The following is a 40,821-nucleotide window of genomic DNA, read 5'->3' on the forward strand; positions in this document are numbered from 1 at the left end:
ACTTCGATCGTCACCCAGAAGCCGGACATCAGCCATCCGAAATAAGTCGTCGGCTCGCCGGTCGACACGGGGCTCAGGAAGATGCCCCAGTTCCAGTGGTAAGACATGGGCAAGACTCCAGCAAAAAGAAACGGAAGAAGCGTGGCCTCTTCCGTCTCATGAGCGTCATTTCTGCATCAACGGCAGTGTGATCAGTCGAGCGCCTTGTCGTTCGGGTTCGCGTACAGCTTCTTCATCGACTCGGACAGCGGGAAGTTCAGGTTCAGGTTCTTCGGCGGGATCGGGTTCTCGAACCACTTCGCGTAGATCTTCGCGGCTTCGCCCGACTTCTCGACTTGCGAGATCGCGTCGTCGACGACCTTCTTGAAGTCGGTATCGCCCTTGCGCATCATGCAGCCGTAGGCCTCTTCCGATTGCGGCGTGCCGACGATCACCCATTCGCCCGGCTGCTTCGCCTTCGCGCGCTCGCCCGCGAGCAGCGCGTCATCCATCATGAATGCGACCGCGCGGCCCGATTCCAGCGTGTTGAACGAATCGCCGTGATCCTTCGCGCTGATGATGTTCATGCCGAGCTGCTTGTCGTTGTTCATCTTGCGCAGCAGGCGCTCCGACGTCGTGCCGGCAGTCGTCACGACCGTCTTGCCCTTCAGGTCGCCGAAATCCTTGACGCCCGAATCCTTCTTCGTCATCAGGCGCGTGCCGATCACGAAGATCGTGTTCGAGAATGCGGCCTGCTGCTGACGCTCGGCGTTGTTGGTCGTCGAGCCGCACTCGATGTCGACCGTGCCGTTCTGCACCAGCGGAATACGGTTCTGCGACGTGACGGGGATGTTCTTCACCTGCAGGTTCGGCAGGTTCAGCTTCTTCTTCACCGCATCCACGACCTTCATCTGGAAGTCGCGCGAATAGCCGACCACCTGCTGGTTCTGGTCATAGTAAGAGAACGGAATCGACGATTCGCGGTGGCCCAGCGCGATCACGCCCGTGTCCTTGATCTTCTTCAGCGTGCCCGTCTCCTGAGCATGCGCGCCGCTTGCGAACGCGCAAAGCGCCGCCACCATCAGGACTGCCTTGTGGTATTTCATTTTGGTCATCTCCTTGGCTAAAACCCGCGCCAGTGTATCAAAGTAATATTTTTGAAAGTACTGGTTGTTTACCGCACTACGAATCGCCCCGTGCGAAGCCGTCCTCCCGGCTTCCGGCGCCTGAATGCGCACGCGGGCGGCGCCGGATTCGGCACCGCCCGCGAGGGTTCATGCACGCAATCGCGAGGATTGCGTCATGCGTCGATCGTAGTCGAACCGATCAGGGATACAGGCCGCGCATTTCGCGCGCCATCAGGATGCGCTTGCACGCGACGATGAACGCCGCCGTACGCACCGTCACCTTGTGCTCTTCCGCGACCGCCCACACGCCGGCGAACGCTTCGCGCATCACGCGCTCGAGACGGTGGTTGATCTCGTCTTCCGTCCAGAAGAAGCTCGAGAAATCCTGCACCCACTCGAAGTACGACACGGTCACGCCGCCCGCGTTCGCGATCACGTCGGGGATCACGAGCACGCCGTTCGCGCTCAGGATGTCGTCGGCCGCCGTCGTCGTCGGGCCGTTCGCGCCTTCGACGATGATCTTCGTGCGGATCTTCGATGCGTTCTTCTCGGTGATCTGGTTTTCCAGTGCCGCCGGGATCAGGATGTCGGTCTCGACCGTCCAGAACTCGTCGTTCGGCATCGGCTCGGCGCCTTCGAAGCCCGCGACGCCGCCCGTGCGTGCGACGTGGTCGAGCAGCTTGTTCGAATCGAGGCCGGCCGGCTGGTAGATCGTGCCCGTGTGGTCCTGCACCGCGATCACCTTCGAGCCCGCTTCCTGGAACAGCTTCGCCGCAATGCCGCCGACGTTGCCGAAGCCCTGCACCGCGATGCGCGCGCCTTCGATCTCGAGGCCCTTCTTCTTCGCCGCTTCGCAGCCGACGACGAACACGCCGCGGCCCGTCGCTTCCTTGCGGCCGAGCGAACCGCCGAGCGCGATCGGCTTGCCGGTCACGACGCCGGTCGACGTCTGGCCCTGGTTCATCGAGAAGGTGTCCATCATCCACGCCATCACCTGTTCGTTGGTGTTGACGTCCGGCGCCGGAATGTCGGTGTTCGGGCCGATGATGATGCCGATTTCGCTGGTGTAGCGACGCGTCACGCGCTCGAGCTCGCCGCGCGACAGCTTGCGCGGGTCGACGCGGATGCCGCCCTTCGCGCCGCCGTACGGCACGTTCACGGCCGCGTTCTTCACCGACATCCATGCCGACAGCGCCATCACTTCCGACAGCGTCACGTCCTGGTGGTAGCGCACGCCGCCCTTGCCCGGGCCGCGCGACACGTTGTGCTGCACGCGATAGCCCTCGAAGTGCGCGACGGTACCGTTGTCGAGCTCGATGGGCACGTCGACGACCAGGATGCGCTTCGGACGCTTCAGCGTTTCGAGCCAGCGCGACAGCGAGCCGAGGTACGGCGCGACGCGATCGACCTGCTGAAGGTAGTTGCCCCACGGGCCGAGATCGTCGGCGTGCAGGTAGGACGGGATGGACTGCTGTTGCGAAGACATGGAGGCTCCAACGTTCAACGGATTGCGCACATTGTCGAAAAACCCGTTTTTTTTATCCAATGCCGTTTGTTTATTCGATTATGCGTTTCTTGCATGATCGCGATTTTTCGCAAAATCGCGGTCGATTTGCGCAAGAACGCCCGCGATCGGCCGGGCATCGCGCTCGTGAAAAACCGCTTTGCCGACGCGCGAGCCGGCCGGCGGACAGCCGTCCGACAGGCGCCGCAAGGCCGCCGTCAGCCGGCCGGATCAACCGTCGGCGGTTAGCCGGTGCCGCCGCCGGCGGTTTCGCGCAGCTCGTCGCGCACGACGTCCCACAGCGCGCGCACGAGCTTCTGCCGCGGATCGTCGCCCTGCAGCGCGAGCTTGTCGCAGTACAGCCGGATCTCCATCGTCAACGTGAACGGATGCGCGCCGCCGCCGCGCGCCGAGCGGTCGAGCCGGATCAACCGGCCACCCGCGACCGCGTCGTCGACCGCGCTGTGCGGCAGGAACGCGACGCCGTGGCCCGCGAGCGCCATCGCCTTCAGCCCTTCGGCCATGTCGGTTTCGTACACGCGATCGAGGAACAGCCGCGTCGGCGCGTTCGCGATGATGACTTCGGTCATCCGGCCGAGATACGCGTTCGGCGTATACGACAGATACGGCACGCGCGCGTCGGCCGCGCCCGGCAGCGTATGGCGCGGCCGGCCCGCGCGGCCGGGCGCGGAGAACGGGCTGATCGGCTCGCTGCCGAGAATCAGCATGTCGTAGCGGGCCGGGTCGAGCGCGACCGGATGGCTCGGGTGGTGGTAGCCCATCACGAGGTCGCAGCCGCCCTCGACGAGCGACAGCACCGCGTCGTGCACGTTCAGCGCGCGCAACCGCGTGTGGACCTGCCCCATCTTCGCCTCGATCCGCTCGAGCCAGCGCGGGAAATACGTGAGCGACAGCGTGTGCGGCACCGCGAATTCGATCGTCGGCACCGGCGCGCCGACGTGGCCGCGCAGCAGCGTCCTGGCCTCGTGCGCCTGCGACAGCATCGTCAGCGCCTGTTCGTAGAAGATCTGCCCGGCCTGCGTGAGCCGGGTCGGATAGACCGAACGATCGATCAGCTCGGTCGCGAGCCATGCCTCGAGCGCCTGGATGCGCCGCGAAAACGCCGGCTGCGACACGTGCCGCAACTCGGCGGACCGGCTAAAGCTGCGCGTTTCCGCGAGCGAGACGAAGTCTTCGAGCCATTTCAGTTCCATGCAGGCGGGCGCGGCGGGCGGCGGTCGGGAAGAAGCCTGCATTCTACCGGCGGGCAGGCCCGGCCGGCGGCTTGCCTGGCGGCCCGACGAGCCGGCGCGGGCACCTGCCCGCAGGCCGTTCGCGCGCCGCCCGGGCATCGTTCGGCCGTGGCGCCGGCGACCGGGCCGGTTCGGCCGGGATCGTCCCGCGCCAATGGTAAAATGCCGGATTCTCTCCCCTCGCTCGACCCGGCCCCAAGGCCCCGCCCGATCATGTCCGACACTCGTCCCGATACGCTTTTCGCCCTCACCGCGCTCTCGCCCATCGACGGCCGCTACGCCAGCAAGACCGAAGCGCTGCGCGACTGGCTCTCCGAAGCCGCCTTTATGCGCCACCGCGTCACCGTCGAGGTGCACTGGCTGATCGCACTGTCGCGCGCCGGCTTCGCGGAAGTCCCACGCTTCTCGGAAGCGTCCGAACAGTTCCTGCTGCAGCTCGCCGAGCGCTTCACCGCGCACGACGCCGCGCGCATCAAGGAAATCGAGCGCGTGACGAACCACGACGTGAAGGCCGTCGAATACTGGCTGAAGGAATCGGTGAAGGGCCAGGCCGAACTCGAGAAGGCGAGCGAATTCATCCACTTCGCGTGCACGTCCGAGGACATCAACAACACGTCGCACGGGATGATGCTCGCCGGCGCGCGCGAACACGTGATCCTGCCGGCGCTGCGCACGGTCCACCAGCGCCTCGTCGCACTCGCGCACGCACACGCCGAACAGCCGATGCTGTCGCGCACGCACGGCCAGCCGGCCAGCCCGACGACGCTCGGCAAGGAACTCGCGAACGTCGCCGCGCGCCTCGCCCGCGCGATCGCGCGCATCGAGAAGGTCGAGATCCTCGGCAAGATGAACGGCGCGGTCGGCAACTTCAACGCGCACCTGTCCGCGTATCCGGAATTCGACTGGGAAGCGTTCTCGCGCGACGTGATCGAAAACCGCCTGAAGCTCACGTTCAACCCGTACACGATCCAGATCGAGCCGCACGACTACATGGCCGAACTGTTCGACGCGGTCGCGCGCGCGAACACGATCCTGCTCGACCTCGATCGCGACGTGTGGGGCTACATCTCGGTCGGCTACTTCAAGCAGAAGACGAAAGCCGGCGAGATCGGCTCGTCGACGATGCCGCACAAGGTCAACCCGATCGACTTCGAGAACTCGGAAGGCAACCTCGGCCTCGCGAACGCGACGCTGCGCCACCTCGCCGACAAGCTGCCGGTGTCGCGCTGGCAGCGCGACCTGACCGACTCGACGGTGCTGCGCAACATGGGCGTCGCGCTCGGCTATTCGCTGCTCGCGTACGATTCGCTGATCCGTGGCCTCGACAAGCTCGAGGTGAACCCGCAGCGCCTGAACGAAGATCTCGACAACTGCTGGGAAGTGCTCGCCGAGCCGGTGCAGACGGTGATGCGCCGCTACGGCATCGAGAACCCGTACGAGCAGTTGAAGGAACTGACGCGCGGCAAGGGCATCACGCGCGAAGCGCTGCAGGAATTCGTCGGCACGCTCGCGATCCCGCAGGACGCGAAGGATCGCCTGCTCGCGATGACGCCGGCGTCGTACATCGGCAAGGCCGTCGAACTCGCGAAGCGGATCGCGTAAGCAGCGCCGTCGCCCGACAAAAAAGCCCGATGCAATCGCATCGGGCTTTTTCATGGGCGCTCGCGCGCAGGACGAAGATCAGAATGAAATCATCCGGCCCGGGTTGAGCGCGCTCATCACGCTCATCGCTGCCTTCGCGGCGGGAATCGCGATCGGCGACAACTGCCGGCCAAGCGGAATCGCGCGGTGGTCGATGCCCGTGAGCATCGAGAAATCGTCGTTGCGGCCGACGAAATCGTCGCAGATCGCCTTGCCGATCCGCACCGTCTGCGCGACGCCGTGGCCGCTCCAGCCCTGCACCATGTACATCGGCACGCGGCCGTCGGTCTTGCGGCTGTCGGTGGCGCCGTTCAGCGTGAAGTCGCTGACGCCGCTCCAGCAGTAGTCGAGCGCGAAGCTGCCGTCGGCCTGCGGAAACACCGTGTTCAGCCGCGTCAGCAGATACGCGTTGACGTCGGGCTGCGCCCAGCAACTGCCGGTGCCCTGCCCGCCGAACAGCAGGCGGTTGCCGCGCACGGGCCGGTAGTAGTCGATCTGGAACTGCGTGTCGTACACCGGCATGCCGGCGGGCATCAGCGTCGCGACGTCGACGTCGAGCGGCGCCGTCACGCTCACGTACGTGAAGAACGGCACCGTGGTCGCCGCGCCGTCGTCGAGCAGCCGGAACGTCGTGTTGTGCAGCGCGAGCACGACACCCTTGCGCGCGGTGATCGTACCGCCGGGCGTCGTCGCGACGACGCCGGCCGGCGTCTCGTCGAGCTCGAGCACTTCGGTGCCCTCGAACAACGCGCCGCCGTTCAGCCGGAAGCCGTGCACCATGCCGCGCACCAGCGCGAGCGGGTGAATCTGGCCACCGAGCGCATCGATCGCCGCGCCGTGATACAGCCCGGAGCGCACGTATTCGTCGTGCAGCTGGTGGCGGCCGACGAGCGTCACGCCCGCATCGCCGAGATGGCGGCGCGCATCCGCGCCGTCGAGCAGCGCGCTCATGTGGCCGGGGTGAACCGCCGCCGTGACGTGGCCGCGCTTGCGGTCGAGATCGAGCGCGTAACGCACGCCGATCTCGTCGATCAGGTCCATCGACTCGGCGGATGCGAAGCGCCACAGCCGCTTCGCATCGTCGTGCGACAGGTGGTCGATCATGTCGGCGGCTTCCCAGCGCGCGAGGCCGGGCGTCAGTTGCCCGCCGTTGCGGCCCGACGCGGCCGAGCCGACGTGATGCTTGTCGACGAGGATCGTGTCGACGCCCACCTGCGCGAGATGCAGCGCAGCCGATGCGCCGAGCAGGCCCGCGCCGATCACGAGCACGTCGCACACGGCGTCGCGCGCGAGCGGCGCGCTGTTTTCGTGGCGCGACAGCGACGCTTCGTACCAGTTCGCTGGACGCGCGCCGTCGTAGCGGGCCGGATCGCACCAGTTCCAGTTGTCTTTTTCGATGTTCAGTTGCGTTTGCTCGAAACGCGCTTCGCCCTGGATCAGGGGCTTGTTATCGGACGTCATGATTGCACTTGCATGGTCTTGGGCCGCCTGTCGAAGAGCCTTCTGGCTTCGCGGGTGGGGCAGCCGGTTCCACTTGGGTGTCAACGAGAAAGGAGGCGCGAGGGCCCGTGTTGACGGCGGGCACGCTCGTGCCGCCTGGATCCCGGACTGTGCGAAAGCACGTATCGAAAGGTGCCGGGACACCCAATTTCTACACCGCAGAAATAATTCTACAGTGTAGAATAAGCTTTCGTCAAGTTTACAGCCGGCGCCATGCCGGCCAGCCCGTCTCGATGAAAGACAAACCCGCCCAAGGCCCGCGCGGCCTCGACAAGGACGCGATCGTCGCGGCCGCGCTCGCGCTGCTCGAGGACGTCGGCGAAGCCGCGTTCAGCGTGCGCAAGCTCGCGCAATCGGTCGGCTGCGATCCGATGAGCGTGCTGTATCACTTCAAGTCGAAGGAGGGCCTGAGTCGCGCGATCGCGAATGCGCTGTCGCGCTCGCTCGTGCCGGTCGATCCGTCGCAGCCGTGGCGCGAACGGCTGCGCGATCTCGCGCGCCAGTACCGAGCGCTCGCGCTGCGCTACCCGGCCGCGTTCGCGCTGCTGCAGCGGCACATGAGCACGGGGCCGGCCGATCTCGCGCACATCGAGGCCGTGCATCGCGCGCTGACCGACGCCGGCATCCCGCGCGCGGCGCTGCCGTCGGTATGCGTCGGCTGGTACGCGAGCGTGATCGGCCTCGCCGCCGCCGAAGCGGGCGGCCTCACACGGCCCGCGAACGACGTCGAGCTCGCGGAAATGCACGCGCTGTCCGACGCCGGGCATCCGCTCGTCAAATCGGCCGCCCCGCTCTATGCGCGGCTCGATCCGGCCGTCGTACACGACACGATGCTCGACGTGCTGCTCGACGGCATCGCGCAACGCGCGCGCACCGCCTGACCGGCATACGCGCCGCCAACGAAAAAGGCGCCCGAAGGCGCCTTTTTCGTTGGCGGCCGCGAACCGCGCTCAGTGCGGGTGCGGGAGGCCGATCTTCAGCATGACCTGATCGACGATCTGCTCGGGCGTCAGCTCGATGCTGACCTCGATCGCTTCGTCCGGGCCCGGCTCCTCGAGCGTATCGAGCTGGCTTTTCAGCAGCGACGGATCGAAGAAATGGCCGGTGCGGCTCTTCAGGCGCTCTTGCAATACCTCGAACGAGCCCTTCAGATACACGAACCGCACGTCGGTATCGGCGCCACGCAGCACGTCGCGGTACGAGCGTTTCAGCGACGAGCACGTGAACACGGCCGTTTCGCCGGCGCGCTGCTTTTCCTCGATGGCCGCGCGAATCGTGCGCAGCCACGGCCAGCGGTCTTCATCGGTCAGCGGAATACCGTGGTGCATCTTTTCCTTGTTCGCCGCGCTGTGAAACGCGTCGCCATCGGTATAGCTGCACGACAGGCGTTCCGCCAGCATTTCGCCGATCAGCGACTTGCCCGCGCCCGACACGCCCATTGCGATCAGAATCATTGACTACCCCTTGTTACAGAACCATGCTCAGCAGCAACGTGAAACTGAGACCGAGCACCGAGATGATGGTTTCAAGCAGCGACCAGGTCTTGAACGTCTGACCGACCGTCATCCCGAAGTATTCCTTGATCAGCCAGAAACCGCCGTCGTTCACGTGCGAGAAGATCAGCGAGCCCGAGCCGGTCGCGAGCACCAGCAGTTCCGGGCTGACCGCCGTGCCGGCCGCCGCCGCGATCGGCGCGACGATGCCGCAGGCCGTCGTCATCGCGACCGTCGCCGAACCCGTCGCGAGACGCATCAGCGCCGCGACGAACCAGCCGAGCAGCAGCGGCGACAGGTGCGCGTGCTTCGCGGTCTCGACGATCTGCTGCGAGATCCCGCTGTCGCGCAGGACGCCGCCGAAGCCGCCGCCCGCGCCGACGATCAGCGTGATGCCGGCGATCGGCGCCAGGCACTCGCCGCAGAACTTCTGGATCTGGTCGCGGTTGAAGCCCTGCAGCTTGCCGAACGTGAAGAAGCTCACGAGCACGGCGATCAGCAGCGCGACGTCCGAGTTGCCGGCAAAGCGCAGCAGGTTGTTCGGCAGCGACTTCGGCGCGAACACCAGGTCGGCCCAGCTGCCGACGAGCATCAGCACGACGGGCAGCAGGATCGTGAACAGCGTGATGCCGAAGCTCGGCAGTTCGCGCTTGCGGCCATCCGCGTTCGAATCGACGAATTGCGATGCGAGCGGGTTGTTGTCCGGCAACTTCACGAACTTCGAGATCATCAGCGCGAACAGCGGACCGGCGATGATCGCGGTCGGCACGCCGACGACCAGGCCGAATGCGATCGTCTTGCCGATATCGGCGCCGTATTGCTGGACGGCCAGCAGCGCGGCCGGGTGCGGCGGGATCAGCCCGTGCACGACCGACAGGCCGGCCACCATCGGCAGGCCGACGACGAGCAGCGACTTGCCGGTGCGCTTCGCGACGTTGAACGCGATCGGGATCAGCAGCACGAAGCCGACTTCGAAGAACACCGGCAGGCCGACGATGATCGCGACGAACATCATTGCCCAGTGGATGTTCTTTTCACCGAACCAGTCGATCAGCGTGGTCGCGATCCGTTCGGCGCCGCCCGATTCGGCCATCATCTTGCCGAGCATCGTGCCGAGGCCGACGACGATCGCAATGTGACCGAGCGTGCCGCCGGTGCCCGTTTCGAACGACTTGACGATCTTGTCCATCGGCATGCCGACGACGAGGCCGAGGCCGAGCGAAACGATGATCAGCACCAGGAACGGGTAGATCTTGTAGCGCGCGATCATCAGGATCAGCGCGGCAATCGCGATCAGCGTGAATACAAGCAGCATGCTGCCTTGGACGGCCCCCATGTGGCACTCCTCCTAGAATTGTTCGAACCGGGCGAGTCGTTGCGAGTATGCCCGGCTATGCAGGTCTCCGAAACACGGGGGTACCCCCCCGTCAGGACGCTGAATTTTACTTATCTTTGCGATCCGCGGATAGAACCGGTTCCATCAGCAAAAACCCTCGGTAAAACAAGCACTAACGCTTGCTTTCCGAGGGTCAAGGGCCTGTTCGCGCCAGTAACGGGCTTGCGCTGGCCACCGGAAGGGCCGAGCGCAAGGAATGCGACGAAGCGAATACTTGGCGTATTCGCGAGGAGCATGACGCAGCGATCGGCCCTTCTGGTGGCCAGCCCCACGAATTATTTTTCCACAAACACGGGAACGAGCCTTTCCGCCCACATTGCGGCGTCGTTCGTCGCTTGTTTGGCTCGGCCAAACGGCGCTCCTCACGCCTTGCACTGCGGGCGGAAAGGCTCGTTCGCAAGCCCGTTACTGGCGCGAACAGGCCCTTGTCATCCGGTACAAGTCTTAGCGGGGCAACTGGCTCGCCGCTTGCGCGAGACGCGTGACTTCCGCCCAGTCCTGCGCGGCGAGTGCGGCCTTCGGCGTGAGCCACGAGCCGCCGACGCACACGACGTTCGGCAGTTTCAGGAAGTTCGGCGCGGTGTCGACCGTGATGCCGCCGGTCGGGCAGAACTTCAGCGCCGGGAACGGACCGTGGAACGCCTGCAGCATCGGCACGCCGCCCGCCTGCTGCGCGGGGAAGAACTTCACGATCTCGTAGCCGAATTCGAGCGCCTGGATGATGTCGCTCGGCGTCATCACGCCCGGCAGCAACGGCAGGCCGGCGTCGAGCGACGCGAGATGCAGCTCCTTCGTCAGGCCCGGCGACACGCCGAACGTCGCGCCCGCGCGCTTGGCCTGCGCGCAATGCTCGGGCTTCGTGATCGTGCCGACGCCGACGACGATGTCGTCCGCGAGCTGGCTCGCGCGCTGGATCGCCTCCAGGCCCGCCGGCGTGCGCAGCGTGATCTCGAGCACCTTCACGCCGCCCGCGTGCAACGCGCGCGACACGTTTTCGCCCTGCTCGACCGAGTCGAACGCGAGCACCGGAATCACCGGGCCCAGCTTCACGATTTCAGCAATCGTCTTCATTGAATTGGCTCCTTGAAATTCATGCGGCGACGCTGACGGCCGTTTCGCCGACCAGCGCCCCGAAAACCGATGCGCCCTGCTCGGCCGGCGCCGCGGCCGCGCGGAACACGCCGAACAGTTCGCGCCCGAAACCGACTTCGTTCTCGGCCTGGTGCTGCGGCTGCGCGACCGGGCGCGCGTGCCACTCGGCGTCGTCGATCTCGATGTCGAGCACGCCGGCTTCCGCGTCGATCACGAGCGTATCGCCCGTCTTCACCTTGCCGATCGGGCCGGCCAGCAGCGCTTCCGGCGACACGTGGATCACCGCCGGCACCTTGCCCGACGCGCCCGACATGCGGCCGTCGGTCACCAGCGCGACATGGAAGCCCTGATCCTGCAGCACGCCGAGCAGCGGCGTCAAACGGTGCAGCTCGGGCATGCCGTTCGCGCGTGCGCCCTGGAAGCGCACCACCGCGACGAAATCGCGCTTCAGCTCGCCGCGATCGAACGCTTCCTGCACGGCCTCCTGCGAGTCGAACACGATCGCGGGCGCCGTCACCTTGCGGTGCTCCGGCGCGACCGCCGAGATCTTGATCACGCCGCGGCCGAGCCGGCCTTGCATCAGGCGCAGGCCGCCGTCCGGCTGGAACGGGTCGCGAATACCGCGCAGCACCTTCGTGTCGTGGCTCTCGGCCGCACCGTCGACCCACGTCAGCTTGCCGTCGATCAGCTTCGGCTCCTTCGTGTAGTGCGACAGGCCCTTGCCCGCGACCGTCGTCACGTCTTCGTGCAGCAGCCCGCCTTCGAGCAGGTTGCGCACCAGGAACCCGACACCGCCCGCTGCGTGGAAGTGGTTCACGTCGGCCTTGCCGTTCGGGTAGATCTTCGCGAGCAGCGGCACGACGGCCGACAGCTCGTCGAAGTCGTTCCAGTCGATCAGGATGCCGGCCGCGCGCGCGATCGCGACGAGATGCAGCGTGTGGTTGGTCGAGCCGCCCGTCGCGAGCAGCGCGACGATCCCGTTGACGATCGCCTTTTCGTCGATCACGTGGCCGATCGGCGTGTAGTGGCCGCGCTCGACGGTCAGGTCGAGCACGCGGCGCGCGGCCTCGGCCGTCAGCGCGGTGCGCAGCGGCGTATGCGGGTGAACGAACGCCGAGCCCGGCAGGTGCAGCCCCATCAGCTCCATCAGCATCTGGTTGCTGTTCGCGGTGCCGTAGAACGTGCAGGTGCCGTGGCCGTGATACGCGGCCGATTCGGCTTCGAGCAGCGCGTCGCGGCCGACCTGGCCGGTCGCGAACTGCTGGCGGATCTTCGCCTTGTCGTCGTTCGACAGGCCGCTCGTCATCGGGCCGGCCGGCACGAAGATCGTCGGCAGGTGGCCGAACTGCAGCGCGCCGATCAGCAGGCCCGGCACGATCTTGTCGCAGATGCCGAGGCAGAGCGCCGCATCGAACATGTTGTGCGTGAGCGCGATCGCCGTGCCCATCGCGATCGCCTCGCGCGAGAACAGCGACAGCTCCATCCCCGGGTTGCCCTGCGTGACGCCGTCGCACATCGCCGGCACGCCGCCCGCGAACTGCGCGACCCCGCCGTTCTCGCGCGCGGCCGCCTTGATGATCTCGGGGAAATCCTTGTACGGCGCGTGCGCGGACAGCATCTCGTTGTACGAGGACACGATGCCGATGTTCGGCTCGCGAATCGCCTTGATCGCGAACTTGTCGTTGCCCTCGAGGCCCGCGAAGCCGTGCGCGAGGTTCGCGCACGACAGCGCGCCGCGCGCCGGGAACTTGCCTTGCGCGCCGTCGATGCGCTGCAGATAGGCGGAACGGGTCGATTGGCTGCGGGCGATCACGCGTTCGGTGACCTTCGCCAGAGTGGGGTGCAGCGACGTCATGCTGGGCGCTCCTGTATGCCGGCCGACACCGGCGGTTGGAATCGTGGGGACGGTCGAGCTTCGTCGATCGAACGAAGGCAGTCTAGTAGAAAAACTACAAGCACGCAATGCCGTTCGACTCACTCGCAACCGTTATTCCCGCCACCAGCAAGGGTTTAATCAGTGAAAACCCTAATTCACGCTGCTGATCCTGCACCGGAATCTTCGCGGCTGGGCTAGTATTTTCATGTAGATTTTCTACAATTCGATTGCGATACACTCGCTCATCCGAACCCGATTTCCATTCGCCGTCCCATGCTGCCTCGCATTGAAGCGATCCGCGCCGAGTTGCGCCCGTCCGAGCGCAAGCTCGCCGACTACATTCTCGCCGCGCCGCGCGAGGTGCTCGACCTCGCGATGACCGAGCTGTCGACTCGTGCGGGCGTCAGCCAGCCGACGATCGCGCGCTTCTGCCAGGCGCTCGGCTGCAGCGGCTTTCGCGAATTCAAGATCCGGCTCGCGCAGAGCGTGGCGCCGGGCGTGTCGTCGGTGTATCGCGACGTCGAGCCCGACGAACCGGCGCCCGGCATCATCGGCAAGGTGTTCGACCGCACGATCGGCGCGCTGATCGAAGTGCGCAACAGTTTGTCAGCGGGCAGCGTCGCCGACGCGATCGCGCTGCTGTCGAACGCGTCGCGCATCGAGTTCTACGGCGCCGGCGGCTCGGGCATTGCCGCGCAAGACATCCAGCACAAGTTTTTCCGGCTCGGCGTGCCGAGCGTCGCGTATTCGGATCCGCACACGTTCTCGATGTCGTCGGCGCTGCTCGGGCCGCACGACGTCGTCGTCGCGATCTCGAACACCGGCCGCACGCGCGACATCGTCGACGCCGCGCGCTCCGCGCTCGCGTGCGGCGCGAAAGTCGTCGCGATCACGCAGAGCCATTCGCCGCTCGCGAAGCTCGCGACGGTCAGCCTCGCGTCGAACGTCGCCGAGGAAACGGACGTGTTCTCGCCGATGACGTCGCGGATGTCGCATCTCGCGATCGGCGACATTCTCGCGGTCGGTGTCGCGCTGTCGCGCGGGCCGGCGTTGATGGAACGGGTCGGTCGCGCGAAGGAAGCGATCACGCGGCGCCGGATCGACGACGCGAAGGATTGAGCCGGCGACGCACGGAGCCGCACGTCAACGAACAACGGCGCCCCGAGGGGCGCCGTTGCGCATGATTCGGCGGCGACGTAACCGCCGGCCGCGCCGCTCAGAACGGCTTGATCACCACCAGCGCGACCGCCGCGAGCATGCCGAGCACCGGCAGTTCGTTGAACACGCGATACCACTTGTCGGTGCGGCGGTTCTCGCCGCGCTCGAACACTCGCAGCAGGTGCCCGCAATACGCGTGGTAGATCACGAGCAGCAGCACCACCGTCACCTTCGCATGGATCCAGCCCTGCCCCTGCCCGATGCCGATCGCGAGCCAGAGCCACAGCCCGCAGGCCAGCGCCGGCACCGCGATCATCGTCATGAAGCGGAACAGCTTGCGCGCCATCAAGAGCAGGCGCCGCACCGCGGCCGGATCGGTCTCCATGGCCAGGTTCACGTAGATGCGCGGCAGATAGAAGAGCCCCGCGAACCACGCGGCGATCAGAACGATATGGAACGTCTTGACCCAGAGCATTGCCATTGGTGATGCGCCTCGTTGTTGACTTATTGACGGCCTTCGCCGTGCCCGAGCACCACGTATTTCAGCGACGTCAGCCCTTCCAGGCCGACGGGGCCGCGTGCGTGCAGCTTGTCGTTCGAGATGCCGATTTCCGCGCCGAGGCCGAATTCGAAACCGTCCGCGAAGCGCGTCGACGCGTTGACCATCACGCTCGCCGAATCGACTTCGCGCAGGAACCGCATCGCGCGGTCGTGAGCCTCGGTGACGATCGCATCCGTGTGATGCGAGCCGTAGTGGTTGATGTGCTCGATCGCGGCGTCGAGCCCGTCGACGACCTTGATCGCGAGCACCGGCGCGAGATACTCGGTGTGCCAGTCTTCTTCGGTCGCGTCGACGAGCGGGCCGACGCCCGCATCGGCGAGCACCGCGCGCGCGGCCGCGTCGACGCGCAGTTCGACCTGCTTGTCGCGATACAGCTTGCCGAGCGGCGGCAGCAGCTTCTCCGCGATGCCGCTCGACACGAGCAGCGTTTCCATCGTGTTGCACGTGCCGTAGCGGTGCGTCTTCGCGTTGTCGCACACCGTCAGCGCCTTGGCCAGATCGGCGCGATCGTCGACATACACGTGGCAGATGCCGTCGAGGTGCTTGATCATCGGCACGCGCGCCTCGTTGATCAGGCGCTCGATCAGGCTCTTGCCGCCGCGCGGCACGATCACGTCGACGTATTCGGTCATCGTGATCAGCTTGCCGACCGCCGCGCGATCGGCCGTCGCGACGACCTGCACCGCGTCCTGCGGCAGCCCTGCCGCCGCGAGCCCTTCGCCGATCAGCTTCGCGAGCGCGGTATTCGATTCGAGCGCCTCGGAGCCGCCGCGCAGGATCGTCGCGTTGCCCGACTTCAGGCACAGCGCGGCCGCGTCGATCGTCACGTTCGGGCGCGACTCGTAGATGATGCCGATCACGCCGAGCGGCACGCGCATCTGGCCGACCTGGATCCCGCTCGGGCGGAACTTGAGGTTGCCGATCTCGCCGATCGGATCGGCGAGCGACGCGACCTGGCGCAGCCCTTCGACCATCGTCTTCAGCGCCTTGTCCGACAGCGTCAGGCGATCGACGAACGCCGCATCGAGCCCCTTTTCGCGGGCACGGGCGACGTCGCGCGCATTCGCATCCTTCAGCGCCTGCGCGTCGCGTTCGATCGCGCGGGCCACGGCGTCGAGCGCCGCGTTCTTCGCGGCCGTGCTGGCGCGCGCCATCGCGCGGGAAGCGTGCCGGGCGCGGCGGCCCAGGTCGGTCATGTACTGATCGATATCCATCGTGTGACTCGAGAAGCGAGCCGCGCGGAGCGGCATGAATTCGTGGGGAAGCATGGGCCGGCCATCCGGGGGACGACCATCCGGGCGCGACGATCCGCGGGACAGCCATCCGTGCAGGGCAGCGGCCGATATGCCGCGCCAGCCATCGAAGCATTGTAAGCGGGTTGCGCAGCGCGCGCTGACGGCCCGGACGGGACCTAGCGTCGCACGCGACCCGCGGTCGGCGGTCGCTCGCCGCGGGCGCCCGCGACCGTCATCGCAAGCTGGAACAGCCCGTCCCACGGGTCGGGCGGCGGCTCGTCCTGCGTGCGGCGGCCCGGTGCGACGGCCGTGAGCCCCTTGACCTGCCGGTCGAGCTTCGCGGCGAACGCGAGCGCCTTTTCGAGCACCGCTTCCGACACGCGGTTCAGCGCGGGCGCGATCAACCGCTCGCGCGGCCCCCACACGCGGTTCTCGCGCAGCAGCGTCGCGAGCGGCTTGCCGGCCGTCGTGCCGCGCTTGATCCGCAGCAGCGTGCGCAACTCCTCGACGACGGCCCACATCACGAGCACGATCGCCTCGCCCTCGCCCTTCAGCCCGTCGATCATCCGCGCGAGCCGCGCGGCGTCGCCGGCGAGCATCGCTTCGTTCAGCTTGAACACGTCGTAACGCGCGACGTTCAGCACCGCGTCGTGCACCTGCTCGAACGACAGCGCGCCCTGCGGATACAGCAGCCCGAGCTTCTGGATTTCCTGGTGCGCGGCGAGCAGGTTGCCCTCGACGCGCTCCGCGATGAACTGCAGCGCGCGGCGCCCGTCGTCGCCCGGCGCGGCGCGCTGGCCCTGCATCGCGAGTCGCTGGCCGATCCAGTTCGGCAACTGCGCACGGTCGACCGGATCGATCTTCAGCGCGACACCGCCGTTCTGCAGCGCGGTAAACCAGGCGGATTTCTGCGTGGCCGCGTCGAGGCGCGGCAACGTGACGAGCATCAGCGCGTCCGGATTGGGCGTGGCCGCGAGCGTCTTCAGCGCATCGGCGCCTTCCTTGCCGGGCTTGCCCGACGGAATGCGCAGCTCGATCAGCTGGCGCTCGCCGAACAGCGACATCGCCTGGGTCGCGCCGAGCAGCACGCTCCAGTCGAAACCGCGCTCGACCGTATGCACCGAACGCTCGGTGAAGCCGGCCGCGCGCGCGGCCGCACGAATGCGGTCGCACGCTTCCTGCGCGAGCAGCGGCTCGTCGCCGTAGACGGTATAGAGCCCGGCCAACCCCTTCGCGAGGTGCGGCTCCAGCGCATCAAGTCGCAATTGCATCGCTGCGTGCGCCCGCGATCAGAGCGGCGGCGGCGGCAGCGGCGCGCGCGGCGCCACGCCCGGCACCACGTCCTCCGGCGCCGGCGTCAGCGAGTGGACGATCGCGAGACGCCGCATCAACTGATCGACCGCGTCGTTCTGCATGTCGCCGTACAGGATGTCGGCTTCCTGCGCCTTCGCGTTCGTGTACTGGTCGCTGTACGTCATCGCGCGGTTCAGCGCGATCGCGCTCGGCGGGATCAGCACGGTGCCGTCCTTGCTCGTCAGCGTGTAGTTCAGCGTGTAGAACAGCGCGTATTCCTGCGCGGAGCCGTACTTGTTGAGCGTCAGCGTGTTCTGGCCACGCGACTCCCACATGCGCAGCACGGCGTCGGCGTCGTCCGCCGACTTGACGATCTTCGTGTCGCTGCCGGCCTGGACGAGGCGCGTGAGCCGCGCCTCGACGGGCGCCGGCGCACCGGCCACGAACAGGTGCTTGAACGCGTAGTCCTGCTGGCCGCGCAACTGGAAGCCGCATGCCGACAGCACGACCGTGCTGCCGACGAGCATCAAAAACGATCTGCGGATCACCTTCGCTCCTTCTGGGTACGTCCGACGGCCGGCGGCCGTCAGACGACGATGTTCACGAGGCGGCCCGGCACGACGACGATCTTCTTCGCCGGCTTGCCGTCGCTGAATTTCGCGAATGCCTCGTCGGCCACCGCCGCCGCTTCGATCGCGTCGCGGCTCGCGTCCTTCGCGACCTTCAGCGCACCGCGCACCTTGCCGTTCACCTGCAGCACGAGTTCGATCTCGGCCTGCTCGAGCGCGGCCTCGTCGACCTTCGGCCACGGCGCATCGAGCAGCGGGCCGAATTCGTCCGCGTAGCCGAGCGCCTTCCACAGCTCGAACGTGACGTGCGGCACGACGGGGTACAGCACGCGCAGCAGCACGCCGTAGGTCTCGCGCAGCACGGCGGGCGTCGCGCCCTTCGCGCCGTCGATCGCATTCAGCATCTTCATCGCGGCCGACACGACCGTGTTGTACTGCAGGCGCTGGTAGTCGAAATCGGCCTGCTTCAGCACGCCGTAGATCTCGCGGCGCAGCGCCTTGTCGGTGTCGCCGAGCGCGGCGGCGTCGAAGCCCGCGCGCGCGGCGAGCGCTTCGCGATTCGCGTAGCCGAAGCTCCACACGCGGCGCAGGAAGCGGCTCGCGCCCTCGACGCCCGCGCCCGACCACTCGAGCTGCTGCTCGGGCGGCGCCGCGAACATCGTGAACAGGCGCGCGGTATCGGCGCCGTACTGGTCGATCAGCAGTTGCGGATCGACGCCGTTGTTCTTCGACTTCGACATCTTTTCGATGCCGCCGAGCACGACCGGCTGGCCGTCCGCATTCAGCGTCGCGCCGACCGGGCGGCCCTTGTCGTCGTGCGTGACCGTCACGTCGAGCGGGTTGTACCAGGTCTTCTTGCCCGCCGCGTCTTCGCGGTAGTACGTCTCGTTCAGCACCATCCCCTGCGTGAGCAGGTTCTTCGCCGGCTCGCCGAACTTCACGAGGCCGAGGTCGCGCATCACCTTGGTCCAGAAGCGCGAATACAGCAGGTGCAGGATCGCGTGCTCGATGCCGCCGATGTACTGATCCATCGGCATCCAGTAATCGGTGCGCGCGTCGACCATCGTCTCGGCGTCCGGTGCCGTGTAGCGCGAGAAGTACCACGACGAATCGACGAAGGTGTCCATCGTGTCGGTTTCGCGCTTCGCGGCCGCGCCGCACCTCGGGCACGTGCAGTTCAGGAACGCTTCGGACTTCGCGAGCGGGTTGCCCGAGCCGTCCGGCACGAGGTCTTCCGGCAGCACGACCGGCAGATCCTGCTCCGGCACCGGCACGTCGCCGCACGACGGGCAGTGGATGATCGGGATCGGCGTGCCCCAGTAGCGCTGGCGCGATACGCCCCAGTCGCGCAGGCGCCACGTGACCTGCTTGTCGCCGAAGCCGCCGGCCTTCAGGTCGGCGGCGACCGCGTCGACCGCTTCCGTGTAGCGCAGGCCGTCGTACTTGCCGCTGTTCACGCAGACCGCGGTTTCCTTGTCGCCGTACCACTCCTGCCATGCGTCGAGCGAGTACGTCTGCCCTTCGCTCGCGATCACCTGCTTGATCGGCAGATCGTATTTCTTCGCGAACGCGAAATCGCGCTCGTCGTGGCCCGGCACGCCCATCACCGCGCCTTCGCCATAGCTCATCAGCACGTAATTGCCGATCCACACCTCGACCGGCTCGCCGGTCAGCGGGTGCTTGACCGAGAAGCCGGTCGCGACGCCCTTCTTCTCCATCGTCGCGACGTCGGCCTCGGCGACGCCGCCGCGCTTGCACTCGTCGATGAACGCCTGCAGCTCCGGCTTGTCCTGCGCGAGACGCGCGGCGAGCGGGTGCTCGGCCGCGATCGCGCAGAACGTGACGCCCATGATGGTGTCGGCGCGCGTCGTGAACACGCGCAGCAGCTTCTGCTCGCCGTCGAGTTCGTACGGGAAGCCGAAGTTCACGCCGAAGCTCTTGCCGATCCAGTTCTGCTGCATGATCTTCACGCGCTCGGGCCAGCCGAGGCCGTCGAGGTCGTTCAGCAGCTCATCCGCGTACTGCGTGATCCGCAGGTAGTACATCGGGATCTCGCGCTTCTCGACGAGCGCGCCCGAGCGCCAGCCGCGGCCGTCGATCACCTGCTCGTTCGCGAGCACGGTCTGGTCGACCGGATCCCAGTTCACGGTGCCCGTCTTCTTGTACGCGATGCCCTTCTCGAGCATCTTCAGGAACAGCCACTGGTTCCACTTGTAGTAGTCGGGCTTGCACGTCGCGATCTCGCGCGACCAGTCGATCGCGAGGCCCATCGACTGCATCTGGCCCTTCATGTAGTCGATGTTGTCGTAGGTCCACTTCGCGGGCGGCACGCCGTTGGCCATCGCGGCGTTCTCGGCCGGCATCCCGAATGCATCCCAGCCCATCGGCATCAGCGTGTTGTAGCCGTTCATCCGCAGATAGCGGTACATCACGTCGTTGATCGTGTAGTTGCGCACGTGACCCATGTGCAGCTTGCCGGACGGGTACGGCAGCATCGACACGCAGTAGAACTTCGGCTTCTGCGAATCTTCCTTCGTCTTGTAGGCATCGGCTGCGCGCCAGTCGCCCTGGGCGGCGGCTTCGACGTCGGCGGGTACGTATCTCTCGTGCATGGTGTGGTTCGGGCTAGGCTTTAGGCGGCGCGACGGCGCGCGCGCAGGATTGGATCGAAATCGTGCGTGCCCGGCGCAGGAACGTGCTGACCGGTTCCGGGCCGGGAAAAACGTCGATTATACCGCCCGTGCGGGCCCGCACGGCCGGTCTCGCGGGCCGGCGGCCCGCAACGACGACGGATCAGGGCTTCGCGCCGGCGGCGCCGGCCGGCGGCACGTCGGTCACGAAGCCGATCCGCGTGAGGCCCGCGGCCTGCGCGGCGCCCATCACCTGCGCGATCACGTCGTAGCGCGTCGCGCGCGACGCGCGCAGCCGCAGTTCGGGCGGCGCGGCGCCCGCGGCGGCGGCCCGCAAGCGCGCGGGCAGCGCGTCGAGCGCGACGGGCGCGTCGTCCCAGTAGAGCTTGCCCGCGTCGTCGATCGACAGCGTGACGGATTGCGGCGTGTCGCGCGCGACGCCGGCCGCGACCTTCGGCAGGTCGAGCCGGATCGCGTGCGTCATCAGCGGCGCGGTGATGATGAAGATGACGAGCAGCACGAGCATCACGTCGATCAGCGGCGTCATGTTGATTTCCGCCATCGGCGCGGACGTCTTGTGGTGCTCGAGCCCGCCGAATGCCATGATCGTTCCTCCGGAGCCGGCGCGTCAGGCGCCCTGTGCGCACACGAATACGTGCAGATCGCGCGCGAAGCCGTCGAGTTCCTCGGCGAGCTGCCGGACGAGCCGGCCGAGGATGTTGTACGCGAGCACCGCGGGAATCGCGACGACCAGCCCGAACGCGGTCATGATCAGCGCCTCGCCGACCGGCCCCGCGACGTTCTCGATCTGCGCCTGCCCGCTCGCGGCGATGCTGCCGAGCGCGTGATAGATACCCCACACGGTGCCGAGCAGGCCCACGAACGGCGCGGTGCTGCCGATCGACGCGAGCAGCACCTGGCCGAATTCGAGGCGCCGCTGCGAGCGCAGCATCGCATGACGCAACGCGCGCAGCACGCGCTCGCCGCGCTCGACGCGCGCGGCCAGCGCGGTGGGATCGTGGTCGCCGGCCGCGTCGCGCGCGGCTTCGGCGAGCGGCACGAACACGCGCTCGCGATCGGCGCCGGCGAGCGCGGCGATCCCCGCGTCGAGCGACGGCGCGCGCCAGAACGCGGCGAGCGCGCGCGGCCCCTGCCGCTTCGCGCGGACCAGTAGCCAGGCTTTCATGAGGAGGAAGCACCAGCTGGCGACGGACATCGCCAGCAGCACATAGGAGACGGCGTGCGTGATCGCATCGCCGCTTTCGAGGTAGTGGACAACGCCGGTGGGAATCGCCATCGGAGTTTCCTCGCGGGGTCAGCGCAGGCCGAGCACGTCCTGCATGTCGAACAGGCCGGCGCCGCGCGCCGACAGGAACCGGACCGCGCGCAGCGCGCCCTGCGCGTACGACACGCGGCTCGACGATTTGTGCGTGATCTCGATGCGCTCGCCGATCCCGGCGAACAGCACGGTGTGGTCGCCGACGATGTCGCCGCCGCGCACCGCGGCAAAGCCGATCGACGACGGATCGCGCTCGCCCGTCACGCCGTGGCGGCCGTACACCGCGCAGTCGTCGAGCGAGCGGCCGAGCGCGCCGGCCACGGCCTCGCCCATCATCAGCGCGGTGCCCGACGGCGCGTCGACCTTGTGACGGTGATGCGCCTCGATGATCTCGATGTCGTAGCCGTGCGAGAAATGCTTCGCCGCGAATTCGAGCAGCTTCAGCGTGACGTTCACGCCGACGCTCATGTTCGCCGCGAACACGATGCCGAGCTTGGCCGCAGCGGCCTGAAGTTCGGCCTTCTGCTCGGCGGTGAAGCCGGTCGTGCCGATCACGAGCTTCACGTCGTGGCGCAGTGCGGCCTCGATGTGGGCCATCGTGCCTTCCGGCCGCGTGAAATCGATCAGGTAGTCGGCCTGCGCGAACACGGCGTCGAGGTCGTCGGTCAGCTTGACGCCGGTGTCCTTGCCGAGGAACGCACCGGCGTCCTGGCCGAGGAACGGCGAACCGGCGCGGTCGAGCGCGCCGACGAGCTGCGCGTCGGCGTCGTTGAGAACGGCTTCGATCAGCATCCGGCCCATTCGGCCCGATGCGCCGGCAATCGCAATCTTCATGGCTTTCTACACGACAGGTCTAAAGGCGGGCGGCGCATGCCGCCCCGTTTCCGCACGCCGGCCGCTTACTGGGCCGGTGCGGTGAGCGGCTGGTTCTGCAGGTTGTCCGAGCCTTGCGGGCCGACCGGCGGCGACGCCTCGTTCGACACGTTCGGCTGCGGCGGACGATGGAACTGGAACTGCGGCTGGATCGCCGGCGCAGCGCCCGGCGGCTGGCCGCCCGGCACCGGCGCGCCGCCCGAGGCCTGCGCGGCCGGCGTGAACCGGCGCGAACCCGAACCCTGACCCGACACCTGGTTGGTCGCGCGGTTCGCCGCGCGCGCCGCTTGGGCGTTCGCATCCTGGTCGACCGCCGCGCCGGACGCCGGCACCGTGGCCGGGCTCGCGGCAGCGGCAGCCTCCGCGGCGCTCGCGGCGGCGGCTTCGGAAGCCTTCTTCGCCGCGGCAGCGGCCTTCGCCTTCTTGCCGCCGCGGTCGCCGTCGATGTCGGCCAGCAGGTCGAGCTCGGACGGCAGGTTGTCGGCGCCGGTCCAGCTCGCCACGCGATCGCCCGAGAAATTGACCACGAGGTCGCGCTGCTGGACGATCGACGTCGAGCCGCGCTTGAAGTAGAAAAGGTAATCCCAGCGATCCGCGTGGAACATGTCCGCCAGCAGCGGCGTGCCGAGCAGCGCGCGGACCTGCTCGCGCGTCATCCCGACCTGCAACTGTGCGGCCTTCTCCTGCGACACGAAGTTGCCTTGCACGACGGTGATCCGATACGGCGTGATGCTCTGCGCAATGCGCTGCGTCACGCTGTCGTACGACGAACAACCCGCCAGCGCGACAACGGCGGCGGCAGCGATGATGGCACTTCGCATGCGACTCCTCTGAAAGTGCGAAAGCGATTCTGGGATCATTTCCTTCACCGTGCTGGCCCGCGTGCAGGCCGCGCGTATATCTGGAACGGCGAAAAGCCGGTAACATTGAAGCCCTGCATTGTACTCTAGGGATGCCTAGCCATGACCAATCCGACGGATCTCAAGAATATCGGGCTAAAGGCCACCCTACCGCGCCTCAAGATTCTCGAGATCTTCCAGCAGAGCCCCGTGCGCCACCTGACGGCCGAAGACGTCTACCGCAACCTGCTCAACGAGCAGCTCGACATCGGGCTCGCCACCGTCTACCGCGTGCTCACGCAGTTCGAGCAGGCCGGCCTGCTCACGCGCAGCAACTTCGAATCCGGCAAGGCGGTGTTCGAGCTGAACGAAGGTTCGCACCACGACCACCTCGTGTGCCTCGATTGCGGCCGCGTCGAGGAATTCTTCGACGCCGAGATCGAGAGCCGCCAGCAGGCGATCGCGAAGGAGCGCGGCTTCCGGCTCCAGGAGCATTCGCTCGCGATGTACGGCTCGTGCACGACCGAGAACTGCCCGCACCGCAAGCACTGACTCGCGCCACCGGCGCACGCAGCACGGCCCGGCCGGCATCTCGCCGCCCGGGCCGTCTGCTTTTTTGGGCGAGCGTGCCGCGCGCCCGGGATGCTTACGAAAGCCCTTCGACGCCCGCGCAGGCCGACTCGAAATCGAGCGCCCACGCACGTTCCAGCGGAATCTCGTCGCAGTTCGGCTGCGGGCCGCCGCGATCGACGATCACGAAATCGCTGACCGCGTCGAGCGCGAGCAGCGGATGGTGCCAGACGCCCTTCGCATAATTGACGCCCTGCCAGCCTTCGGCCAGGAATGCGCGCATCGCGTCGGGCCGGAATTCGCCGGCCGGCGCGACGACGATCGCGTAGCGCGACACCGCCGCGAGCGGGATGAACGCCTGGCTGCCGTGCGGGTGACGCTCCATCAGCGTGACCGCGACCGGCAGCGCACGCGGCTGCGCGCGAAACACGCTGACGAGCGGCCGGCCGCCGTCCGCGCACACGTCGATCGTCGCGAGATCGTGAAAGCGCTCGGTCGTGCCGCCGTTGATCGGGAAATGCCGCGCGCCTTCGAGCGCGATCACGTCGCCGAACGGCGCGAACGCTTCGCGGGTCAGGCGCTCGACGCGCAGAGTGGGAGTTCCGCTCATGCCGCCGCCCTCCTTCAAGCCGGCTCGCCCCACAGACGCAGGCGCGACACGCCGCCGTCCGGGAAGATGTTGAACCGCACGTGCGTGACGGGGCCGAGCGCCGCGAGCGAGTCGAACGTGTGCACGTGATCCATCTGCAGCTTCTGCTCGCCGAGCAGTTCGGCCCAGAACATCGCCTGCGTGACGAGCGAATCGTCGGTGCCGCCCGTCACGTGCGCGGCCTGCAGCGAGCAACGATCGGGGAAATTGCCCTTGAAGAACGCCGTATCGACCTCGACGCGCCGGATGACGCCCGGCCGCGCGAGCGCGACGATCGCCCAGTCGTTGCCGGGCTCGCGGCGGCGCCGCGTTTCCCACCCGTCGCCCATGTTCGCGCCACGCCCCGGCATCAGCATCTGCGACGCCGGCCCGAAATGCTGGTTGTTCGCGGCCACCAGGTAGCCGCCGTTCTCGATCGCCGCGAGATCGACGAGCTCGCCGGCCGGCACGTGGCGCCAGTCGCGCTGCGGCTGGCCGTACACGCGCAGCCGCGCGAGCCCGCCGTCCGGATACAGGTTCACGCGCAGATGCGTGACCGGCCGCGCATCGTCGACGCTCACGTAGTGATGCGCATTGCCCTGCAGCGTCGTCGCGGGAACGATCGTGCGCCATTCAGCGTCGTCCGGCGGCGTGTCGCCGTCCACCGCGCAGGCCTCGATCGACGCGGCCGGCGGAAAGTTGCCGGTGAAGTGGCTCGTATCGAGATCGACGCCGTGGATCACGCCCGGCCGCGCGAGCCGGACCACGCAGAAGTCGTGGCCGGTCGTACGCTTGCGGCGGGTTTCCCAGCCGTCCATCCACTTGCCGTGGTCGTCGTACTTGCCGGGAATGAAGACGGCCGGCTCGGGATCGAGCATGCGCTCCTTCGGCGCGAAGAATTCGTCGCTGGCGAAAAGCGCCTGCGCGCCCAGGCGCGGGTCGGCGAGGTTCATGTAGCGCCGCGTGAAAGCCGGCGCATTCGGATCGAGGATGGGGGCTGCCATGTCGTCTCCATTTTTTTGACAAGCGCCGGCGCGTCGGCGCGCCGGTCGCATGAAGTGCGCTCGCGCGGTGCGGCCAGGGAAGCCGCGCCGCGCGAGCGGCGTGTTCAGAGCGCGTGAGCCTGGTCGCCGGCGACCGGTGCGGCGCTGCCCGGCGCATCGGCCACGTAGCGCAGCTCGCGGTTCAGCACGCGCTGTGCGCGGGCGCGGTCGATGTCGTTCTCCCACACGGCGACCACCACCGTCGCGACGCAGTTGCCGATCAGGTTGGTCAACGCGCGGGCGATGCCGACGAACCAGTCGACCGGCAGGATCAGCACGAGGCCGAGCACCGGAATCGCGGGAATCGCCGACAGCGTCGCCGCGAGAATCACGATCGCCGAGCCGGGGATGCCGTGCGCGCCCTTCGACGTGACGAGCGACACGAGCAGCACGACGATCAGGTCGTGCGTGGATAGCGGCGTGTTGGTGGCCTGCGCGATGAACAGCACCGCGAGCGTCAGGTAGATCGAGAAGCCGTCGAGGTTGAACGAATAGCCGGTCGGAATCACGAGGCCGACGGTCGAATCCTTGATGCCCATGTATTCGAGCTTGCTCATCACCTGCGGCAGCACCGCGTCCGACGACGCCGTGCCGAGCACGATCGACAGTTCCTCGCGCAGATAGCGGATCAGCTTGAACACGGAGAAGCCCGCGAGCCGCATCACCGCGCCGAGCACGACCGTGACGAACACGAAGCAGCTCAGGTAGAACACCGCGACCAGGTAGCCGAGCTGCTTGAGCGACGCGACGCCGTACTTGCCGGTCGTGAACGCGATCGCGCCGAGCACGCCGAGCGGCGCGAGCTTGATGATGAAGCCGATGATCCGGAAGAACACGTGCGACAGCTCCTCGATCAGCGAATTGACGCGCTGCGCCTTGTCGCCGAGCAGCGACAGCGCGGAGCCGAACAGCACCGCGAACACGAGGATCTGCAGGATGTCGCCCTTCGCGAACGCGTCGATCGCCGTCTCGGGGATGATCTTCATCAGGTAGCCGGCCGTGTCCTTCAGGCTTTCGGCGTTCTTCGCGTACGTCGACAGCGACGCCGCGTCGAGCGAGCGCAGGTCGATGTTCATCCCGACGCCGGGGCGCGTGACCCACGCGAGGACGAGCCCGATGCCGAGCGCGAGCGTCGTCATCACCTCGAAGTAGACGACCGCCTTCAGGCCGACCCGGCCGACCTTCTTCAGGTCGCCCGCATTGGCCATGCCGCTGACCACGACGCAGAACACGATCGGGCCGATGACCATCTTGATGAGCTTCAGGAAGCCGTCGCCGAGCGGACGCAGCGACTCGGCGAAGTGCGGGAAGAACGCACCGAGCGCCACCCCCAGGATTAATGCGACGACTACCCGGCCAAACAGCGAATTGAGGAATTTCGACACGGCGCTCTCCCGATCCAACGGTTGCAGTTTCGTCTGTTCATACTGGTAAGACCAGTGATGTTATGGGGGATAGTAGGAAGCCGATATAGTGGCGTCAAGGACAAACAAAATAGGGATTTCCCGCCCCCGCGCACGGGTTTGCGGCGCCCCGGAAAGGGGCGGATCGTGGCTTTCCCGTAGGCGGTCGTGCACCACTCGCGGGCGGATTACAATGCCGGTCAGACCGGCCATCGTTCACACCATGAAAAATGTTCCGCATACCGTGACCGACACCGCCATCGCGACGATCCGCGACCGGATCGAGACAGGCGTGTACCCGGTCGGCAGCCTGCTGCCGGCCCAGCGCCAGCTCTCCGAGGAGTTGGAAATCAGCCGCGCATCGCTGCGCGAGGCGCTGTCGACGCTCGAGGCGCTCGGGATGCTGCGCATCCGCGCGGGCAAGGGCGTGTACGTCGAAAGCGCGCAGGCGTCGCCCGCGCATCCGTGGCAATTCGCCGAGCAGTCGTCGCCGCCCGACACCTACCAGATGCGCTATGCGCTCGAAGGCTTCGCCGCGCGGATGGCCGCGCGCGTGGTCAGCGACGCCGACATCGCATGGTTCGAGGACAACCTCGCCGACCTGCACGTCGCGCTGACGGAGAACGCACTCGAAGAAGCCTCGCGGCTCGACTTCGACTTCCACATGCGGATCATCCATCTGGCCGGCAACGCGGCGATCGAATCCATCCTGCGCAGCAGCGCGGACATCATGAAGGAAAGCCAGCGCATGCCGTTCTACCGCCGCGAACTGCTGCTGTCGACCTGGCACGAGCACCGTGCGATCGTCGACGCGCTGATCGCGCGCGATGCGGCCGCCGCCGGCATCGCGATCGAAACGCACATCGCGAACGCCGCACAGCGCGCGGGCGTATTCTTCCCGACGCCCAGCACGTAATCCCCCCCGCGCCGCCGTCTACCCGTCCGGCCGGCCGGCCGCGCCGGTCACCGTTCCGACGAATCGCGATAGGCGAGCACGCGCTCGATGAATGCGCGCGCCGCGACGCTGCGGTACGCGCCCTTGCGCGTGAGCAGCGCGGCCGTGCGCGTCGGCAGCGGCGGATCGATCTCCAGTGCGCACAGGTCGCCGCTCTCGCGCGCGACCGCGTCGGGCAGCACCGTCGCGAGCCGGCCGCACCGTACGAGTTCCAGCACCGCGCTGACCGTATTCGTCTCGATCGCGATCGACGGCCGCGCGCCGTGCTCGACGAAATACCGGTCGATGTGCTCGCGCGTCGCGAACGCACGGCTCAGCAGCACCAGCGGCTCGCCGCCGAGCTCAGCCGGCGTCAGCGCGCGGCGGCGGCGCGCGAGGCGGTGCGTGCGCCCCGTCACCAGCGCGAGCGGCTCGTCCCACAGCGGCAGTGCGTCGATGTCCGGCGCGCGCGGCGGCATGAACGCGAAGCCGGCGTCGAGCCGGTCGTCGGCGAGCAGCGCCTCGATGCGCGCCTGCGGCATCGCGTCGATCGTCAGCGCGACGTTCGGATGGTCGGCATGGAATGCGTCGATCAGCGAGCCGCTCAGGTAAGCCGCGAACGTCGGCATCATCGCGAGCCGCAGCGAGCCGCTGCCGAGATCGGCGACGTCGTGCAGCGCGCGCTGCCCGGTATCGAGCGCGTGCAGTGCGGCGCGCGCATGCCGCGCATAGACCTCGCCGAATTCGGTGAGCTGCACCGTGCGGCCCGAGCGGTCGAACAACTGCACGCCGAGCGTTTCCTCGAGCTGGCGGACCTGCTGCGACAGCGTCGGCTGCGACACGTGCAGCGCATCGGCCGCGCGCGTGAAACTGCGCTGCTCGGCGACGGCCAGGAAATAGCGGATGTGGCGGAGAAGCATCGCAACCAACGCATTGGTTTTGCCAATAGAGACCATAACGATCCAGTCTTGGACGCTATGGGTCGATACCCGCATCATACGCACATCCGCTTCCGTGCAGCGCCGCTGTCGCCGCACGGAAGCGGCACGCCCGGGCCCGCCCTGCTTCCGCCCGCCGCACGGCGATCCGCCGCCCGCCCGATCCGGGCTCGGCCGCGGTCCGCCCGGCGCGCTTCGGCTCACCGCCGATCCGTCGACGCCGGCCCCCGATTTCCTTCACCCCGCGCAACCGACGGCCCGTGCCGCCGGCCGGCGCCGCCGTTTTTCGCGATCATGGAACCGCATCACGACGACCACCCTCCCCTCACCCGCGGCATGACGCTGCTGTTCGCGTGCGCGTGCGGCATCGTCATCGGCAACATCTACTACGCGCAGCCGCTGCTCGCCGCGATCGCGCACAGCTTCGGGCGCACGCCGACCGAGCTCGGCTATCTCGTCACGCTGACGCAGCTCGGCTATGCGGCCAGCCTGCTGCTGATCGTCCCGCTCGGCGACGCGGTCAATCGCCATACGCTGATCGTGCGGCTGCTGATGCTCAACGTCGTCGCACTGATCGCGGTCGCGTCCAGCACGAACTTCACGATGTTCGTCGTCGCGAACGTCGCGGTCGGCTTCGTCACCTGTTCGACGCAGTTGCTCGTGCCGTTCGCGGCGTCGCTCGCCGATGCGCGCTCGCGCGGCCGCGCGGTCGGCACCGTGATGAGCGGGCTCCTGCTGGGTATCCTGCTCGCGCGCGTCGCGGCCGGCGCGATCGCCGACTGGCTCGGCTGGCGCGCGGTGTACGGCATCGCCGCCGCGATGGTGCTCGCGCTGACCGCCGTGCTCGCCGTGAAGCTGCCGAAGGACCGCCGCGACGTGCGCGTCGACTACGCGGCGCTGATGAAGTCGCTCGTCGCGCTGGTGCGCGCGCAGCCGCCGATCGTGCTGCGCTCGACCTACGGCGCGCTCGTGTTCGCGTGCTTCAGCCTGCTGTGGACAGGCCTCACGTTTTTGCTGAGCCAACCGCCGTACAGCTATTCGGAAGGGCAGATCGGCCTGTTCGGGATCGTCGGCGCGGTCGGCGCGCTCGCCGCGACGTCGGCAGGCCGGCTCGTCGATCGCGGTCATGGCAATGCGGCCACCGGCCTGTTCGCGGCGGCCGTGCTCGCGTCGTTCGCGCTGATCGCGACCGGCTCGCATTCGCTCGCGGCGCTGATCGCGGGCATCCTGCTGCTCGACGTCGGCGTGCAGGGCATGCACATCTCGAACCAGAGCGTGATCTATGCGCTCGCGGGCAACGCACGCAGCCGCGTGACGACGATCTACCTGACGAGCTATTTCATCGGCGGCGCGTTCGGGTCGTTCGCGGCGAGCGTCGCGTACGGCCTCGACGGCTGGCGCGGCGTGTGCATCGCGGGCGCCGCGCTGTCGGGTGCGCTGATCGCGCTGTGGCTCGCATCGCAACGTATCGGCACGCGACGGGTCACGCAGTGATGCGGCAGGCCGGCGATCCGTTTGCGCCGCACGACGAGAAAGGCACGCTGCGCGCATCGCGGGCGTGCCTTTTCACCAAGGATGCCGCAGCCGTCGCGACGCGCCGACGCCGCACCGTCACGCGGCCTCGTTCGCGAAATCGATCAGCACCTTCATCGCACGCTGGCGGTCGCCCGCCAGTTCGAACGCGAGGTTCGCATCGCGCATCGGGAACACGCGCGTGACGGCCGGCCGCAGGTCGACGCGCCCCGCGTTGATCAACTGCACCGCCAGCGCGAATTCCGCATGAAAGCGAAACGACCCGCAGATCGACAGCTCCTTCGCGACCACGACGTTCTGCGGCAAGCTCACGTCGCCGCCGAGCCCAAGCTGTACGACGACGCCGCGCGGACGCATCACGTCCAGTCCGTCGCGCAACGCGCGCGCATTGCCCGAACATTCGATCATCACGTCGAACGTGCCCTTGTCGGCGCTGTAGCGTTCGACCCAGCCGGCATCGGCCGCCGCGTTGATCGTGCGGTCCGCGCCGAGCGCGCGCGCCACGTCCAGCGGCGCGTCGACGACGTCGGTCGCGACGATCTCCGCCGCGCCGTGCACGCGCGCCGCCGCGACTGCCAGCATGCCGATCGGCCCGCAACCCGACACGAGCACGCGCTTGCCGATCAGCGCGCCCGCGCGCGACACCGCATGCAGCCCGACCGCGAACGGTTCGGCGAGCGCCGCGAGCGACAGCGGCACGTGATCGGCGACCTTCACGCACTGCACCGCGTCGCAAACGAGCGCGTTGCGGAACGCGCCCTGCATGTGCGGCATGCGCATCGCGCTGCCGTAGAAGCGCATGTCCAGGCACTGGTTCGGTAGCCCGTCGAGACAGTAGCGACATGCGCCGCACGGCCGGCTCGGATTGACCGCGACGCGATCGCCGACCTTCACCGACGTCACGTCCGGCGCCACTTCCGCGACCGTGCCGGCGACCTCGTGGCCGAGCACCATCGGCTGCTGCAGCCGGATCGCGCCGAAACCGCCATGCCGGAAGTAATGCAGATCGGAGCCGCAGATGCCGCCCATCGCGACGTCGACGCGCACCTGGCCCGGGCCGATCTCGCCCGCGTCCTGCTCCTCGACCCGCAGGTCGTTCGGCCCGTGGATCACGACACACATGCAACGCATACGCATGACACGCTCCTTGTCAGACGGCACTGGTCAGCCCGCCATCCACGAACAGCGTCTGGCCGTTCACGAAATCGGACGCGGCCGACGCGAGGAAGATCGCCGCGCCGCACAGCTCGTCGACCTGCCCCCAGCGGCCGGCCGGCGTGCGCTTGCACAGCCAGTCCGAAAACGCCGCGTCGTCGACCAGCGCGCGATTCAGTTCGGTTTCGAAATAGCCAGGCGCGAGGCCGTTGGCCTGGATGCCGTGACGTGCCCAGTCGGCGCACATCCCCTTGGTCAGCATCCGCACCGCACCCTTGGTCGCCGCATACGGCGCGATCGTCGGCCGCGCGAGCTCGCTCTGCACCGAACAGATGTTGATGATCTTCCCGCGGCCGCGCGCGATCATGTGCCGCGCGACGGCCTGCGCGACGTTGAACACGCCGTCGAGATTCACGCGCATCAGCGCATGCCAGTCGTCCGGGTCGAATGCGTCGAGCGGCGCGCGACGCTGGATGCCCGCGTTGTTCACGAGGATGTCGATCGCGCCGACGCGCGCCTCGACATCGTCGATCGCCATGCGTACCTGCGCGTGCTCGGTCACGTCGAACACCGCATGGTCGGCCGCGAAGCCTTCGTCGCGGAAACGGCGCGCGAGCGTCGCGGCCTTCTCTTCATTGCGATCATTGATGACGATCGCCGCGCCCGCTTCCGCGAGCCCGCGGGCAAGCGTCAGCCCGATCCCGCGGCCGGAACCGGTAATCAGCGCGCGGCGGCCGTCGAGGCGGAACCGGTCAAGCGCGTCAGTCATGGATGTCTCCTCGTACCCGTCGAGCCGGCTGCCCGTCGCGGCCGGTCTCGTGTGAACGGTATCTTCCGTCGCAACCGGGGCGCCGCGCCAATGGTCTTTCTTGATCCGGTTATCATGAAAACTGATTACCGTCCTTTCGTGCCCGCCGCCCATGGAACTCAAGCAATTGCGCGCCTTCGTCACGCTCGCGGAAGAGCTGCATTTCGGGCGCGCCGCGCAGCGCCTGTGCATCGTGCAGCCCGCGCTGAGCATGCAGATCAAGGCGCTCGAGGCGGAACTCGGCGCACGCCTGTTCGAGCGCGACCGGCACAAGGTCGAGCTGAGCGACACGGGGCGCGTGTTCCTGCCCGAAGCGCGGGCGACGCTGCAGCAGGCCGCACGCGCGGAACAGATGGCGCGGCTGTCGAGCCGCGGCGAAATCGGCACGCTGCGAATCGCGTTCGTGTCGTCGGTATTGCCGGCGCTGCTGCCGGCCGTGCTGCGCGCGATGCGCGAGCGCTATCCGCTGATCGCGCTCGAGCTGAAGGACATGCCGACGCCCGACCAGATCGCCGCGCTGCGCGACCGGCGGATCGACTTCGGCATGATCCGGCTGCCGGCCGCGTATGCGGGCATCGATATCCGCGTGGTGCTCGAGGAAGGCTTCGTCGTCGCGCTGCCGCTCGGCCATCCGCTCGCCGCGCGCGATGCGATTTCGCCCGCCGCACTGCGCGGCCACCCCGCGTTCGTGCTCGCGCGCCGCTACGCGCCCGGCTTTCACGACGACATGCTGCTCGCGCTGAGCCGCGCGGGCACGACGCTCGAGATCGCCCAGGAGTTCGGGGAATTCACGACGATGCTCGCGCTCGTCGCGGCGGGAATGGGGATCGGGCTGATTCCGGCGGAAGCGGCCAGCGCGCTGCCGCCGAACGTGCTCGCGCGGCCGCTCGACCTGCCCGGTCATCGCAGCGGCATCGGTCTCGCGTGGACCGATCTCGACAGCCCGCTGAAGCGCGCGTTCGTCGCCGCGATCGAACACGCGACAGCGAACGGCGGACAATAAAAAACCCGGCCGGGAAACCCCGGCCGGGTTCGTCCGCCACGCCGGCCGCGTTGCGGCGGCTGCGCGACGTGCGGGATTACTTCGCGTTCGCGAATGCGACGGCCGTATCCAGCATGCGGTTCGAGAAACCCCACTCGTTGTCGTACCAGCTCGACACCTTCACGAGGCGGCCCGACACCTTGGTCAGCGTCGCATCGAACGTCGACGAAGCCGGGTTGTGGTTGAAGTCGATCGACACCAGCGGTGCGTCGTTGTAGCCGAGGATGCCCTTCAGCGCGCCTTCCGATGCTTCCTTCATGATCGCGTTGACTTCCTCGACCGTCGTGTCGCGCTTCGCGATGAACGACAGGTCGACGATCGACACGTTGATCGTCGGGACGCGGATCGCGTAGCCGTCGAGCTTGCCGTTCAGTTCCGGCAGCACGAGGCCGACGGCGGAAGCCGCGCCCGTCTTCGTCGGGATCTGGCTGTGCGTGGCCGAACGCGCGCGGCGCAGGTCTTCATGGTAGACGTCCGTCAGCACCTGGTCGTTCGTGTACGCGTGGATCGTCGTCATCAGGCCGGTTTCGAGGCCGATCTTGTCGTTCAGCGGCTTGACGAGCGGCGCGAGGCAGTTCGTCGTGCACGATGCGTTCGAGATGACCGTGTGCTCGGCCTTCAGCACGTCGTGGTTCACGCCGTAGACGATCGTCGCGTCGACGTCCTTGCCGCCCGGCGCCGAGATGATCACCTTCTTCGCGCCGCCCTTCAGGTGCGCGCTCGCCTTTTCCTTGGTCGTGAAGAAACCCGTGCACTCCATCACGACGTCGACGCCCAGCTCGCCCCACGGCAGTTCGGCCGGGTTGCGGTTCGCGAGCACGCGGATCTTGTCGCCGTTCACGACGAGGTAGTCGCCGTCGACCGACACTTCGCCCGGGAACTTGCCGTGTGCGGTGTCGTACTGGGTCAGGTGCGCGTTGGTCTTCGCATCGCCCAGGTCGTTGATCGCGACGATCTCGATATCGTGCTTCTTGCCGTTTTCATAAAACGCGCGCAGCGTGTTGCGGCCGATACGGCCGTAGCCGTTGATTGCGACGCGAATCGTCATGGTCTATCTCCTGATGGCTGAAAAAATTCGTTTCGTGCAGCTTCACGGTGCGACGCGCGCATCGGGCGGCGCGCGTCGCGTATGCTTTTAGGCCAGCACGGCCTTCGCCGTCTCGACGACGTGCTCGACGGTGAAGCCGAAGTACTTGAACAGCACGCCGGCCGGCGCCGATTCGCCGAACGTGTCGATCCCGACCACGCCGCCTTCGAGCCCGACGTACTTGTGCCAGAAGCTCGTCACGCCCGCTTCGATCGCGACGCGGCGCACGCCGTGCGGCAGCACGCGTTCGCGGTATTCGGCGTCCTGGCGGTCGAACACGTTGGTCGACGGCATCGACACGACGCGCGCCGCGATGCCCTGCTGCGCGAGCGGCTCGACGGCCTTCATCGCGAGTTCGACTTCCGAGCCCGTCGCGATCAGGATGATCTTGCGCGCGACGATCTCGTCGTCCCAGTCCTTCAGCACGTAACCGCCCTTCTCGATGTTGGCGATCTGCGCATCGGTACGCGGGTTGAACGCGAGGTTCTGGCGGCTGAAGATCAGGCTCGACGGACGATCCGCGGCGATCGCCTGGGTCCATGCGACGGCCGTCTCGACCGTGTCGGCCGGGCGCCAGACGTCGTGGTTCGGGATCAGGCGCAGGCTCGACACGTGCTCGATCGACTGGTGCGTCGGACCGTCTTCGCCGAGGCCGATCGAATCGTGCGTGAACACGAAGATCGACGGCACCTTCATCAGCGCGGCCACGCGCAGCGCGTTGCGGCTGTAGTCGGAGAACGTCAGGAACGTGCCGCCGAACGGCTTGTGGCCGCCGTGCAGCGCGAGGCCGTTGATCGCGGCGCTCATGCCGAATTCGCGCACGCCGTAGTTGATGTGGTTGCCGAGCCGCACGCCCGCGCCTTCCGGATTCGCGCGCACGGCCTTCGACGCCTTCCAGTTGGTCAGGTTCGAGCCGGTCAGGTCGGCCGAGCCGCCGAGCAGCTCGGGCAGCGCGGCGGCGAGGCCCTCGATCGCCTGCTGCGACGCCTTGCGGGTCGCGACCGTCTCGGCGCGCTCGTTCGCGCCGGCGATGATCGCGGCAGCCTTCTCGGCCCAGTCGGCCGGCAGCTTGTTGGCCATCCGGCGCTCGAATTCGGCCGCTTCCGCCGGGTACTTCGCGCGATAGGCCGCGAACGTCGCGTCCCATTCGGTCTCGGCGCGCTTGCCGGCTTCCTTCGCGTCCCATGCCGCATAGACTTCCTGCGGAATCACGAACGGCTCCCACTTCCAGCCGAGCGCTTCGCGCGTCTTCGCGATTTCTTCCGCGCCGAGCGCGGCGCCGTGCACGTCGTGGCCGCCGGCCTTGGTCGCCGCACCCTTGCCGATCACCGTCTTGCAGCAGATCAGCGTCGGCTTGTCCGACAGCTTCGCCTTCGCGATCGCCGCGTCGACCGCGTCGACGTCGTGGCCGTTCACGTTCGGGATCACGTTCCAGCCGTACGCTTCGAAACGCTTCGGCGTGTCGTCGTGGAACCAGTTCACGACGTCGCCGTCGATCGAGATGCCGTTGTCGTCGTACAGCGCGATCAGCTTGTTCAGCTTCAGCGTGCCGGCGAGCGAGCAGGCCTCGTGCGAGATGCCTTCCATCAGGCAGCCGTCGCCGAGGAACACGTACGTGTGGTGATCGACGATCTTCGCGCCGTCACGGTTGAACTCGTCGGCCATCAGCGCTTCGCCGAGCGCCATGCCGACCGCGTTCGCGAGACCCTGGCCGAGCGGGCCGGTGGTCGTCTCGACGCCCGGCGTGATCCCGTATTCCGGGTGGCCCGGCGTCTTCGAGTGCAGCTGGCGGAAGTTCTTCAGCTCTTCGATCGGCAGGTCGTAGCCGGTCAGGTGCAGCAGCGAGTACAGCAGCATCGAGCCATGGCCGTTCGACAGCACGAAACGATCGCGGTCGGCCCAGTGCGGGTTCGCCGGGTTGTGCTTCAGATGGCGCGACCAGAGCGCCACGCCGATTTCGGCCATGCCCATCGGCATGCCGGGGTGACCGGAGTTCGCTTGCTGGACGGCGTCCATCGCGAGCGCACGGATCGCGTTGGCCATCAGGGTGGTGGAGGCGGGAGACGAAGTCGTCATGTCGAGTCCGGAGAACGAGTCGAGGAAACGGGAGCACGGCGGCATCCGGAAGCTCGAGCGTCAATCGTTCCCGGCGCGCGGTGCGGCGCCTGACGGACGCGAAGCGGACGGAGCCAACGGACGGGGCTGCAAAGCTCGTCATTTTAACAGATGGGCCGACATTTCCCTTGTCGGCGCGTCGTGTTCCGGCACGGTTTTCCACCAAACCGGCCGCCGCCTATAATTCAGGCGTCGGAACTGCCCCAGCGGCCTGCCCGTGAGTACCACCCTTCTCTTTCACCCGACGCCCGACGCCACCTACGGCTTCCCGAATGCGCGGCGGCTCGCGCACGTCGCGTCCCCGCACCAGCAGATCGAAGTCTGGGACACCCCGCAGCTCGGCCGCCTGTTCACGCTCGACGGCCGGCCGATGACGTCGGTCGGCGACGAGTACGTCTATCACGAGTGCATGACGCACCCGGCCGCGCTCGCGCATCCGTCGCCGCGCAAGGCGCTCGTGCTCGGCGGCGGCGACGGCGGCGCCGCGCGGCAGTTGCTCAAGCACGCATGCATCGAACGGATCGTGATCGCCGAACTCGACGACGAGGTGGTCGGGATGGCGCGCCGCTATCTCGACGACGTGCACCAGGGCGCGCTCGACGACCCGCGTGTGGAAGTGGTGATCGGCGACGCCGCGCATTTCGTCGCGTCGACCGTCGAGCATTTCGATCTCGTGGTGTTCGACCTCACGCCGCCCGATTCGCCGGCGGCCGGCCTCTACACGCGGGCGTTCTACGCCCGACTCAAGCGGATCCTCACGCCGCGCGGCGCGATCTCGATGCATCTCGGCTCGCCGGTGTTCCACGCGACGCGCATCGCCGCGCTGCTCGACGACCTGCGCGCGAGTTTCGCGTTCGTCGATCCGTTGTCCGCCCATGTGCCGCTGTACGGCTCGCAGTGGCTGATGGCGATCGCGAGCGACACGCTCGACGCGGCCGCGCTGTTCGCGCACGACGTCGACGAACGGCTCGCTGCGCGCCGCGTGCAGGGATTGCGCTATTACGATGCACGACTTCACGCGGCCCTCTTTGCCCTGCCCCGCGCGCTGCGCGATACACTGGGCGTTCGCCGCTGAACGTCCGGACGGCCGCATCGCTCCGTTTTCCTTCGAGGCTTCGCATGGTTCGCCTGCGAAACGCGGAGCCGGAACGACCCGGATGCAGCGAACGCCATTCGACCGACCGCGCCGCAACGCACCGTTCGACCGCGAAAACAGGAGATTTTCATGACCGATCCACGTCCGGCCGACGTGCCTTGGTTGACGCCGCACCTGACCGTGCGCAACGTGCGCGCCGCCATCGATTTCTTCAAGGCCGCATTCGGCTTCGAGCTGCGCGACGTGCACGACGAGGACGGCGCGATCATGCACGTCGAGATGACCTATCGCGGCCAGTTGATCGTGATGTTCGCGCCCGAGGGCGCGTTCGGCTCGAAGGCCTTGACGCCGAAGCGCGCGAACGCCGTCGCGCCGCAATCGTTCTATCTGTATGTCGACGACGTCGACGCCACCTGGCAGCGCGCGCTCGACGCCGGCGCGAAATCGCTGAGCGAGCCGCAGGATCAGTTCTGGGGCGACCGGTTCGCGCAGATCGAGGATCTCGACGGCTACCGCTGGGCGCTCGGGTGCCGCCTCGACGCATGACCGACACCGCCACACGCATGAACGAAGCCACCACCACCGCGGCCGTGCCGCGCTTTTTCGTCGACGCGGCATTGCGCGCCGACACCACGCTCGCGCTGCCGGCCGAGGTCGCGCGCCACGCGCAGGTGCTGCGGCTGCAGCCCGGCGACGTGCTCGCGCTGTTCGACGGCACGGGCGGCCAATACCGCGCGCGGCTCGTCGAGATCGACAAGCGCAACGCAATCGCACAGATCGAGGCGTTCGAACCGGTCGAAGCCGAGCCGCCCTATCGCGTGACGCTCGCGCAAGGCATCGCCGGCGGCGACAAGATGGACTGGGTGATCGAGAAGGCCGTCGAGCTCGGCGTCGCGGCGGTCGTGCCGCTGTCGACCGCGCGCGGCGTCGTGAAGCTGTCCGGTGAACGGGCGGACAAGCGCGTCGCGCATTGGCGCGGCGTCGTGCGCGCGTCGTGCGAACAGTGCGGACGCAACCGTGTGCCGGACGTCGCGGCAGTACGCGGCTTCGGCGCATGGCTCGATACGCTGCCTGCCGCGCCGGGCGACGGCGAACTGCGGCTGCTGCTGTCGCCGCGCGCAAGCATTCCGTTTTCGTCGTTGCCTGATGCACCACCCGCGGCATCGGTCACGCTGCTGATCGGGCCCGAAGGCGGACTGTCGCCCGATGAGGAAAACGCGGCCCGTGCGCGCGGGTTCACCGCGCTGTCGCTCGGGCCGCGCGTGCTGCGCACGGAGACGGCCGGCGCGGCCGTGCTCGCGGCGCTGGCGGCGCGCTGGGGTGGGTGGTGAAGCGCGTCAGCGCGCCGCGTTGAACGGCTCGATGTCGATGACGCCGGAACCCTTGAGCGCCAGCGCAAGCGCATCGATGCTGGCCGGATCGAACGAGAAGGTCGTCGCGGTGACCCGCAACGGCGGCGTCGCCTGGATCGCCTCGATCAGTGGGCCGCGATAGCGCAGGTTCATCAGCATCGGCACGACCTGTGCGATACCGACCGGCCGGCCGCCGTGCTGCACCGTGGCGGCATCGACCGTATCGTTCCAGCCCTGGATGAAGCCGCCGGCGTCGATCCGCGTGTTCAGCTCGATCCAGCGCCGCTTCTTCTCGTCCGGGCTGTCGCCCGATGCGCGCAATGCGGCGGCTTCGCGGCCGACATCCGTATCGTGCTTCGCGCGCCACGCCATGTAGCCGAGCGCGAAGACCATGTTGTCCGGCAGGATGTCGTCGTCATGCACGACGTGGGACAGGCGTCGCGGCGCCTGACTGTCGACGAAGGCCGGCGTCAGGATCCAGACGCTCCCGTTGCGCAACGCGCCGGATGTCCTGCCGAGCGCGGGTTCGCCGCTGTCGACCGCGATGCGCGTCAGCAGCCCCGCATCGACCAGTTCGTTCAACTGGCCGGCCAACGCCGCCGACGCGTGAATCGCGCCGGCCACTGCCGCGTATTGGCCGGGCGTCGAGCGCGTGCGCAAATCGGCAAGCAGCCGCTCTACCGCCGGATACGCAGCCGGCGTCGACGCCGGTTCGGCCGCGACGGCATTCGCGGCCGCCGCGCCCCCCATCGAAACCACGGCTGCGGCAACCAGCAGCCCTCGCGTGAAAGCGTTCATCGTTGATGCCCCCGTTCGAATGTCCGGCGCGCCGGCGACGTGCACGACAGCCCGGACGCTGCCGATTACTTGCCGGCGTCGCCGTCCGCGTCCCGCATCTGGCTCATCAGCGCGTTGACGACCGGCCGCAGCACCTGAGCGGGGGAATCCATGATCCAGCCCTTGCCGTCCGCGCCATGCAGGTCGATCCGGCCCGTCATCGGCCGGCTCGTCTGCGCGTGGTCGAACACGGGTACCATGCCCTTCAGGAACGTCGCGAGGTATGCCGCGCGCGCGTTGTCGTCCTCCGAGCGCGGCTCGTCGACCTTCTCCCGCAGCGCCCGCAAGCCAGGCTCCACCTCGGCGACGCGGCACGCGAATTCGACCGTCGCGATCGATTCGCCTTCCACGGATTCGTTCGGTTTCCGCGTCGAGCCGGTGGCCTTGCACTCGGAACGCGCGAGTGCATGCTGAAACGACTCGATCGCCGCGGTGGCCGGCCCGCTCACCGTTGCGCGCACCGTCGCCGGCACCTTGTTCAGGATGGAGGCGACGATAGCCTCGCTCACCTTGTCGGCGAGCTTCGCAACTTCCGCCACGTCGAGCACACCCTTGCCGTCGAAGTGCGTGCGCGTTGCCTCGTTGAACTGCTCGGCCTTCGACGCGTCGCCATTGACGAATGCGCCGAGATACAGGTCGGCGGTTTGCTCGGGGGTCAGCAGCGCAGCCTGCGCGGCCGGCGGGATGCCGAACGACAGCGCGCACAGGGTCAGCGCGCATGCGAGCGGACGACGCGCACGCGTGCGCGCCGCAAATCGGGTAGCGGTCATGGGAAGACGGCCCTCTCTCGAATGATTGGTGTTGTGCGCCCGACGCGTCGTCCGCAGCCCGGGCCGACCGATTGTCGCGGAAAAAAGTGTGCGATGAAAGGCTTGTGTCGGGTCGCGTACCGCGCGCGACACGTGCAGATCGGGATAGGGGCGGTCAGAGAGTCTGACCGATCCCCTCCCACACCACCCGGCATGCGGGTCCGCACCGGGC

The 40,821-nt window shown here is 67.7% G+C and carries 39 protein-coding genes (1 of these 39 only partly in view); 11 read left to right on the forward strand and 28 right to left on the reverse strand.

What is annotated here, in order from left to right; genetic code table 11:
- The 3 genes from WT97_RS30215 to WT97_RS30225 all read right to left on the reverse strand — a co-directional run.
- Nucleotides 1–107 carry the 5' portion of an amino acid ABC transporter permease gene (locus WT97_RS30215; RefSeq protein ID WP_059500986.1) on the reverse strand. 634 nt of this gene lie to the left of the window's left edge, so only the first 107 of its 741 coding nucleotides appear in the window; it begins with the start codon at nucleotides 105–107; its stop codon lies beyond the left edge, outside the window.
- 84 nt (nucleotides 108–191) lie between these two features.
- Entirely contained in the window at nucleotides 192–1,085 is an 894-nt protein-coding gene (locus WT97_RS30220) for a glutamate/aspartate ABC transporter substrate-binding protein (protein ID WP_059501113.1), read from the reverse strand.
- Nucleotides 1,086–1,305: 220 nt separating this feature from the next.
- Nucleotides 1,306–2,592, reverse strand: a complete 1,287-nt coding sequence (locus tag WT97_RS30225) for a Glu/Leu/Phe/Val dehydrogenase (protein ID WP_059500985.1) — start codon at nucleotides 2,590–2,592, stop codon at nucleotides 1,306–1,308.
- Between the two features lie 93 nt (nucleotides 2,593–2,685).
- Between WT97_RS30225 and WT97_RS34405 the strand changes: the two genes are divergently transcribed.
- Entirely contained in the window at nucleotides 2,686–2,859 is a 174-nt protein-coding gene (locus tag WT97_RS34405; RefSeq protein WP_156440341.1) for a hypothetical protein, read from the forward strand.
- Here WT97_RS34405 and WT97_RS30230 read toward each other — a convergent pair.
- The gene (locus tag WT97_RS30230) at nucleotides 2,856–3,824 is read right to left on the reverse strand and encodes a LysR substrate-binding domain-containing protein (RefSeq protein WP_059500984.1); all 969 of its coding nucleotides are present in this window, start codon (nucleotides 3,822–3,824) and stop codon (nucleotides 2,856–2,858) included. The two genes, WT97_RS34405 and WT97_RS30230, sit on opposite strands and share 4 nt — an antisense overlap.
- Before the next feature lie 252 nt (nucleotides 3,825–4,076).
- Here WT97_RS30230 and purB point away from each other — a divergent pair, with 252 nt between their 5' ends.
- A complete protein-coding gene (purB, locus tag WT97_RS30235) occupies nucleotides 4,077–5,465 on the forward strand; it encodes an adenylosuccinate lyase (protein WP_059500983.1) in 1,389 nt (462 codons plus the stop codon).
- A gap of 78 nt (nucleotides 5,466–5,543) precedes the next feature.
- On the opposite strand, the gene WT97_RS30240 is transcribed toward purB, so the two are convergent.
- Entirely contained in the window at nucleotides 5,544–6,965 is a 1,422-nt protein-coding gene (locus WT97_RS30240) for an FAD-binding oxidoreductase (protein WP_060354958.1), read from the reverse strand.
- A gap of 272 nt (nucleotides 6,966–7,237) precedes the next feature.
- Here WT97_RS30240 and WT97_RS30245 point away from each other — a divergent pair, with 272 nt between their 5' ends.
- Complete coding sequence (locus WT97_RS30245; protein WP_059791976.1) at nucleotides 7,238–7,885, forward strand: TetR/AcrR family transcriptional regulator; 648 nt, start codon at nucleotides 7,238–7,240, stop codon at nucleotides 7,883–7,885.
- 69 nt (nucleotides 7,886–7,954) lie between these two features.
- Here the strand turns inward: WT97_RS30245 and WT97_RS30250 are convergent, their stop codons facing one another.
- The 4 genes from WT97_RS30250 to edd all read right to left on the reverse strand — a co-directional run bounded on the left by WT97_RS30250 (nucleotide 7,955) and on the right by edd (nucleotide 12,840).
- A complete protein-coding gene (locus WT97_RS30250) occupies nucleotides 7,955–8,458 on the reverse strand; it encodes a gluconokinase (protein WP_059791853.1) in 504 nt (167 codons plus the stop codon).
- A gap of 13 nt (nucleotides 8,459–8,471) precedes the next feature.
- A complete protein-coding gene (locus tag WT97_RS30255; protein WP_059500979.1) occupies nucleotides 8,472–9,833 on the reverse strand; it encodes a GntP family permease in 1,362 nt (453 codons plus the stop codon).
- A 504-nt stretch (nucleotides 9,834–10,337) separates the two neighbouring features.
- Entirely contained in the window at nucleotides 10,338–10,964 is a 627-nt protein-coding gene (gene eda / locus WT97_RS30260; protein WP_059500978.1) for a bifunctional 4-hydroxy-2-oxoglutarate aldolase/2-dehydro-3-deoxy-phosphogluconate aldolase, read from the reverse strand.
- A 19-nt stretch (nucleotides 10,965–10,983) separates the two neighbouring features.
- Nucleotides 10,984–12,840, reverse strand: coding sequence for a phosphogluconate dehydratase (gene edd / locus WT97_RS30265; protein WP_060354959.1), 1,857 nt, complete (start codon nucleotides 12,838–12,840; stop codon nucleotides 10,984–10,986).
- Between the two features lie 294 nt (nucleotides 12,841–13,134).
- Between edd and WT97_RS30270 the strand changes: the two genes are divergently transcribed.
- Nucleotides 13,135–13,980 (forward strand): MurR/RpiR family transcriptional regulator, encoded by an 846-nt coding sequence (locus WT97_RS30270; protein WP_034206404.1) that lies wholly within the window; start codon nucleotides 13,135–13,137, stop codon nucleotides 13,978–13,980.
- A gap of 97 nt (nucleotides 13,981–14,077) precedes the next feature.
- Here the strand turns inward: WT97_RS30270 and WT97_RS30275 are convergent, their stop codons facing one another.
- The 9 genes from WT97_RS30275 to WT97_RS30315 form a co-directional block, all read right to left on the reverse strand.
- On the reverse strand, nucleotides 14,078–14,500 hold the full coding sequence (locus WT97_RS30275) for a CopD family protein (RefSeq protein WP_095211718.1): 423 nt from the start codon (nucleotides 14,498–14,500) through the stop codon (nucleotides 14,078–14,080).
- A gap of 23 nt (nucleotides 14,501–14,523) precedes the next feature.
- A complete protein-coding gene (locus tag WT97_RS30280) occupies nucleotides 14,524–15,795 on the reverse strand; it encodes a glutamate-5-semialdehyde dehydrogenase (RefSeq protein WP_060354960.1) in 1,272 nt (423 codons plus the stop codon).
- Between the two features lie 197 nt (nucleotides 15,796–15,992).
- Entirely contained in the window at nucleotides 15,993–17,087 is a 1,095-nt protein-coding gene (holA, locus tag WT97_RS30285; protein ID WP_059791857.1) for a DNA polymerase III subunit delta, read from the reverse strand.
- 18 nt (nucleotides 17,088–17,105) lie between these two features.
- Nucleotides 17,106–17,657, reverse strand: coding sequence for an LPS assembly lipoprotein LptE (lptE, locus tag WT97_RS30290; protein ID WP_006476923.1), 552 nt, complete (start codon nucleotides 17,655–17,657; stop codon nucleotides 17,106–17,108).
- A gap of 38 nt (nucleotides 17,658–17,695) precedes the next feature.
- Nucleotides 17,696–20,290, reverse strand: coding sequence for a leucine--tRNA ligase (gene leuS / locus WT97_RS30295; protein WP_060354961.1), 2,595 nt, complete (start codon nucleotides 20,288–20,290; stop codon nucleotides 17,696–17,698).
- A 181-nt stretch (nucleotides 20,291–20,471) separates the two neighbouring features.
- On the reverse strand, nucleotides 20,472–20,912 hold the full coding sequence (locus WT97_RS30300) for a biopolymer transporter ExbD (protein ID WP_060035957.1): 441 nt from the start codon (nucleotides 20,910–20,912) through the stop codon (nucleotides 20,472–20,474).
- Nucleotides 20,913–20,936: 24 nt separating this feature from the next.
- Nucleotides 20,937–21,605 carry a MotA/TolQ/ExbB proton channel family protein gene (locus WT97_RS30305; protein WP_059791861.1) on the reverse strand — a complete coding sequence of 223 codons (669 nt, stop codon included), beginning with the start codon at nucleotides 21,603–21,605 and terminating at the stop codon, nucleotides 20,937–20,939.
- 18 nt (nucleotides 21,606–21,623) lie between these two features.
- Nucleotides 21,624–22,421, reverse strand: a complete 798-nt coding sequence (gene dapB, locus WT97_RS30310; protein ID WP_034206397.1) for a 4-hydroxy-tetrahydrodipicolinate reductase — start codon at nucleotides 22,419–22,421, stop codon at nucleotides 21,624–21,626.
- A gap of 65 nt (nucleotides 22,422–22,486) precedes the next feature.
- Entirely contained in the window at nucleotides 22,487–23,281 is a 795-nt protein-coding gene (locus tag WT97_RS30315) for an outer membrane protein assembly factor BamE (RefSeq protein ID WP_059500970.1), read from the reverse strand.
- Nucleotides 23,282–23,422: 141 nt separating this feature from the next.
- Between WT97_RS30315 and fur the strand changes: the two genes are divergently transcribed.
- Nucleotides 23,423–23,851, forward strand: a complete 429-nt coding sequence (gene fur, locus WT97_RS30320; RefSeq protein WP_006753314.1) for a ferric iron uptake transcriptional regulator — start codon at nucleotides 23,423–23,425, stop codon at nucleotides 23,849–23,851.
- A gap of 94 nt (nucleotides 23,852–23,945) precedes the next feature.
- Here fur and WT97_RS30325 read toward each other — a convergent pair whose 3' ends face one another.
- From WT97_RS30325 to WT97_RS30335, 3 genes are all read right to left on the reverse strand, one after another.
- Nucleotides 23,946–24,479: an ureidoglycolate lyase gene (locus WT97_RS30325; protein WP_059501112.1), complete on the reverse strand. Its 534-nt coding sequence runs from the start codon at nucleotides 24,477–24,479 to the stop codon at nucleotides 23,946–23,948.
- A gap of 14 nt (nucleotides 24,480–24,493) precedes the next feature.
- The gene (gene alc, locus WT97_RS30330; RefSeq protein WP_059500969.1) at nucleotides 24,494–25,501 is read right to left on the reverse strand and encodes an allantoicase; all 1,008 of its coding nucleotides are present in this window, start codon (nucleotides 25,499–25,501) and stop codon (nucleotides 24,494–24,496) included.
- Between the two features lie 104 nt (nucleotides 25,502–25,605).
- Nucleotides 25,606–26,925, reverse strand: coding sequence for a C4-dicarboxylate transporter DctA (locus tag WT97_RS30335; protein ID WP_059500968.1), 1,320 nt, complete (start codon nucleotides 26,923–26,925; stop codon nucleotides 25,606–25,608).
- Nucleotides 26,926–27,136: 211 nt separating this feature from the next.
- Between WT97_RS30335 and WT97_RS30340 the strand changes: the two genes are divergently transcribed.
- The gene (locus WT97_RS30340) at nucleotides 27,137–27,859 is read left to right on the forward strand and encodes a FadR/GntR family transcriptional regulator (RefSeq protein WP_179949818.1); all 723 of its coding nucleotides are present in this window, start codon (nucleotides 27,137–27,139) and stop codon (nucleotides 27,857–27,859) included.
- A gap of 47 nt (nucleotides 27,860–27,906) precedes the next feature.
- Here WT97_RS30340 and cynR read toward each other — a convergent pair whose 3' ends face one another.
- Nucleotides 27,907–28,797 carry a transcriptional regulator CynR gene (gene cynR / locus WT97_RS30345; protein WP_059500966.1) on the reverse strand — a complete coding sequence of 297 codons (891 nt, stop codon included), beginning with the start codon at nucleotides 28,795–28,797 and terminating at the stop codon, nucleotides 27,907–27,909.
- A 312-nt stretch (nucleotides 28,798–29,109) separates the two neighbouring features.
- Between cynR and WT97_RS30350 the strand changes: the two genes are divergently transcribed.
- On the forward strand, nucleotides 29,110–30,309 hold the full coding sequence (locus tag WT97_RS30350; RefSeq protein ID WP_060354963.1) for an MFS transporter: 1,200 nt from the start codon (nucleotides 29,110–29,112) through the stop codon (nucleotides 30,307–30,309).
- Nucleotides 30,310–30,426: 117 nt separating this feature from the next.
- Here WT97_RS30350 and WT97_RS30355 read toward each other — a convergent pair whose 3' ends face one another.
- Nucleotides 30,427–31,485, reverse strand: coding sequence for an L-idonate 5-dehydrogenase (locus WT97_RS30355; RefSeq protein WP_060354968.1), 1,059 nt, complete (start codon nucleotides 31,483–31,485; stop codon nucleotides 30,427–30,429).
- A gap of 13 nt (nucleotides 31,486–31,498) precedes the next feature.
- Nucleotides 31,499–32,272 carry an SDR family NAD(P)-dependent oxidoreductase gene (locus WT97_RS30360; RefSeq protein ID WP_059500964.1) on the reverse strand — a complete coding sequence of 258 codons (774 nt, stop codon included), beginning with the start codon at nucleotides 32,270–32,272 and terminating at the stop codon, nucleotides 31,499–31,501.
- A 151-nt stretch (nucleotides 32,273–32,423) separates the two neighbouring features.
- On the opposite strand from WT97_RS30360, the gene WT97_RS30365 reads away from it, so the two are divergent.
- Nucleotides 32,424–33,314 carry a LysR family transcriptional regulator gene (locus WT97_RS30365; protein WP_059500963.1) on the forward strand — a complete coding sequence of 297 codons (891 nt, stop codon included), beginning with the start codon at nucleotides 32,424–32,426 and terminating at the stop codon, nucleotides 33,312–33,314.
- 76 nt (nucleotides 33,315–33,390) lie between these two features.
- On the opposite strand, the gene gap is transcribed toward WT97_RS30365, so the two are convergent.
- On the reverse strand, nucleotides 33,391–34,401 hold the full coding sequence (gene gap, locus WT97_RS30370) for a type I glyceraldehyde-3-phosphate dehydrogenase (protein WP_059500962.1): 1,011 nt from the start codon (nucleotides 34,399–34,401) through the stop codon (nucleotides 33,391–33,393).
- Nucleotides 34,402–34,488: 87 nt separating this feature from the next.
- Nucleotides 34,489–36,561 (reverse strand): transketolase, encoded by a 2,073-nt coding sequence (tkt, locus tag WT97_RS30375; RefSeq protein WP_059500961.1) that lies wholly within the window; start codon nucleotides 36,559–36,561, stop codon nucleotides 34,489–34,491.
- Between the two features lie 211 nt (nucleotides 36,562–36,772).
- On the opposite strand from tkt, the gene speE reads away from it, so the two are divergent.
- From speE to WT97_RS30390, 3 genes are all read left to right on the forward strand, one after another.
- Nucleotides 36,773–37,630: a polyamine aminopropyltransferase gene (gene speE / locus WT97_RS30380; protein WP_034206387.1), complete on the forward strand. Its 858-nt coding sequence runs from the start codon at nucleotides 36,773–36,775 to the stop codon at nucleotides 37,628–37,630.
- 150 nt (nucleotides 37,631–37,780) lie between these two features.
- The gene (locus tag WT97_RS30385; protein WP_060354964.1) at nucleotides 37,781–38,197 is read left to right on the forward strand and encodes a glyoxalase/bleomycin resistance/extradiol dioxygenase family protein; all 417 of its coding nucleotides are present in this window, start codon (nucleotides 37,781–37,783) and stop codon (nucleotides 38,195–38,197) included.
- A gap of 17 nt (nucleotides 38,198–38,214) precedes the next feature.
- Nucleotides 38,215–38,982: a 16S rRNA (uracil(1498)-N(3))-methyltransferase gene (locus tag WT97_RS30390; RefSeq protein ID WP_060035964.1), complete on the forward strand. Its 768-nt coding sequence runs from the start codon at nucleotides 38,215–38,217 to the stop codon at nucleotides 38,980–38,982.
- A gap of 6 nt (nucleotides 38,983–38,988) precedes the next feature.
- Here the strand turns inward: WT97_RS30390 and WT97_RS30395 are convergent, their stop codons facing one another.
- Both WT97_RS30395 and WT97_RS30400 read right to left on the reverse strand, forming a co-directional pair.
- Nucleotides 38,989–39,801 (reverse strand): hypothetical protein, encoded by an 813-nt coding sequence (locus WT97_RS30395; RefSeq protein ID WP_059500959.1) that lies wholly within the window; start codon nucleotides 39,799–39,801, stop codon nucleotides 38,989–38,991.
- Between the two features lie 65 nt (nucleotides 39,802–39,866).
- A partial coding sequence (locus tag WT97_RS30400; RefSeq protein WP_257128577.1) for a hypothetical protein occupies nucleotides 39,867–40,821 on the reverse strand: 955 nt, incomplete at its 5' end.

Origin of the sequence: Burkholderia sp. MSMB1459WGS, assembly GCF_001534535.1 — a bacterium.
GTDB lineage: Bacteria > Pseudomonadota > Gammaproteobacteria > Burkholderiales > Burkholderiaceae > Burkholderia.

Bases quoted from the DNA above. Each gene is read 5' to 3' on its own strand.
- WT97_RS30220 (WP_059501113.1), bottom strand. From the start codon at position 1,085: ATGAAATACCACAAGGCAGTCCTGATGGTGGCGGCGCTTTGCGCGTTC.
- WT97_RS30225 (WP_059500985.1), bottom strand. From the start codon at position 2,592: ATGTCTTCGCAACAGCAGTCCATCCCGTCCTACCTGCACGCCGACGAT.
- WT97_RS34405 (WP_156440341.1), top strand. From the start codon at position 2,686: ATGATCGCGATTTTTCGCAAAATCGCGGTCGATTTGCGCAAGAACGCC.
- WT97_RS30230 (WP_059500984.1), bottom strand. From the start codon at position 3,824: ATGGAACTGAAATGGCTCGAAGACTTCGTCTCGCTCGCGGAAACGCGC.
- purB (WP_059500983.1), top strand. From the start codon at position 4,077: ATGTCCGACACTCGTCCCGATACGCTTTTCGCCCTCACCGCGCTCTCG.
- WT97_RS30240 (WP_060354958.1), bottom strand. From the start codon at position 6,965: ATGACGTCCGATAACAAGCCCCTGATCCAGGGCGAAGCGCGTTTCGAG.
- WT97_RS30245 (WP_059791976.1), top strand. From the start codon at position 7,238: ATGAAAGACAAACCCGCCCAAGGCCCGCGCGGCCTCGACAAGGACGCG.
- WT97_RS30250 (WP_059791853.1), bottom strand. From the start codon at position 8,458: ATGATTCTGATCGCAATGGGCGTGTCGGGCGCGGGCAAGTCGCTGATC.
- WT97_RS30255 (WP_059500979.1), bottom strand. From the start codon at position 9,833: ATGGGGGCCGTCCAAGGCAGCATGCTGCTTGTATTCACGCTGATCGCG.
- eda (WP_059500978.1), bottom strand. From the start codon at position 10,964: ATGAAGACGATTGCTGAAATCGTGAAGCTGGGCCCGGTGATTCCGGTG.
- edd (WP_060354959.1), bottom strand. From the start codon at position 12,840: ATGACGTCGCTGCACCCCACTCTGGCGAAGGTCACCGAACGCGTGATC.
- WT97_RS30270 (WP_034206404.1), top strand. From the start codon at position 13,135: ATGCTGCCTCGCATTGAAGCGATCCGCGCCGAGTTGCGCCCGTCCGAG.
- WT97_RS30275 (WP_095211718.1), bottom strand. From the start codon at position 14,500: ATGGCAATGCTCTGGGTCAAGACGTTCCATATCGTTCTGATCGCCGCG.
- WT97_RS30280 (WP_060354960.1), bottom strand. From the start codon at position 15,795: ATGGATATCGATCAGTACATGACCGACCTGGGCCGCCGCGCCCGGCAC.
- holA (WP_059791857.1), bottom strand. From the start codon at position 17,087: ATGCAATTGCGACTTGATGCGCTGGAGCCGCACCTCGCGAAGGGGTTG.
- leuS (WP_060354961.1), bottom strand. From the start codon at position 20,290: ATGCACGAGAGATACGTACCCGCCGACGTCGAAGCCGCCGCCCAGGGC.
- WT97_RS30300 (WP_060035957.1), bottom strand. From the start codon at position 20,912: ATGGCATTCGGCGGGCTCGAGCACCACAAGACGTCCGCGCCGATGGCG.
- WT97_RS30305 (WP_059791861.1), bottom strand. From the start codon at position 21,605: ATGGCGATTCCCACCGGCGTTGTCCACTACCTCGAAAGCGGCGATGCG.
- dapB (WP_034206397.1), bottom strand. From the start codon at position 22,421: ATGAAGATTGCGATTGCCGGCGCATCGGGCCGAATGGGCCGGATGCTG.
- WT97_RS30315 (WP_059500970.1), bottom strand. From the start codon at position 23,281: ATGCGAAGTGCCATCATCGCTGCCGCCGCCGTTGTCGCGCTGGCGGGT.
- fur (WP_006753314.1), top strand. From the start codon at position 23,423: ATGACCAATCCGACGGATCTCAAGAATATCGGGCTAAAGGCCACCCTA.
- WT97_RS30325 (WP_059501112.1), bottom strand. From the start codon at position 24,479: ATGAGCGGAACTCCCACTCTGCGCGTCGAGCGCCTGACCCGCGAAGCG.
- alc (WP_059500969.1), bottom strand. From the start codon at position 25,501: ATGGCAGCCCCCATCCTCGATCCGAATGCGCCGGCTTTCACGCGGCGC.
- WT97_RS30340 (WP_179949818.1), top strand. From the start codon at position 27,137: ATGCCGGTCAGACCGGCCATCGTTCACACCATGAAAAATGTTCCGCAT.
- cynR (WP_059500966.1), bottom strand. From the start codon at position 28,797: ATGCTTCTCCGCCACATCCGCTATTTCCTGGCCGTCGCCGAGCAGCGC.
- WT97_RS30350 (WP_060354963.1), top strand. From the start codon at position 29,110: ATGGAACCGCATCACGACGACCACCCTCCCCTCACCCGCGGCATGACG.
- WT97_RS30355 (WP_060354968.1), bottom strand. From the start codon at position 31,485: ATGCGTATGCGTTGCATGTGTGTCGTGATCCACGGGCCGAACGACCTG.
- WT97_RS30360 (WP_059500964.1), bottom strand. From the start codon at position 32,272: ATGACTGACGCGCTTGACCGGTTCCGCCTCGACGGCCGCCGCGCGCTG.
- WT97_RS30365 (WP_059500963.1), top strand. From the start codon at position 32,424: ATGGAACTCAAGCAATTGCGCGCCTTCGTCACGCTCGCGGAAGAGCTG.
- gap (WP_059500962.1), bottom strand. From the start codon at position 34,401: ATGACGATTCGCGTCGCAATCAACGGCTACGGCCGTATCGGCCGCAAC.
- tkt (WP_059500961.1), bottom strand. From the start codon at position 36,561: ATGCCGCCGTGCTCCCGTTTCCTCGACTCGTTCTCCGGACTCGACATG.
- WT97_RS30385 (WP_060354964.1), top strand. From the start codon at position 37,781: ATGACCGATCCACGTCCGGCCGACGTGCCTTGGTTGACGCCGCACCTG.
- WT97_RS30390 (WP_060035964.1), top strand. From the start codon at position 38,215: ATGAACGAAGCCACCACCACCGCGGCCGTGCCGCGCTTTTTCGTCGAC.
- WT97_RS30395 (WP_059500959.1), bottom strand. From the start codon at position 39,801: ATGAACGCTTTCACGCGAGGGCTGCTGGTTGCCGCAGCCGTGGTTTCG.